This window comes from Gordonia sp. N1V, from assembly GCF_029269935.1.
Classification (GTDB): Bacteria; Actinomycetota; Actinomycetes; order Mycobacteriales; family Mycobacteriaceae; genus Gordonia; species Gordonia polyisoprenivorans.
Map to the genome: position 1 here is coordinate 1 of NZ_JARJDD010000018.1, position 57,671 is coordinate 57,671.

Sequence of the window (57,671 nt, forward strand, 5' to 3'; positions counted from 1 at the left end):
TGGTCTCGAGACGCGTCGTGCTCGCTGCGCTCGCTCGGCGCTCCTCGACCATCGGGAGGGGGGCGCGCTCGGCAGGCATCAAGAGACCGGTGCTCCTCGACCTGATCATCAGGGGGCCGGCCCTTTCCTCGGTCGTCGAGGTGTGACGAGCCGCTAGGCGAGGAGCCTCGAGACGCGGTGACCCGGTGCTGGGTGCCGGCCCGGTGTGAATATAACTTCCACGGAATCGGCTCGAAAACCCTGTTTTTCGGGGTCGGTGGTTCGCTGTGGTGGAAGTTGTATTCGTAGTCGGGTGGTTCCGGGTGTTGGCGTGCGGTGGTCTCGAGACGCGTCGTGCTCGCTGCGCTCGCTCGGCGCTCCTCGACCATCGGAGGGGGATCGCGCTCGGTGGCATCGAAGGGTGGCGCTCCTCGACCAGCGGGAAAAGGGGAGCGCGCTCGGCGGCGTCGAAGGGCGGCGCTTTTCGACCAGCGGGAGGAGGGCCACGCTCTGGCGGTCCATGGGGCAGAGGGAAGCGGCTCGATGATCGGACGAGCTCAGCAGGAATGCATTCTTGGCGACATTCTTTGATGTGTCCTGGCCATTCATGCGCGGGATTCCTCGGCATTCTTTGCGTCGCCTGGAATCGCGGAACGGCGGATTCACAAGAATCGAGAATTCAATCTCGCAAAGCCGGCATTCGGGATCTGGGTGAAATGACACCGAAACCTCGTCTCAGCTGCTGGTTTACATACTGGAAATACAAGAAACGGCATACATGAAAGCACTGTGAAGACCGTCACACTCGCTGGGATCAAGCAATCTGGACTCTGGTCCGCAACGCTGTGACCAGACAGAATGTCCAGCCTGGGAGCGCTGGTCATGGCCCTGCTGCCGATCGGCGAGCGGGCATTTGTTGAGCAAAGCGAAGAATCTCCGTTAATCGCGTTCCGTGTGGCTGTCAAACGGTGGAGAAGTCACAAAAGAATTCCAATACGGCGTTGTGGTCCGGGTAAACGGGGGTTAATGTTGACCCGTGCTAAAGATCAATGGGAGCTTGTCAACTGTCCCGCATTGATTGATTCACGTGAACATGGCCGAAGAGTGGTTCGGGGCGGTCATGGGCCCGCGCAAGCAACGTGCGGGCTGGCTCGGCGAAGAGGCCGGGCCGCGAGGAGGCCGGCGGTGGCGGTGACGCGACCGTTCGGCCGACATCGCCCCACCGAGATCTGATCGTGGGAGGTGTGGTGAGTCCGTCAGGGCAAGCATCGGCGCTGAACGTGTGGAGTTCAGACGCAACACAAGACAGCAATCCCGACATCGGCGCACGTCGTAGTCGCCCCCAATGGAGCAAGAAGTACCTGGCCCGGCTGGCCATCTCCGACGCGGTCATCGTGATCGCCGCGGTCGCCGTCGCGCACCTTCTCCGGTTCGGTACCGGCAACCCGTTCGGCCAGCGCGGACAGGTCGAGATCCCGGCCACCAGCGTGGCCCTCATCTTGATCATTTTGTGGCTCATAGCTTTACGTGCCAACCACGCGCTGGATCGTCGCGTCGTCGGGTCCGGCCCGCAGGAATACAGCCGCGTGGCCACGGCCTGCTTCGCCGTCTTCGGCGCACTGGCGATCGTCGACCAGATCTTCCGGCTGCAGATCGCCCGCGGCTTCCTGCTGCTGGCGCTGCCGCTGGGCACCGTCGCCTTGCTCGTGTCGCGATATCTGTGGCGCCGCAACCTGTCTCGTCAACGCCGCAACCGGCTGAACATGGAGAAGCTCCTGGTCGTCGGCAGCCGCGACACCGCGACATCGCTCGTGCACCGGCTCACCCACACACCCCAGCTCGGGTACGACGTCGTGGGGGTGTGCCTCCCGCGCACCGTCGCGCCGCTGCCCCCACACATCGAGGTGGGGGAGCATGCGATCCCGGTCCACGGTGACCTCGACGACGTGTTGGCGGCCGTCGACTCCGCCGACGCATCGGTGGTGGCGGTCAGCTCGGCCGAGGTCCTCGGCCCCGACGCCATGCAGGAACTGTCCTGGGGTCTGGAGCGCGTCGACGTCGACATGCTCGTCGCCCCCGGCGTCGCCGACGTCGCAGGCCCCCGACTCACGGTGCGCCCGGTTGCCGGACTTCCATTGCTGCATATCGACAAACCCCGCTACGAAGGCGCCAACCGATTCCGCAAGGCGCTCGTCGACAGGGTGGGTGCTGCGGTATTGATCCTGGCCCTGGCGCCGGCGATGTGCCTGGTTGCGCTGGCGATCGTCCTCGACACCGGCGCCCCGATCTTCTACCGGGCCACCCGCATCGGGGTGAACAATGCGCCGTTCCAGATGTGGAAGTTCCGGTCGATGGTGGTCGACGCCGACCGCGTCAAAGCCGATCTCCGCGCCCGCAGCGAAGGCAACGGCGTCCTGTTCAAGATGCGTGACGACCCGCGAATCACCAGGGTCGGCAAGATCATCCGTCGCTACAGCCTCGACGAACTGCCCCAGCTGTTCAACGTCGTCGGCGGCACGATGAGCCTGGTCGGCCCGCGCCCACCGCTGCCCGACGAGGTCGAGCAGTACGACGGGCGGATCGCACGACGCATGCTGGTCAAACCCGGGATGACCGGGCTCTGGCAGGTGTCGGGGCGCTCCGATCTGTCCTGGGAGGACTCGATCCGCCTCGACCTCTCCTACGTCGAGAACTGGTCGATCATGCAAGACGTGCTGATCCTGTGGCGCACCGTCCGGGCGGTCTTCGACAAGACCGGCGCCTACTGATCACCCCCCAACCTGGACGCCCCAAGACCCCGGACGGCGCCGTCGGGTGCTGAGTAACCCCACCCCCGCGAGTACCCGCCGACGCCGTCCGGTCCATTCCCACCCCCAGAAGACACACCACCGCCAGACACATCACCGACATCCAGACCGACGCTTCGAGAAACGAGAACCCGATGTCGTACCCCACCCACACGCCTCGAATCCTGCACACCACCAACGTCTATGACGGCGGCATCAGCCGGGCCGTGGAGAAGATCGTCTCGCTGACCCCGCAATACGAGCATCATCTGCTGGCCGCGGGCGGATCGGTCGGCTCCGGCGCCGCCGAGTTCGCGTCGGTCACCGAACTCTCCCGAGACCCGTTGCGCGCCATCGGCGACCTGCGCACCCGGGCCCATCAACTGCAACCCGATCTGGTGCATGCGCACTCCAGCTGGGCCGGATTCTTCTGTCGCGCCGCAGCCCTGCCGGTGCACACGATCTACCAGCCACACTGCTTCGTGCTGCAGGACCCGCAACGCGCCGGCTGGAAACAAGGCGTGTTCCGCGCCGCTGAGCAACTGCTGAGCCTGCGCAAACACACCATGGTGGTGCTGACTCCCGAGGAGGAGTCGGTGGCGCGCAGCATGATCGGCGTCCGCCTCGGCCGCGCCCAGGTGGTGCGTGTACCCAACGCGGCGCACCGCGAACCCGCCGACCCGCTGCGCACCGCGACACAGCCGTGGCATGAGCGGGCCCGGGTCGCGATGATCGGCCGGATCTGCCCGCAGAAGGACCCGCGGTTCTTCGCCCAGCTCGCCAAGGCACTACAGCGCAAACACGAGGACGCCGAGCTCATCTGGATCGGAGACGGCGACCCCGACGCCAGGCGACTGCTCGAACACAACGGGGTGACGGTGACCGGCTGGGTCGGCGACGACGAACTCGACGCGCTGCTCCGATCGATCGACGTCTACGTGCACAGCGCACTGTACGAAGGGTTTCCGCTGTCGGTCCTCGACGCCGCGAGCTACCGCATCCCCACCGTGGTCCGCGACATCCCCTGCTTCGACGGCACCCCACTGGTCTGCGAATCGACGGTCACCGAGGTGGCCGATCAGATCCACCACATCGTCGCCGACGACGACTACCACGACGAGGTCGTCGACCGCACCGTGCGCGTGCTCTCGACGATGAACAAGACCAAGCAGCGTCAGGCGTTCGTCGACTGCTACGACGCCTGCCTCGCCGAGGGAGCCTAGCGGTGCGGGTGGGTATGCCGAGGCGCATCCTCGACCGCCACGTCGGCGGCAACACGACCTACGCGCGGTCGCTGGCCGGGCAACTCCGCGACCGCGGCCACACCGTCGACGGATTCGGCGGACTCGGCCACCCCCTGGCCAACACCGTGCGCGAGACCGCAGCCGGAATCCATTCCGCCGAGCTCGATCTCGTCCACTACGTCGCCGACACCGGCCCGCTGGTGCGCACCCGCGTGCCGTCGGTGGTCACCGTCCACGGCGTGGCGAGCAGATGGATCGACACCGGCCGCACCCCGATGGCCGAACGGATCTGGCGTACCCGGGTCGCGCGTGCCATCGACTCCTGCGACCGCGTCATCACCGTCTCGCAGGCCAGTGCCATCGACGTCGCGGAAGTCTTCGACGTCGACCCGAACCGCATCGACGTCATCTACCACGGCATCGAACACACGGGTATCGAGCACACGGGTATCGAGCACACCGGAAGCGGGCCCAACAGCGCAGACAGCCCGGACACCGACCCACCGGTCCGCACAACCGTCCGCGACCTCGACGACTACATCCTGTATCTGGGAAACCTGGAGCCCCGCAAGAACATTGCCGCGCTCATCCGCGCCATGGATGACGTCCCCGCCGGGGTGACGTTGGTGATCGCGGGTAAACCGGCCTGGGCCGCCGACGCGATCATGGCCGAGATCGCCAACTCACCCCGGGTCGTCCACCTCGGATTCGTCAGCGACTCCGAACGCGAACACCTGATGCGTCACTGCCGGCTGTTCGTGTTCCCCAGCCGCTACGAGGGTTTCGGGCTACCGGTCCTCGAGGCGCTGGCGCACGGCTGCCCGGTGCTGTGTTCGCGACGCGGCGCGCTCGCCGAGGTGGCCGGTCCCGCCTTCGAACTCGCCGAGATCGACGAGTCGGCCATCGCCGCGGGCATCTCCGACGCATTGGCCGCAGTCGCCGACGGCGACACCCGCACGAGGCTCGCCGACGCCGGACGTGACTGGGCCCGACAGTTCAACTGGCAGCGCAGCGCCGAGGCGCACCTGGCTGTCTACGAGGAGTTACTGACATGAAAGTCGCTCTGCTGCACTGCTACAGCTCCGACAACCTCGGCGACGGCATGCTCGTCGACCGGGCCGTGGACCTGATCACCGAGGCACTCGGCCCCGACACCGACATCGCCCTCGTCGCTGCATACCCGGAATCCTTTCAGTACCTGGGCCTTCGGTGCGTGTCGAGCAAACCGGGATCACTGGGCGAGGCGCGCCGCTACCTGCAGGTACTGCGCAACCTCGACGCCTACGACCTCGTCGTCGGGGTCGGCGGCGGGTACCTGCGATTCGGGTCGGGCGTCGAATCCGCCAAGACCGCCATCGTGCACGGACCACAACTGCTGGCCGCCGGCCGCACCCACACCCCGACGGTGTACCTCCCCCAGAGCATCGGACCCAGCCGCGGCGCCGCACGACGCCTGGTACGCACCATGATCGGATCACTCGACGCCGTATGCCTGCGCGACGACCGCAGCATCGAGGAACTCGGCACCGCCCCCAACATCGCACGCATCCCCGACGTCGCGATCATCAGCGGCTCGGTCGCCGACCGCGGCACCGACGACGCCGCGGCCCCGGGCCGCACGACCATGCCGCGGGTGGTGCTCTCGGTCCGCTCGGTACGCGGCACGCTGCCGCGTCCGGTCACCGAACTCGCCGGGATGCTCGGCAAATTCGACGGCTACGTGCAGAGCGCGGTCGCCGGTAACAACGACACCACCGTCATGGAATCACTTGGCCCGGCCGAGATCCTCACCCCGCGTGAACTCCTCGACCCGCGCGCCGAACCACGCGTGGTGGTGGCGATGCGCCTGCACGCCGCGTTGATGGCCCTCGAAGCCGGCCACTACGTCATCCACCTCGCCTACGAACGCAAGGGTTTCGGAGCCTTCGCCGACCTCGGGCTCGACGCCTACGTCCACCACTTCCGCAGCTTCACCCCGGCCGTGGTGGAACAACAGGTCGCCCGACTCCTCGACGATCCCGCCGAACGCGCGACCTACGACCGACTGCTCGCCCAGCGCGCCGACGCCCACCGCGCCCGGTGGCGCGAACTGCGGGACCGGTTGCGCACCAGCGTCGGCCTGACTCCCGAACTCCACGCACTGGCGGGGCATCCGGGATGACGGCACCCGACCTCGCCGCACCGCAGGCCGGCCCACCCGGCCGGGCGGAGCAGTCGCGCAGCGCGCCGGCCGGGTTGGCGCCGGGCGAACACGGCTTCCGCCTGATGATCCCGTGGTGGTTCCACCCGCTGTGGATCGCCGCGATCTTCGTTGCGCTGCTGCCCATCTCGGCTGCGTTGATCCCGACGAGCGCATTCACCCTGTGGAAGACCCCGCGCTACATCGACGCCACCATCGGGATGACCGGCTTCCTGTCGGGCCTGAGCCTGCTGGTGGGTCTGGCGGTGTTCACGCTGCGGGTGCGGCCCGGGGTGACGATCGTGCGGGTCAGTGCCTCGGCCGTGGCGCGGCTGCGGGCGATCGCCGTCGGCGCATTCGTGTTGGCGCTCTTCGGATACGGCATCTGGATCGCCATGTCGTTCCTGCGCGGGACCACCGTCACCGACTTCGTCAACGTGATCACCCTGCAGGAGGGCGCGATCAGCGCGCTGAAGAAGATGAACCCGCCGGTCGCCGGGATCACCACCTTCACCCAACTCGGGCCAGTCGCCGCCGGGGTGATGATGATGCTGCGCCGCATGGGTGTGCGCGCCTACACCTGGCAGATGGTGGTCCTCGTCGCCCTGGCCGTCTACCGCTCGTTCTTCTACGGCGAACGCCTCGCGATCATCGAGGTCGGCCTGCCGCTGATCTTCCTGTATTTCGCGGTGCAACCGATGCGCGCGGGCACGGCGCCGGGCGCACAGATCGCGCGGGGCGGACCCATCGAACGCGTGATGCGAAAGACCGCACCGTTCTTCGCGATCCCGGCCATCTGGGGTCTGTTCGCGGTGTTCGAATACTCCCGCAGCTGGCTGTACTACCGCAACATCGTGACGACGAGCTTCACCGAATACATCTCCACCCGACTGGCCGGCTACTACGTCACCACCGCCAACAACAGCGCCATGTACCACGCGGCCGTCGCCGGCAAACCACACGACCCGTACTACTCGTTTGCCGCAGTGTGGGACGGGCCGGGGATGTCGATGATCGCCGGACGACCCGAGATCGCCGGACTCGACCCCCAACAGTGGTGGAAGATGATGCTGGAGAACAGCGCCAACCCCGAGTTCAACAACCAGGGCACCTTCCTGATCACCGACGCCGACCTCGGCACACCGCTCTCGATGCTGTACTGGTTTCTCCTCGGCCTCGCCGTCGGTTACCTGTTCTACCGCGCCACCCAGGGCAGCCTCGTGTCGCTGCTGGCCTACTCGCTGACCATCATGGGTCTGCTCGAGGTGTCCCGGATCATCTACTGGTCCCAGGGCCGGTTCATCCCGATCCTGTTGGCGCTGTTGGTGATCGCCGTCCTGCTGCCCGGGCCGAAACGCCGGGAGATCCATGCGTCCGGGTAAGTCGCTGCGGCAGAAGCTGTCCCGGCCCGGCCCACGGGCCCGGGCGATGGTTTTCGGTGCCGGTGACCAGGCCGTGGTCAGCATGGCCAGCTTCTTGTTCCTGGTGATCGCCGCCCGCTACCTCGACACCGCCGAACTCGGCTTGTTCGCCGGAGCCATGGTGTTCTACCAGGCGCTCACGGCGATGGCGCGTTCAGTCACCGGCGAACCGCTCGTCGTCCTCTGTGGTGACAAGAACGGTGGCGACAAGAGCGGCGGTGGCAACGGCAACGGGCACAACGGCGACGGCGACAACGACATCGATGCCGGCGACCTCCGCCGCGCAGTCGTGTGGGTCTCGTTGATCGTTCCGCTGATCCTGGCTGTGCTCGGCGGCATCGGATTTGCCGTCATCGACAACCGGTTGGTGCAGATCTGCTGCCTGTGCCTGGTGGTCTCGCCGATCATCCTCGGCTACGACACCCTGCGCTTCGTCTACATCTCCCGGCTCGACACCGCCTCACTGCTGCTGCTCGACGTCGTCGTCGCGATCGCCCAACTGTCGCTGCTCGCCGCAACCCTCGCCGGTGGCGGCAGCGCCGATCAAGCGATCCTGGTGATGTTCGCCGCACCCGTTGTGCCCCTGGTCATCCACCTGATCCGCGGCGGGATACCGGTGCACCCGTTGCGCCGATGGGTGACGACGGCGCGCCCGTACCTGGGTAGCTTCTTCTACGAGTCGGTGTGGGGTGCGCTGCTGCAATGGGCGCTGGTGTTCGTCATCGCCGCGGTGTCCGGAGTCGCCGACGTCGCCGCCTTCCGCAGCGTCATCGTCATCTACGGACTCACCAACGTCGTCACGAATTACCTGCGCAGCGTGGTGTTGTCGCACATCGTCACCCGCGGCCGGCTCACCCGCGCCGACATCGGCACCGACACCGTGGGCATGACCGCGACCATCGCCGTCACCATCGGCACCTCGATGCTGATCCTGCTGATGCTGCCCGACTCGCTGGGCCGTGCGCTGCTCGGCGACACCTGGGCGCACGCCGCACCGTTCATCCTCATCGGTGGCCTGGCCCGATTCTCTGCGGCGATGGAAGCCGTCCCCGGAGTGCTGGTGCGTGCCGCGCGCCAGACCTGGTCGGTGGTGCGGGTGCGCACCATGGTCGGGGCGCTCGCCCTGATCGTCTGCCCCCTCGGCGCCTGGCTGGGCTCGGTCACCGGTGCCTTCGTCGCGATGATCGCCATGTCGTGGGTACTGATCGCGTCACTGTTCGCGCTTCTGTTCTCCCGCGTGCCCGCCGGTGCGCCCGCATCGCCCCCATCCCCACAACCGTTGCGAGCCAACCGCGATGACGCGGTCGGTCGCTTCCAGAAGAGCGTCAACCAGAGAGGTAGCAACCATGCGAGTCGAGTCGGTGTCGGTGGACACGAATGACCCAGGACGGGTCGCTCCCGTGCTGGACGCGGTACGCCGTGGCTGGTGGATCGTCCTGGCCTGCGGGATCGTGGTCGCCCTGTGCGGCTTCGGGTACTCCATGCTGCAGAGCCCGGTTTATCGGGCCACCGCTGCGGTGTACGTGACATCCGGATCGGAGGCCTCGGCGCAAACCGCCTATCAGGGATCGCTCGCCTCCCAACAGCGCGTGGCCTCCTACGCCGAACTGGCCTCCTCCGACGAGGTCATCGACCGGGCCATCAGCCAGGGCAACCTCGGGATGACCCGCGACGAGGTGCGTGAGGCGTTGCAGACCTCCGCCAAACCCGACACCGTGATGCTCAACATCAGTGCCGACGCCGGCTCGTCGGAGAAGGCCGCGCAGATCGCCAACGCGGTCGCCGACAGCCTGTCGGGATACGTGGCGACCCTGGAGAGTCCGGCGGCAGGCGGTCAACCACTGGCCAAGGTCACCCCGGTCACCCACGCCGAGAGCAAAACCCAGGCCGTCTCACCCAAACCCGTCCGGGACACGTTGCTGGCGTTCCTGATCGGCATCGTGGCGGGCCTGGTGGTGCTGTTCGTCAAGAACCGCTTCGACCGCACCGTCACCTCCACCGCCGACCTCGAGGACATCGGGTCGAGCCTGATCTTCGGGTCGCTGCCGTTCTCGACGGACCTGCGCGACACCAGCCTGGTGCCCTTCAACAAGGGGGCGTCGGCACTGGCCGAGGCGTTCCGCATGGTGCGCACCAACCTCGCATTCGCCAACGTCGACGACCCGGTCCGGGCCATCCTGATCACCAGTGGTGGTGCGGCCGAGGGCAAGACGACCACCGCGGTCAACCTGGCACGCTGCCTCGCCGAGGCCGGCAAGACGGTGATCCTCGTCGACGCCGACCTGCGGCGTCCGGCGGTGGCCACCGCACTCGAGATCAACCCGCACGTCGGCCTCACCGACTACCTCGGCGGCGAGGGGTCGATCATGGAGTTCGTCCAGCCCAGCGGCACCGAGCGGCTCAGCATCCTCGCCGCCGGGTCCGTGCCGCCCAATCCGGCCGAACTCGTCGGCTCGCGCCGCGCCGCCGACGGTATCGCCGAACTACGCGAGCGCTTCGACTTCGTCATCATCGACTCACCGCCGGTGCTGCCGGTCACCGACGCCGTCGTGATGTCGCAGTGGGTCGATTGCGTTGCGCTGGTGGTACGTTCGGGTAAGACGCTGGCTCCCGATCTGCGTGCGGTGACCAGCCAGTTCGAGGTGGCCGGTGTCGCTCTGCTGGGCTTCGTGCTCAACGGTGTCCGACGCGGCACCAGCGCCTACTCGGGCGGCTACACCTACTACAGCAACGATCTGGGCAAGCCCAACTCCACCGCATCCGTCGAGGGCTCGACGCCCCGCGGCCGCCTGGGTGCACGGCGGTGAGATGAGGGCACCCGATCAACGCACCCATCGGTCCCGGCTGCGTCCGTCGCGGCGGGTATGGCTCGGCGGTGCGCTCCTGCTGGCGGCACTGGTCGCGGTGGGCTGCTATCTGGGTGTCCGCGCCGAACAGGCGCGGTCGGCTCTCCACGATGCGCAGGACCACGCGGTGACCGCGAAAGCGGCACTGCTGTCCGGTGATTCGCGGAAGTCGTCGGGGGAGGCGTCGGCCGTGCGTGCCTCGGCGGCCGACGCCTACGCCGCCACCAACGACCCCCTCTGGCGGGCCGCGGCAGCGGTGCCGTGGCTGGGTCGGCCGTTGGCGAGTGTGCGTGAGATGACCGATACCGTCACCCAATTCAGCGACGAAGTCCTCGTCCCGAGCGCCGCACTGGCCGGCACGATCGGACCGTCGACGCTGCGCACCGCCGACAACGGCGTCGACGTCGCGGCCATGCGCAGCGCGGCCCCGCGCATCACCGCGATGGCCGACAACGCCACCCGTCTCGCGCAGCGCGCCCGCGGTATCGACGGCAGCTGGCTCGGGCCGGTCGCGCAGGCGCGCACCGACCTCGCCACGCAACTGGACTCGGCCGCGCGGACCGCGCAGGGCACCTCGGTCGCGGCGCGACTGGCCCCGGCCATGCTCGGCGCGGACGGCCCCCGCAACTACTTCGTGGCCTTGCAAACACCGTCGGAGTCCCGCGGAACCGGCGGACTGGTCGGCGGATTCATCATCATCCGCGCCGAGAACGGACATTTGCGCGCCGCCGAAACCGGCCGCAACATCGACATGTTCCGCCCGAGCAACCCGCAGATCGACCTCGGTGACGGGTTCGACACCCTGTACTCGACGGTCGAGCCCTACACCGACTTCCGCAACAGCAACCTGAGCCCCGACTTCACCGACGCCGCGAAGATCTGGATGGCCAACTGGCAGGCACAGACCGGCACCGCCCTCGACGGGGCGGCGGCACTCGACCCGATCGCCCTGAGCTACGTACTCCGCGTGACGGGGCCGGTGCGGTTGCCGTCGGGCGAACAGATCACCGCCGACAACGTCGTACCCCTCACCCTGTCGCAGGTCTACACCCGCTTCGCCGACGACAACACCGCGCGCAAGGCCTACCTGCAGACCATCTCCCGCACCGTCGTCGCCGACGTCCTCGGCGCCCACGCCGATGCCGGCCGGCTCCTCGAAGCACTCGGCCGCGGCGTGGCAGAACGTCGGATCATGCTCTACAGCAGCAGATCCGACGAACAGGACATCATCGCGTCCACTCCACTGGCACATCAGTTACCCGACGATTCGGCCCCGCTGATGGACGCGACCATCACCAACGCGGCAGGTAACAAACTCGACTACTACCTGCGCCGCGAACTGAGCTACACCGCAGGCGACTGCACCGCCGACATGCGCGATGCGACCGCACGGGTGACGCTGACCAACACCGTCACCGATCTCTCGTTGCCGCAGTATGTGATCGGCTCGATGGGTGCCGTCGGCAGCGGCCTGCCACCGGGCACCAATGCGGCCGGCGTGCAGATCGCGCTGACCCGCGGCGCGCAGGTCCGCAAGGTCACCCTCGACGGACAATCGGTGCTCTACGGCACCAGCGAACTCCACGGTCATCCGGTGGTCCGCACCCGCGTACCACTGGCACCCGGCCAGCGTTCCGTCCTCGAGGTGACACTGGCCGAACCCACCTCGGCCCGCGGCGACGCACAGGTGCCCGTGCAGCCGCTCGTCGACACCCCGCCCGTGCACGTGTCGGTGCCGTCGTGCGGTGCGGCGACCGGGCAGAGGGCACAGGGATCGCCATGACCGAGAAGATCCAGGTCACCGAACTGACCGCGGCGCAACGCTTCTTCTGGTTGCGACAGCAGGCGATGCCGTCGGTGCCGTTGAACATGGCGCAGGTGACCGACATCGAGGGCCCGCTCGACCGCGACCACTTCCTCACCGAGCTCGCCGAGCAGGGACGCCGAGCGCGAGTCATGCAGCTGCGGTTCGAGGAGGGCCCCCGCGGCCCTGTGTGCATCTACGATCCGTCGTTGCATGATCACGTCGAATACGTCGATGTCGGTGACCGACCGGATCCGCATGGGGCTGTGCAAGACATCGTCGACGCCGATTTACACCGCGCGGTCGATGTGACCGCCGATCGATTGGCACGGGCCATCCTGTTCCGGTTGTCAGATCACCGACATCAGCTCTACAACCGTGCGCATCACCTGACCACCGATGGGGTGGCCACGCGCGACAACCTGGTGTGCGCGTTACGTCGTTGTCTTTCCCGCGACCCGAGCGCACCGCCGGTGCCCGTCGCCGACCTCTCCGCCGCATCAGCCGCCGACCACGCCTACCAGAGCTCGTCGCGCCGCGCCCGCGACGCCGACTACTGGCGTGAGGCCCTCGCCGGCCGCGACCCCGCGACCTCGCCCGCGCACCGTTCGGGCGGCCCGGCCTCCCGCAATCACACGGTGGCGGCACCGATCCCGATGGCGACGATGGACACGATCCGCGAGCTCATCACGGCCATGCCCACCAGTCTGCCGACACTGATCGCGACCGCCGCCGCAGGCTATCTGAGCCGCCGCACCGGCGACGCCGACGGGGCGCTGACCCTCGCCGTGGCCGCACGGACGACGGCCGCACTGCGCGCCACACCACTGCCGACCATCAACTTCGTGCCGCTACGCGCCGGCGTCGGCCGACGCACCGAGATCCATGCCGCCGTGCGCACCACCGAGCGGGCGATGCTCGGCGCACTACGTCATCAGCGGTACCGGTTCGAGGACATCGTCACCGAACACGGCGATCACTCAGGCGGACCGGTCCTCAACCTGATGCTCTTCGACCGTGAGATGCGATTCGGCGAGACGACCGTCCGATTCTCCTCGGTGACCACCGGACCGGCAGAAGACCTGGCCATCAACGTGTTCCCGTCCGGAACGCTCGCCGAATCCACCGACAGCGGCACCTTCATCGTGGAGATCGAGGCCAACCCGCGCCGCTACGACCCGGCCGAGGTGACGGCGTTCCACGACGGACTGCTCGCGATGCTCGGTGCACTCGCCGACGCGCTGACCGCCCCCGGGTCTGCGCGCGTCACCATCGACGACCTGCCACTGCCCGCGGGCACCCCCGAGGTGCCCGGCACCGAAAGTCCCACGGACACCCTGCCGGACCTCATCGCCGCCACGGTCGCCCGCGCCGGAAACGACGTGGCCGTCGACGGCAGCCTCCTGGGCGAGCCCGTGGTGAGCTTCGCCGATCTCGACGCGCGCACCGCCGACCTCGCGCGCCGGCTCTCGGCGCTCGGGGCCCGGCCCGGCACGCGGGTGGTGGTGCTGATGCGCCGCGGCGTCGATCAGGTCGTCGCCTGGTGGGCGGTGGCGCGCAGCGGTGCGACGATCGTGCTGATCGACCCGGCCCAGCCGACCGCGCGGATCGACCGGATGCTCGCGACGGCCACTCCGGTCCTCATCCTCTCCACGAGCCCCGAACATGGTGTACGGACTGGCATTCCGTCACGGTCCCTCGACGACCTCGCCGACGTCGCACCCCATGCCGGCCGGCTACCGGCACCGCATCCGACCGACGCCGCCTACATCGTGTTCACCTCGGGGAGCACCGGCGAACCCAAGGGCGTCGTCGTCCCGCACACCGGGCCGGCCGCCATCGCGCGCGACATGCGGGCCCGATTCGGGGCGGGTGACGGGATCGATGTCGGGGCGCGCTGGCTCGCGGTGGCATCACCGATGTTCGACATGGCCCACTTCGAGATGCTGGCGTGTGCCGCGCTGGGCCACACCCTGATCCCGGCCGCCGGACTCGACGCCGACCTCGGCCGCGCGCTGCTCGATCACCGCATCACCCACCTGATGGCCACCCCGACCGTCCTGAACCGGATTCCGGTGCACACACTGCCGCCGACCGTGTCGGCGATCGGCGAGGCACTGTCACCGGCGCTCGCGGCCCGCATCACGCGTCGACCACCGGGAGGGGGCGGTGCGCGGCGGGCGTTCAACACCTACGGTCCCGCCGAGGCGACGCTGTATGCGACGGCCGCGCCGATCACCACCGACGTCCACCTCGACCGGCCGGTACCCATCGGCCGACCGGTCCCGGGGATGGCCGCGCTGGTCCTCGATCACCGGCTGCGACCGGTGGCCGACGGGATCCTCGGCGAACTCTATCTGTGCGGACCACAACTCGCGCACGGATACCGGGATCAGCCCGGGCTCACCGCGACGAGATTTCTCGCCTGCCCGTGGCGCGACGGCTCCCGGATGTACCGGACCGGTGATCTCGCCCGTCGTGACCCGACCACCGGTGATCTCGTCTTCGTCGGCCGCTCCGACGGGCAACTCTCGGTCCGCGGGGTCCGCGTCGAACCGGCCGAGATCGAGAACGCCGCCACGGAGGTCGACGGTGTGGGCGCCGCGGTCGTCGTCGCCGACCATGCACCCGACGGCGACCTGGCCCTCGACGTCGCCTGCGTGGGGACCGGTGCCGCACCGGGCGGCGACGGACTCGAAGGGGAGGTGCGGACGCATCTGATTGCGACCCTGCCGTCGGTGATGTGGCCGCGGCGGGTGCTGATGCTCGATCGGCTACCGACCGGCCCGACCGGCAAGATCGATCGCGACGCCGTGGCGCACGCGGTGGCCGGGATCGCGCTGCACGAACCGGAATTCGTGGCCGCCACCTCCGACGTCGAATGCGAGCTCGGCAAGATCGTCGCCGACGTCCTTCGGGTGGAACGGGTCTCGATGGCCGCCTCGGTCATCGACCTGGGTGGCACGTCGCTGACGATGCTGGAGATCATGGCGCGCCTCGGCGCGCGGGTGGGCCGTCCGCTGCGCATCGGCGAGCTGACCCCGGCGACCACCCTGGCCGAGATCGCCGCACGCGTCGGCGCCGGCGACCTCACCGCGGCCACCGCACCGGCGGCCGCGCCGGTCGTGACGCCGGCACAACACCAGATCTGGGCGTTGAACCGCTCCAACCCGGCCGACCACGTGTACCACCTCGCCGTGCGGGTCGAGTTCGCACCGGGTACGGGAGCCGACCCGGTGACCGCGGATCTCGTCACTGCGGATCTCGTGACTGCGGATCTTGTGACATCGGCGCTGACCGACCTCGCCCTGCATCACGACGCGCTGCGCCGCGTCTTTCCTGCCCGGCCCGACGGCACCCCGACCATGCGTCTACTACCCACCCAGGTGATGGTCGACGCGATGCCGATCACCCGGGACACACTGAGCCCGAGCATGGTTCGTTCCGTGGTGGCCGCACCCTTCGATCTGACCGTCGACCCGCCGTGGCGTGCCGTTCTCGACGACAGCCGCGGCGCGGTGTCGATGGTGTTCGTGGTCCATCACATCGCGGTCGACGGCTGGTCGATCCCGATCCTGGTGCGGGACATGTTGATCGCAGTCGCCGCACGCACCCGCCACCGGCTGCCGGAGTTCCCCGGGCCCGGAGACTTCGGTGGCGCTCGACCCGCCGCCGATTCCGATGCGGGACACAGCTACTGGCGTGACGTGCTCGCCGGTGCCCCGACGCGACTCGCGCTGCCCGAGGCCCGCGCGGCCGGTGAGGTCTCTACCGAGGCGGTTCATCTGGAACGGGTCGTCGACGCGAGGCTCTCGGCGGCGGCCACCGCACAAGCCGCCGGCGCCGGCGCGACCCTGCAGGCGCTGGTCCGGGTGGCCGTGGCCGCCGTCCTTGCCGGTGTCGTCAGCGACGACGACGTCGTCATCTCGGTGCCGACCTCAGGGCGCTGGAGCTCCTCCGACCTCGAGCGGGTCGGCATGTTCGTCCGGACGGTCCCGGTACGGTCTCGCGCAGTCGCGTCGCAGACCATCGCCGAGGCACTCGCGGGATCGGTGGCCGCGCTGCAGGCCGGGATGCGCCACGCCGACACCGCACCCGCACAGCTCGCCGATGTGGTGCTGGCGCAGGCGAATACGATGGACGGCGGCGAACTAGGCCGTGACACCGGGCTGTCGCGGCGCGCGCTGATCCGCTCGGCCACCCCGATCCGCACCGGGAGAGCCCGCACCGCACTGGAATTCGTCGTCGACGACAGCGGAGAACAGCTGCGATTGGCTCTGACGGTGGCACCCGACCGCGTCGATCCCGACGGCGCCGCGATTCTCCTCGACTATGTGGTCGACACACTGACCCGGCTGGCACTCGCCGACCCGGCCACCCCCGTCGGGTCGTGCACCCCGACCGGACGTGGTGTCGCCCCACAATGCCCGGTGGCCGGCACCGACCCGATCCACGCGCTGCTCGCGCACGTCGGCGCCACCCCGCACGCCATCGCCGTCACCGACGCCCGAACATCGATGACCTACGAGCAACTGTCCACGCGCGCATTCGAGATGGCGATGGATCTGCGTCGGGTCGGGGTGCGGGCAGGTGACCGGGTGGCCCTGCTGCTCGGCCGTGGTGCCGAAACCGTGGTGGCGATGGTTGGCACCCTGATGGCCGACGCCGCCTACGTTCCGCTCGACCCGGAACATCCGCCCGCACGCACCGCGGAACTCATCGCCGCGACCTCCCCGGCGGCGATCGTGGGCGACGGCCTGCTGATCGAACCCGGCCCGGGCCTCGGGACCGCGCCCCGCCGACCGGGGATCGCCTACGTCATCCACACGTCCGGATCGACCGGACGGCCCAAAGGTGTTGCGGTGTCGCGTACCGCACTGGCCGCGATGCTCGGTGCCGCCCTCGACGTCGTCGACGCCACCCCCGCCGACGTGTGGAGCGCGACGCACTCGCACACCTTCGACTTCTCGGTGTGGGAGATCTTCGGCGCACTCTGTTCCGGTGGCCGCGTGGTGATCGTCGACCGCACGGTGAGCCGGGATCCGGTACTGCTGAGTGCAACCCTGAACGATTGTGGCGTCAGCATTCTCTCGCAGACCCCGACGGCGTTCGCGCGGCTCGCCGCACCGGATGGTCCCGGTTCGTCGAGTAGCAGCGGCTCGCGGTTGCCGGCCTTGCGGTGCGTCGTGTTCGGCGGCGAGGCGCTGCAGGCTCCTGCGCTGTACGACTGGGCGCAGGCCAATCCTCGTGTGCGCCTGATCAACATGTACGGCATCACCGAAACCACCGTCCACCTCACCGCCACCGATGTCGACACCACCGACGCCCGCAGCCTGATCGGCGCCCCGTTCGCCGGAGTCGGCTGGTCGGTGCGCGACCGGCATCTGCGTCCGGTGCCGGTGGGCGGACTCGGCGAACTGTACGTCAGCGGCGCGCAAGTCGCCGACGGCTACCTGCACGCGCCCGCCCTGACCGCGAGCCGCTTCGTCGCCGACCCCGACGGCTGCGGCACACGGATGTACCGAACAGGCGATGTGGTGCGGTTGATCGCGCCGGATCGGCTTGCCTACCTGGGCCGGTCGGACGATCAGATACAGGTGCGTGGTCATCGCGTCGAGCCCGCCGAGATCGCCGCGGCTCTCGTCGAGGCGCCCGGCGTCCGCGAGGCACGCGTGGTGATCGCCGGCGGGACACAGCCCGGGGATGAACAAATCCTCGCCTTCGTGATCGACGACGACACCACCGACGACGACCCCACCGGCAGCGAGGTGTCGGCCGCCGGGCGCGAAGCAGTTCTGCAGCGCGCGTGCGCCGCTCGGCTGCCCGGGTATCTGATGCCCACGCGCATCGGCGTCGTCGAGCGCTGGCCACTCACCGACAACGGCAAACTCGACCGGCAGGCCCTGATCGCCGGGCTGCCCGCGATGACCGGTACCCCGGCGCCGCTGACCGCGGCACAGCGTCGCGTCGCCGAGGTGGTGGCAGAGATCATCGGGGAACCCGGGCCGCAGGTAGGTGGGCAGGCTCCGCGCGAGTGGGGACCTCAGCAGTGGGGACCCGACGTCAACTTCTTCTCCGTCGGCGGAAACTCGTTGTCGGCGGCGCGACTTGCCGCACGGCTGTCGGGACCGGGCACCCAGGTCACCGTCGCCGACATCCTCGCCACACCGACCATCGCCGGACTGACCGAACTGGTTGCCGCCGACGCTCACACACCGCAGGTACGGTCACGTGACGTCCTGTGGCCGGCGCAGCGTGTCCTGTGGGATGCCCATCGCGGACAGCCCGATTCGGCCGCGTACCATCTGGCGTTGCGACTCACGGTACGTGCCGAGGTGCCCGTGGTGCGGGCAGCGCTGCTCGATCTCGCCGACCGGCATCCGATGCTGCGCGCGGTGTTTCCCGATCGCGGGGACACAACTCCGGAGGTCGTCATCCTTCACGCCGACGCTCTCACCGGGAATCCGCCGATCACCCAACGCGATACGGTCCCCGACACCGGTCAGGCCGCCGAGATCGTCAACGCCCCCTTCGATCTGACCACCCGCCCGGCATGGCGCGCGGTGCTCGCCGACTCACCCGCGGGCACCGGCATCGTGCTCGTCGCCCACCACATCGCCGTCGACGGCGCCTCGGTACCGATACTCCTCGACGACCTGCACACGGCGCTGACGGCACGCCTGCGCGGTCGCAGCCCACGCTGGCCCGAGCAACCCGACGAGCTGCAGGTCTCGGTACGCGACGACGACACCGACTATTGGAGAACGGTTCTCGACGGCGCACCCGCACACCTCGCCCTCCCCGAACCGCCCCGACGGCACCCGGAGGTTGAGAAACCCGCAGTGGTCCACGAGCGCCGTATCGACGCCGCTACCGCCGCCGCGGTCAACGACGTGGTGGCGGGAGCCGGCACCACGCTGTATTCGGCACTGTGGGTGGCCCTGGCCGCGACACTCGCCGCCGTCACCGACTCCGACGACGTGGTCGCGGCGATCCCGGTTGCCCTGCCCGGCGGACCCCGCGTCGGTATGCGCGCCACCACCGTTCCGGTGCGGTGGTCGGCGGCGACGGCGGACCACCGGCCCGTCGTCGCCTTGCCGATCGACGAGGCACTCGTGCACGCGCACCGCACGATCGCCGATGCCGCCACGCACGCCGCGTCGGCGCCGGCGACCCTGCCCGACGTGCTGCTCGACCATGCCGCCCCGCTGCCTGACCCGCCGGGACCGCTGATCACCGGCATCACACCGATCGATGTGGGAATCACCCGTACCGCAATCGAATTCACGGTGCGTACGGTCGACGACGGAGCGCTGTCGGTGCAGGTGACGGCGTCACCCGCCCGGGTCGACGCCGCGGCGGTGGAGCCGATGCTCGAGTATTTCGTCGCCGCCCTGACGGCCTTGACCGACTCGTCGACACGGTGTGTGGCCGAGTGCCTGCCTGCCGGTGTTCTCGCCCAGCCCACTTCTGTTCACCCCAGTGTTTCTGCGCAGTCGATCGATCCCGTCGACGCGGTCCGCGCCATGGCGACGCGTCAGCCCGACGATGTGGCGATCGTCGACTCCGACGATGTGCTCACCTACCGCGACCTGTGGTGTCGTGCCGAGCAGGTGGCCGAGAAGTTGCTTGCGGCCGGGACCCGTCCGGGAACCACGGTCGTGCTGGCATTGCGCCGGGGGACTGAGGCGGTCGTGGCCGCGCTGGGTGTGCTCGCCGCGGGCGCGGTGTTCGCGCCCGTCGACCCGGACCTGCCACCGGCGCGACAACGGTTGCTGAACCGCCGAATCGGGCCCGGTGCGACGATTCGCGAGGGCCTCGAGATCAGCCCCGCCCACAGCGGGACCGGCCCCGCGGTGCCCGGCGCCGCCTATGTCGTCCACACGTCGGGATCGACCGGCGCACCCAAGGGCGTGGTCGTCGACCGGACCGCGATGGCCGCGATGCTCGGCGCCTCACTCTCTCGTCTCGGGTGCACCGGTGAGATGGTCGGGAGCTGGTCGCACGCATTGGCCTTCGACGCCTCCGTGTGGGAGGTGTTCGGCCCGCTCGCCGCGGGCGGACGGGTCGTCGTCTTCTCCGACGACGACGTCCGCGACCCGGCACGCTTCGCCGCCGGCCTGACCCGTCATCGCGTGACCCACTGCGCACAAACCCCGAGTGCGTTTGCGCGACTGACCGATTCCTCGGCGCTCCAAGCGCTCGCCGGCACTGCTGACGTGTCACTGGCGTCGCTGCGAACAGTGATCCTCGCGGGTGAGGCCGTCGACCCGGCGCGGTTGCGCGGATGGGCGTCGGCGCACCCCGAGGTACGGCTGCTCACCATGTACGGGCCCACCGAGACCACCGTGCAGGTGCTCTGCGGGGAGATCGACCTCGACGATGACCGCCCGATCGTCGGCACACCACTTGACGGCGTCCACGCCGAGGTCTGCGATCGGCACGGGCGGGCCGTACCGCTCGGTGGACGCGGCGAACTCCAGCTCTCCGGGCCGCAACTCGCGCTCGGCTATCTCGGTGACCCCGCGACGACCGCGACGCGATTCGTGGCCGGCCCCGACGGCACCCGCCGCTACCGCACGGGTGATCGGGTGCGGCTGTTGCCCGATCGGCGGATCGCCTTCCTCGGGCGCGTCGACGACCAACTGAAGATCCGCGGATTCCGCATCGAACCGGCCGAGATCGTTGCCGCGCTCACCGCGGCGCCCGACGTCCTCGACTGCCGGGTGCTGCAGGACGGTGTCGCGAGTGCAGCGCGTCTCGTGGCGGCCGTCCGCGTGGGCGCCGCAGCGCAGGCGGTACCCTCTGAGTCAGCGCTGATCTCGTGGTGTGCGCAACGACTGCCCGCCTATGCGGTGCCCAGCCGCATCCTCGTCGTCGACGAGTGGCCGCTGACCGCCAACGGCAAGGTCGACCAGACCGAACTCCTCCGAAAGATGCACTCCTCCAGCGGTATCGGCCGGCCGTTGACACCGCGTGAGGAGATGGTGGCCGCCGCAATTCGTGGGTGCCTCGACAGCGGCGACGACCCAGCGGCATCGGCACCGCTCGACCCCGACACCGACCTCGTCACCCTCGGCATCAACTCGTTGACCGCCGCGCGCCTGGCGGCCCGACTGTCTTTGCACGGCAGCAGAATCGGTGTCACCGAGGTGTTCGCCCACCCCACCATCGCCGGGCTGGCGCAGTTGTTGTCGACCTCGCCGATCGTCGACGACGACGCGGTCCCGGACCTGTGGGAGGTCGAGGAGAGCGCCGACCCCGATCACCCGGCGCTGACACCGGAGCAACTCGATCTGTGGCTGCGCTGGCACGCCGACCCCGACCAACCCGGCTACGTGCTCGCCGGCATCGTCCCGGTACCGGGCACCGACGCCCGCGAGATCCGGCGTCGGGTGTCCGAACTGGTCCGCCGACACGACTGCCTGCGCACCGGCTTCCCGGAACTCGACGGGGTGCCCTATCAACGACTGTGGACCGACAACGAGGTGGACGCCTACCTCGGTGCCCTCGATCCCCTCACCGACGTCGACGCCGACGAAGTCCTCGCCGAGATCGCCCGCCGCCCCATCGATCTCACCGTGTCCCTGCCGTGGCGGGTGCGCCTCGTCGACACGCCGGGCGGGTATCGGCTGGTGTGCGTGATCCACCACATCAGCGCCGACGGTGAGACCGCACGCATGCTGCGCCGAGAACTCACAACCGGCCCACCGACCAACTCCACGCGTCGTCTCGACTACCGGCAGTACAGCAGATGGCGACAAGCGATGGTGCGCACCCACCGCGACCGTCTCACCGGCTACTGGTCGCGGGTGTTCGCCGAACCCATCGTGCCGCTCACCGTGACCGACATGGACCTCGCCGCGACGGGATCGGGAGCCACACATCACGGGCGAGTGGTGTTTCCGACGGAGCTGACCGCGCGGATCGATCGGTGCGCGGCCGCGGTCGCGAGTACCCCGTTCATCGTGGTGCACACCGCGATCGCCGTGGTCCTGACTCGCCAGGCCGCTGCTGCGGAACGCGTCATGACCACCGGCGGCGCGTCGGAATGCACCGTGGGCACGGCGGTGTCGGGACGGACCGATCCTCGATGGAGCACGGTCTGCGGGCTCTTCGCGCGGGCCGTCCCGCTGCGCACCCGCATCGAACCGGACGACACCTTCGCCACACTGTTGCGCCGCAACACCCTCGGCGTTCTCGGGGCGATCGACCATTCGGATCTGCCGTTGGCCGAGATCGCCGCGATCGCCGACCCGGAGCGTGAACGCGCGGGCCGATCCCTCGTCGACGTCGTGGTCGGTGAGATACCCCCGGACTTGAGCGTGACCGGGCTGGATACGACCGGGCTGGATACGACCGGCAGTACTCAGGCCGCACTGGACATCATGCTCGGCCGCGACGGCGATCGGACGTATCTCGTTGCCGCCTGCCGCGACTCGATCGCCGACGCCGACCGTCTCGACGCGCTCCTGGCCGCGGTGACCCAGATCCTGGAGAGCGCCACGGCTGACCCCGATCTGCCAGTGCGCGCACTGACGCGGTCACCGGTGCCGCAGGCGATCTCTGCCCAGACTTGTGCGCCCCAGACTCTTGCCGAGCTCCTCGATCGTCAGCCCGTGCCGGACGCCACGCGGCCGGCGATCATCGATGTGACACATCGCTTTCCCGGATACGGCGAGGTCCTGTGCCACGCGGACGTCGAGCGGCTGGTGCGGATTCTCGCGTGGGCGTTGCGGGATCGCGGCCTTGGGCCCGGAGACGTCGTCGCGAAGCATCTACCGCGATCGTGCTTCGATGTCGTCGCGACGATGGCGCTGGCCCGTGTCGGCGCCGCATTCGTCAACCTCGACCCCGCGGACCCACCCTGGCGCCGGGAGCGGCTGATCCAGCGCTCCGGGGCGCGCACGATCCTGACGCTGCGCGCCGATCGCCCGCCCCGACTGCCCGTCAGGATCGCGGTCGTGGCACTCGACGACTCCGACCTCTACCGCTCCCGCCGCGTCACCGAGTTCGAGCCCCGACACCGCACCCGCACACTGCAACTCGACGACGTCGCCTACCTCGCGTTCACCTCCGGGACGACCGGGACACCCAAGGGTGTGGAGATCACCCATCGCGGGCTGGCCGCGTGGGCGCTGACCACCGCCGAACGACTCGAACTCGACGACACCGACCGGGTGATGCACACGCACACCACGGCATTCGACGCCCACCTGATGGGTGTGGTGCCGGTGCGCGCGTCGGGCGCGTGCGTCGTCATCTGCCCACCCGAGGTGATGGCCGGAGCCGAACTCGCCACCGAGATCACACGGTCGGCGGTGACGGTGCTGATGACCACGCCATCGGTGCTGAGCACCCTGGACCCGTCCCAGATGGAACGGCTGCGGCATGTGGTGGTGGGCGGAGAAGCGTTGCCACGCACGCTCCTGAGCCGGTGGACGTCGTCGGTGTCGGTGACCAACGAGTACGGGCCCACCGAGACGACCGTCGCGATCAGCAGCGCCACCTACCGTCAGGACACCACCGGCGCCGTGAGCATCGGCACCCTCGTCCCGGATATCGAAGCGCTGGTGTTGGATTCGTCGCTGCAGGCGGTTCCCGACTACACCGTCGGCGAGTTGTACGTCGCCGGAGCCGCATTGGCGCGCGGCTACCTCGCCGACACCTCCACCACCGCCACGCGATTCGTCGCGCGCCCCTTCGGCGACGGTGACCGCATGTATCGCACCGGCGATCTGGTCCACCGGCGCGGCGACGGCTCGCTGGTGATCCACGGTCGCGCCGACGACCAACTCAAGATCCGTGGCGTGCGAATGGAGGCCGAGGAGATCAACGCCGCGCTCGCCGGATTGCCCGGGGTGGCGGCCGCCGCCAGTGCGGTGCGCACCAACCGGGCCGGAGAGCCACTGCTGGTCTCGTGGGTCATCCCGGCGCCCGGCGACCGGCCGCGTCCCGAGCGTTTGCGTGAACAAGCGCGGACGGTGTTGCCGCGCAGCATGGTTCCGGCCGCGATCGCGGTGGTCGACCGCTTCCCGACCCGACCGAGTGGCAAGATCGATCATCCCCGGTTGCCGAATCCGGTTGCCGCGCAGGAGCCGGTGTCGGGAGCGGAGCGAGCGGGCCGAATTGTGCCCGCGAACACGCCGGTCACCACTTCCACCGAACAGCTCGTCGCCGAGGTCCTCGCGGAGGTTCTCGACTGCGCGGGCGCCGAGATCGGCTCGGACACCGATTTCTTCGCGCTCGGCGGAACGTCGCTGTCGGCGGCACGGGTCCGGTCCCGACTCAGCGCGCGGACCTCTCGTGACCTCGACGCCGACGTCGTGTTCCGCGCGCGTACCGTCGGCGAGCTGGCCCGACGGATCGACTGCGCGGCAGACCTCACCGGCCCGATACCGCACCACGCGCCGCGCCCCGAGCATCTTCCGCTGGCATATCCGCAGCGACGCATGTGGATTCACCACCGCTTCGATCCCGAGGACACCACTTACCACATCCCGCTCGTGCTGCGGATTCGCGGACCCTACGATCCCGCGCGGATCGTCCGTGCGTATCGCGCGGTCGTAGGTGCGCACGAGTCGCTGCGCACCGTCTTTCCCGATACCGGTCGCGGACCGGAACAACGTCTCACCACCGACGTTCCCGACCTCGTCGTGCAGTCGGTCAGCACTGCGGCGGTCCGCGACGCCATCGCGGCGGAAGTCGCACGTCCCTTCGACCTCGAACGCGAGACCGCCATCAGGGCACGGCTGTTCGTCAGCGGCGACGACAGCGACGAGGGGGAGACCGACCTCGGCGGCGCCTACCTGGTGCTGACCCTGCACCACATCGCCGTCGACGGATGGTCGATGCGCATCCTTCTCGACGACCTGATGACGGCCTACCGGACGGAACTACCCGCCGAGCCGGCACCCGGCTATGCCGACTACACCCGGTGGCAGCGCGACATCCTCGGGGACCCGGATGATCCCACCAGTCGCTTCACCCGCGACATCGACTTCTGGACCACCGAACTCGGTGATGCCGGCGCACCCGTCGTGCTGCCCGGCCCGCCCGGCGACAGCGGGGGCCGGGTGGTGCGGGATGTCGACGCGCACGTGATCACCGCGCTCCGGGAACAGACGTCGGCGTTGGCCGCGAGCGTCTTTCACGCCGTGCACGGCGCCTTGACCACAACGCTGGGTCGATTGACCGGGGAGTGGGATGTCGTGGTCGGGGTCCCCGTGCACGGGCGCTCGGCGCCGCAGTGGGAGCGGGTCCTCGGTATGTTCGTCAACACCGTTGCGGTGCGCACCCGGCTGCAGCCGGGTGCGACTGTTGCCGACGCGGTGGCGTGTGCGCGGGAGGCGCATCTGCGGGTCGCCGACCATCAGGAAGTGCCGTACGAGTCGGTGGTGCGTGCGGTGTGCCCGAATGCCCGGACCTCCCACGATCCGTTGACGTCGATTCTGTTGGTGGGGCAGGACGTGGCGCCGGAGCCCGACGCGGTTGTGGCCGGCGCCGGGAGCGAAGCGGTGCGTGCGGAGCCGGTGCAGGTGGTGCCCGAGCGTGAGGCTGCCGGCCATGATCTCGAGGTGATCGTCGGCGACCGTGACGGGGCGCTGGTACTGACGGTGGTGTATTCGGCCCGGGTGAGTGACCGGACGGCGAGCGGTGTGGCCGACGCACTCGTCGACGCGCTGGTCGGCTTCGCGGGCGCGGGTCGTGGGCTCGTCGGTGAGGAGACCGTGGCCGGGACGGACACCTCGGAGTCGGTGGCGGCGGCGTTCGCGGACATCATGGCGGTCGATCGCGCGTCGGTGCGTGCGGATACCGACTTCTTCGACCTCGGTGGTACTTCGCTGTCGGCGGCGCGGGTGGCCTCGCTGCTCACCCGGGAGCTCGGGTGGACGGTGTCGGCGAAGTGGCTCTTCGACCATCCGACCGTCGGTGAGCTCGCCGCGCGGCTCGACCGCCGGATCGCCGAGAAGGCGAACGACGGCGAGGTGCGTGTTGCGCCCGACGCCGAAGAGATTGCGACCGAGGGCGGCGACGTCCCGCTGACCGGGCCGCAACGACGGATGTGGATGGCGGCCGAACTCGGCAAACCCGGCTATCACGTACCGGTACTCCTGCCGGTCCCCGGTGGGGCCGGCGCCGGGAGCGAAGCGAGCGGGCCGAATTACCCCGGCGCCGGGAGCGGAGCGAGCGGGCCGAATTACCCCGGCGTGGTGGACGTGCGAACTGCGGTGCGTACGTTGATTGGTCGGCATGCCGCGTTGCGCACCGTGTATCCGATGTTCGACGACGGGCCGCGCCAGCGGGTCCTCGAGACTTGGGAACCGACGATCGATCTGCTCGACGAGGGTGCGATCGGCGAGATGCTTGCGACCCCGTTCGACTCGCTCGCCACCTCTCCACCGGTCCGAATCGGCCTGATCGCCTCCGAAGAGCAGACGGTGTCTGCGGTGCTGGTGGTGGCGCATCACATCGCGCTCGACGGTGAGTCCGCGGTCGTCTTGCAGCGGGAACTGGCCGCGCTGCTCAGCGGGCCGAATTGCATCGGCAGAACGCTTGCGGCGGCTCCGTCGTCCGCGCGGGTGAGCCGCCGGTTGCTGGCCGCCGAGTCCGCTGCGCGTGACCGCGAACTGGCGTATTGGCAACGTGTGCTGGCCGATCCGCCTGCGCCCCTGGTCCTCGATCACCTGCCTCACACCGAGGGCGGGATCGTCCGCACTCGTCGCACGCTTGCAGCGGAGCTGTGGCCGCAGCTCGACGGGGCCGCACGGAGGCTGCGCGTCAGCCGATTCCACCTTGTCCACGCAGCCTTGGCGTGGGCGCTGGCCGTGCAGTCGGGCACCGATGACGTCGTCGTGGCGACCACCACGTCCCTGCGGCGAGACCCCGATCTGTCCGACGTGGTGGGGATGCTGGTCGCGACCGTCGTGCTGCGGACACGTCTCGACCCACGAATGACATGCGCAGAGTGGGTGAATCGGGTTCGAGACGACGATATCGCGGCGCTGGAGCACTCGTGGGTTCCGTTCGATGAGGTGATGCGGGAGATCGGGGTCACCGGCGGGTCGGTCGCTCCCTCGTTGGCGGAGGTGGCGTTGACGGTCGGTGCCGACGCGTCCGATCACACGCTCCTCGATCCGGCCACGATGGGTGACGTCGACGAGTCCCTCACGCCGATGGGGGATTTCGCGCTGCGCGTGATCGTCGAAGACGGAAAGTTACTTTGCGCGCATCGGGCGCAGTGGGCGGCTCCTGCGACCGTCGAGACCCTGATGGCACGCATGGAGACGGCGCTGCAGTTCCTCGTCGACGAGGCCGGAACACGCATGGCCTCGGTCGATCTGCTGTTGCCCGACGAGCAGACCCTGATCGAGGCGAGCGCGCACGGCGCGCCGTACACCGATCCCGCGACACTCGGTGACATGTTCGCCGAACCCGCTGCGCATCAGCCGGATCGCATCGCCATCGAGGACGGCACGACGCTGCTGAGCTATCGGCACCTCGACGACTGGGTGGCGGTGACCGCACACGCGTTGCGCGCGCGAGGTATCCGCAGTGGTGAGAGGGTGGCGATTCTCATCGAACGGTCCGTACGCCAGCAGGTCGCCTTCCGCGCCGTCACCCGGATCGGCGCGGTGCCCGTCCCCGTCGACGTGGCACATCCGCCGGCGCGGATCGACTCAGTTCTCGAGCGAACCGGTGCATGCCCGTTGTACGACAACGATGTTCCGCTGCGCCCCTCCATCTCGGGAGCGTCGGCGACCGGGGTGCCGGTCGCGCGGGTGTCGCCGGCATCCGCGGCGTATGTGATCACCACGTCGGGTACCACCGGCACACCGAATGCGGTGGTCGTCGGGCACCGCGGGTTGCGGCGGCTCGCGGCGATCGCCCCGATCCGATCCGACGACCGGGTGGCGGCGATGGTCAGCGTCGGCTTCGACCCGTCGATCATGGAGATGGTGCTGCCGTTGGCGGTCGCCGGGCGGCTGGTGGTCACACCCGCCGGGCTCACCGCCGGGGCGGAGTTGACCGAGTGGCTTGTCACGCAACGGATCACGGTGTTCATCGCGACGCCGTCCGTGCTCGCGACGCTCGACGCGCAGCGACTCACATCGGTACGACTGGTCTTCGTCGGGGGTGAGGCGCTGTCCCCGTCGATCGCGCGTGCGTGGGCTGCGCGCTGCGAACTCGTCAACGTGTACGGCCCGACCGAGGCCACGGTCGCGGCCACCTTCGCACCCGTGCGCCCGGACGTCGCGGTACGGATCGGCAGGCCCGTCGACGGCACCACCGTCGTCGTCCTCGACCGTTGGCTGCGACCGGTACCACCCGGTGTCGACGGCGAGCTGTATCTCGCGGGAGATGCACTGGCACAGGGGTATCTGGGTGACACCGCGTTGACGTCGGCGCGCTTCGTGGCCTACCCCGGCGGCGGCCGAATGTATCGCACCGGCGACCGGGTGCGTCTCGAGGGCGACGGTGCGCTGACGTATGTGGGCCGGACGGACCGACAGATCAAGCTTCGGGGGCAGCGGGTGGAGCCGGCGGAGATCGAGGCCGTCCTGATGGGCGCGGGCGCCACCCAGGCCGCGGCCGTCGTGCGGCCGGGACCCGCGGGGCCGATGCTCGTCGCCTACGTGGTCGGCGTCGGCGGTGCCGAGGCAGAGCGAGCGTGCCGGCAGCGACTACCGCGACACATGGTGCCCGCACAGGTGATCGTGGTCGACGAGATCGCACGCACCGTGACCGGGAAGATCGACACCTCCCGGCTGCCCGCGCCTGCCGGGTCGTCGTCGCACGAGCGTGATTCCAGAAGCTGCAGTGCCGCAACTGATCTGGAGCGTAAGGTGATTTCGGCGTTCGAAGCGGTGTTGGGCTGCGAACCCGGCGTCGACGACGACTTCTTCGCCCTCGGCGGGCATTCGCTTCTGCTGCTGCGGCTGCATGCCGAGATCGTCGATCACACCGGGCTGCGTCCGGATCTGGCCGATCTCGTGGCCCATCCGACCCCGCGCGGGGTGGCCGCCGCACTCGCGCGCGTCGGCACCGACCGGGAGCGCGTCGTCGACTTCGACTGTGCCGACAACGATTCCGGACTGCCGCTCCTGTGGGCGGTGCACGGCGTGAGTGGCATGCCGACACCGTTCCGCCCGCTGGCTGCGACGTCGGGACATCGGGTCGTGGGACTGCAACTCCCCGAACTGCTTTCCGGTGAGATGCCCGGCAGCATGGCCGAGATCGCGCGGCGTCACGTCGACGCGATCCGCCGTCGGCAGCCGTCGGGACCCTATCGGCTGATCGGGTGGTCGATCGGCGGGAACCTGGCCCATGAGATCGCCCGCCAACTCACCGACCTCGGTGAGCGGGTCGAGCTGCTGGTGTTGATGGACGCACGGACTCCCGACGAGTTGGCACTGGCTCCGGCGCAGGAGGGCACGACGGCCGATGTGGTTATCGCCGAACGATTGCGGGCTCTCATCGCTGCGGTGCGTGCGCATCGGACCGGTCGCGTCGACGTCGACGAGGTGCTCTACGTCGCGTCGGCACAGACCGGTGACATCTCCGGGTGGGAGTCGTTGGTGAGTACGACGCCGCGGGTGGCACGGCTCGACGTCTCTCACGCCGAATTGGGGGAGCCGGATGTGATGGCACGGGTCGCGGAGTTGGTTGCCGACCGTGCCGCCGACCGAGGGAGCTGAGGCCCGACCCACCGCTGGCGTCTTTGCCGACGCGACCAGGAGCATCGGTACAGCAAAGTCGGTGTTTGTGCTGCGTAGAGGGCGTGCTGTCCGTATTGTTCCCTGCGATGACGAGCAGATCGTTGTCGTCGATCCGGGTCGGGGGAGATCTCGGAAGGCTCAGTCATGCGTGGTGGGGGATTCGGTGTGCGGCGTCGTGTGGTCACCGCGCTGGTGGTGGTGACCTCGACGGCCGGAGCGCTGATCGGGGTGGCGGGACAGGCGCGTGCGGTCGATCCGGACACCCTTCGTCCGGGATGCGAGTGGCGGACCCCGGACGAGGAGGCCCAACACATCCAGACCTGCACCCTCTACTCGGAGGCGTTGGGTCGCAACGTCGTCGTACAGGTGCGGGCGTCGGATCAGGCACCGGGCCAGACTGAGCAGGCCGTGTATTTCCTCGACGGCCTGGGGTCGAACGACGAGTACAACAACTGGGCGACGCCGACCTCGGGTGCGGTGGCCGCCTACAGCACCAGCTACAACCTGGTGATGCCCGCCGGTGGCAAGGGCGAGTGGGACACCAACTGGCAGTCGGCGCCGACCGGCAGTACCACTGCACCGCAATGGGATACCTTCCTCGGTGAGGAACTGCCCGCCTACCTCAACGAGAACTTCGACATCGGGACGTCGGACAACGCGATCGTCGGTGTGTCGATGTCCGGGGCGCCCGCGATCATCGTCGCGCTGAACCACCCCGAGGTGTTCGCCGTGGCGCGCTCGTACTCGGGTTTCTACGAGACCAACAACCCGCTGGGGTGGGTACTCATCCCGATCATCCAGACCGCGCGCGCCGACATCGACAACGGTCTGTCGGCGATGTGGGGACTCCCGTTGAGCGAGGGCAACACCTGGGCCGACAGCGACGTCCTGAGCCGCATCGCCGAGGCGAAGGCCAACGGGCAGACCATCATCATCTCCACCGGCAACGGCATCCCGTCGGTCGGTGAACTCCAACTCGCCTGGCAAACGCTGCAACAACAACCACTTGTGTTGTGGCCGATCCTCATTCCCGGCGCCCTCGTCACCGAGCTACTCGGCGTCGGACTGGAGGTCGGTGCGCTCACCTCGACGGTGATCCTCAACGCCGCCGCCCAGCGGATGGACCTGCCGGTCGAGTTCACCTACTCCAACGGCGGGCACAACTGGTTCTCCTGGGCGTCGACCCAGCCATCGGACGCCGCCCAGATCGAAGCGGATCTGGCGGCGGCGGCCCAGAAATCGGCGGCGGAGAAGTCGGCGGCGCAGCGGGTGATCGCGCCGCAGGTGCAACAGCAGGCGGCGGCCGCCGAGGTGACCACGTCCCAGCCCACCCCGACTCCCGCTGCGGCCCCGGCTGTCGAGGTGACCCCGTCGGAGCCCACCACGACGGCTGCCGAGACCCCGGCTGCCCAGCCCACCACCATAGAGCCCACCACCACAGAGCCCACGACCCCCACAGGGACCCCGGCTGCGCACCCCACCACAGCTGCAGATGTAGCAGAAGGTGCTGCCGAGGCGACACCTTCTGCTACATCTGCGCCGGCGGCGACGCCGGTTGTGGCGGCTACTACCGGCTGAGGCCGAGTTCGTTGAGCACGTCGGCGGGCCACTGCGAGATCGTGGTGCCGTGATTGGCCAACAGTGCCAAGGCGATACGTTCCATCCCGAAGCCCACGCAGGCGCTGTGGGCGACCTCGCCGTCGGCGGTGTGGATCGCGAAGTTCTCGCCGAAATGCTCGCGGTGGCAGTTGCACGAGACGACGGCGGTGCCGTCGTCGAGGTCGCCGTAGAGGCGCACCACGAGTTCGGTCTTCAGGTTCTCCTCGATCTGGTTGGTGGCCAGCAGGCGTCCCGCACGACCGAAGAACGGGTCGTTGGCCGGTACCGCCTCGGGCTTGAGACCGAGGCTGGTGAGCACGTCGAGGCCTCGCGGAATCCACGAATCACGATGTGCTGCAGCAGAATCGGGGTCGCCGACGTAGACGTACTCGTGCATGCGGAAGGCCTGCATGCGAGCCGGGTCGATGGCGGGCTCGTGCCGGAAGCAGTAGCCGTACACATCGAAGCGTGAACCGCCATCGGGGAGCTCGCCGGAGATGGTGTTGTAGAGCGGATGACAGGCCGCCGACACCAGCATGGTCCCGGCGGACGCCAGGTGCCCGTCCCACGGCCGGCCCTCGTCACGGTCGGCCAACAGCGCCCGGTGCTCCTTGTTGTCGCCGAGGAAGGTCGAGATGGCACCGGTCAGCTGCGGGAACGACGCGATGTAATCGGTCTTCTCGAAGGATGTCCGGGGGAACACCGGGGGAAAGCGCAGGCGTTTCGCACCGTCGGTGCCGTACACCGACCGGCCGGTGCGCCGGACGACGCCGTCGATTCCGTCGATGATGTCTTCGAACGTTCCGCTGCGGCCGTACAGTCCGTCGACGCCGGTCGGGATGAGTAACCCCTCCGCGATCAGTCGATCGCGGAACTCGGCACGCGCGTTGTCGAGTTCATTCACCTGTGGTGCTCCATTTTCATTACGGGGACGTAGGCATTCTGCCCGTGTGCATCAATGCCCATCATGGTCGCTGAAGTCATGGCTGTGCGTGCGCTATTTGCGCAATGCCAGGACCAGCTGCGAGTTATTGGCGCGAATACGCTCGTTGGACACCATCAGTGCCGGCCCGTAGGCGTCGCGCAGCAGTCGGCCCATCGACGCCGGGTGGTCTTCCCGGTATCCGTTGATCCCGCAGATCGCCAGTGCGCCGGCCACCACCTCGACGACGCGCGTCGACGCCATGATCTTGAGATTGTTCATCGCCAGGGCGAAGCCGATCGTCGTCTCGTTCTCGTCGCTGTCCAAAAACGTCTGGTACCGCCGGATCTCGTTGGTCACCGAACTCTCGAACGACTGATGCTCGACGAGCAGATCCGCGAATTTCAGTGCCTGCGGCGGCGGGGTGCCGGCGCTCTTGCGGGCCGCGGCGCGCACCTGGTCGCGAGTCTTGGCGATAGCGGCGTCGGCAATACCCAGCCACACCGACGACCACAAGGTGTGCGAACCGGGCAACATGGTGTGCGCGGAAATGGTTGCATAATCAACCGGCACGATATTCGTGACAGATGTCTCGGTTTTCAAGATGAATCCCGGGCTGCACGTGCCGCGGAATCCCAAAGTGTCCCAAGAAGATGTGGGCTCGAGGATGGTCTGGTCCTTCGGACAGACCACAAGAACCTGGTCGCTCGGCGGGCTGTCGGGGGAGCGACGGGCGGTGGTGCAGATGTAATCGGCGAATTCTCCGTAGGAGATCACCGGGGCGTTTTTCTCCAGGCGAGCACGGTCACCGTCGACCTCGACAGCGCACGTCGACGTCCGGACGTCACCACCGGTGGTGATCTCGGTGGTGGCCGATGCGAGGAGCGATTCGTCGGTGGCGACCTGCCTCGTCAGCTCGGCGATATCACCCTGGGCACCGTGAAACCGCAGCGTAAGGGCCTGAGTGTGGTGCATCGCGAAGATCATTGCCGCAGAACTGCAGGCGGCGCCGATCTGGCGTGCGACGGCGGCGAGCTCGGTGATCGAGGCCGACCGACCACCGAGTTCGGTCGGCAGCGAGCACGACAGAAGTCCCGCATCGCGCATGGCCTCGACGGCCTCGTGAGGGAATCGGGCGTTCCGGTCGACATCATCGGCGGCCGGGGCAGCGGCTTTGACCACGGCTGACGCGTCGAGCTGGGCAGATTGCGCGGGCATGGGTGTACTCCAGAGAAAAATGGTTATGGATGAGAAAACGGTCCCGCAATCCCCACGTCGCGGTCGTTGTCACAGCGCGAGTAGGACTGCGCAGCGATGGTTAGTGTATCTTCTACCTGCGACATCGGCAACGATTGCCAAGGTGACGAAGGCTTTTGGGGACTTTCGGCACTGGTCTTGCCGGAATACATTTCGGCTGTGGCGTGGAAAGTAACGTAATCGTCCGCCGAATCGACAGTTGAAGCGCAGCCACGCTCCCTAACCCAGAGGACCACAACAATGGAAGAAAAGATCCGTGAAATCCTCGCGGCACACGGCAAATTGGCCGTCGCCGCGGATTCTTTCGGAACCGCCGACGACCTGTTCACCCTGGGCTTCACCTCGCACGCCAGTGTGAACGTGATGCTCGCTCTCGAGGACGAGTTCGACGTCGAGTTTCCCGACGAGACGCTGAAGAAGGCCACGTTCACCTCGATCGACTCGATGGCAGCGGTCGTCCGCAAGTTGGTGGCCGAGGCGGCATGACCGCCGAGGCACCCACTCTGCTCGACGTCGTCGAGGATCGCGGTTCGCATCCCAGCCACTCCGGGGACCGGATCTGGCCGGAGACGAACTGCTACCTCGATCTGTGGATCGAGCTCCTGCACACGCTCGGGCACGACCCGGTACCGATGTACGCGTGTGCGCTCTCGGCCGATCACGACGGCGAGCAGTGGACCTTCGTCAAGCCCGACCCCGCCGACATCCGCGACCTCTACGGCCTGCAGGTCGCCGAGGAGACCCTGTGGCGGCCGGTCCTCGACACCGTCGAGAGCGGCCGTGCGCGGGGGCTTCTGCACACCGTCGAGGTCGACAGCTGGTGGTTGCCGGACACTGCGGGCACCGACTACCGCTCGGGCCACGTCAAGACGACGATCGTTCCGCTGCGGGTCGATCGCGCCGCAGGGCAGATGACCTACGTACACAACAGTGGCGTGCATCAGCTCGAGGGTGACGACTTCGTCGGCGTGTTCAATCTGGGCCCCACCTCGGAATGGGTGCTGTTGCCCTACGTCGAGCAGGTGCGCAGGATCGGCCCCGCCGACGCTGCAGTCGATGCGTTGACGATCGTTCGTGCCCACCTCGACCGTCGACCCGCCGCCAATCCGGTCAAGGCGCTCACCGAGACGGTCGCCGCCGCGGTGGACTGGCTGCCCGACGCCGGTGTCGAGGTGTTCCATGTCTGGGCGTTCGCGACGCTGCGGCAGTGCGGCGCCACCGCCGAGATCGCCGCAGACCTCGCCGACCGGTTGCCCGACTTCGGCGCCGAGAGTGGCGAGCGTGCGGCGCCGTTGCTGCGGGAGGTCGCCTCGAGCGCGAAGGCGGTGCAGTTCAAGATGGCTCGTGCCGCGCGCGGACGCAAGGTCGACGTCTCCGAGACGATGGCCACGATGGCCGACAACTGGCAGCAGGCACTGGACATCATCGACGCGAGCGTGCGCCGCTGATGGTCGAGGCACGGTGGCGGCTGGTTCGTGGTGTGCCGTCCGCCGAGCCCGATCCGGCGGTCCTCGACGACGCAACCCTGCCGTCGATGGAGATCGCCGCACCCGGTCCGGTGGGTCACCTGGTGGCCGGTTCCGAGCTCGAAGCGGCCGACCCCGACACCGTCGACGACTCCGACTGGTGGCTGGTGGCAATGGTCACCGTCGAGCGCTCCGGCGTCGTCGACTTCCAAGGATTGACGCCGCCGGGCGCGGTGTTCGTCGACCGCGTCCGCGTCGCCGACGTCGAGTCGATGTTCCTGCCCGTGCGGTGTCCGATGACGGCGGGCACCCACGAGATCGCGATCTGGTCCGGTTCGTTGCGCACGTGGCTGTCGCGCAGACGCCCTCGCGGACGTTGGCGTTCAACGCTGGTTTCGGCGCAGGGAATGCGTTGGGCGCGAACATCTTTGATTGGACGGGCTCCGGTCTACGGCGGGGTGCCGCCGGTCGTCGGCGCGTGGCGTCCGGTGGTCGTGCGACCTGGGCCGCAAGTGGATCTGTGCTCGGTCGGCGTCGACTCCGATACCGGCCGCGTCGACATGTGTGCCCGGTGGACGGGTGCGGAAGCCCCCGACGTGGCGACGGCCGAGGTACTCGACGAGGAGGGAGCCACCGTCGCGGTCGGTGATCTGTCCGCCCGTGCCGGGTCTCCGGCCGAGCTGGTCGGTCAGGTGGCGCTGGCCGAGCCCCGACGCTGGTATCCGCACGGCTACGGTGCCCCCTCGACCTACCTGTTACGGATCACCGCGGGCGGGGTGTCCGCCGAACGTCGCATCGGATTCCGTACCGTGCGGGCCGCATGTGCCGGAGGTGCTTTCCGGTTGTCGGTCAACGGGATCGACGTCTTCTGCCGTGGTGCGGTGTGGGTGCCGCCGGACCCGCGGGCGATGACCGTCGACCGCGAAGTGATCCGCGAGCAGCTGCTCGTGCTGCGCGACGCCGGCGCGAACATGGTGCGGGTGATGGGTGGCTTCACCCCCGAACAAGCCGAGTTCTACGAGTTGTGTGCCGAACTCGGCATGCTCGTGTGGCAGGACGCGATGCTGACCACCTTCGATCCGCCGGAGGATCTCGACGACGTGGTGTGCGCGGAGGTCGATGATCTGCTGACCCGGCACGCGGGCAACCCCGCGCTCGCGGTGGTCAGTGGTGGTAGCGAAACCCTGCAGCAGCCCGAGATGATGGGCGTCGCCACCGAATCCCTATCTCTGCCGCTTATCGAGACGAAGCTGCGCGGCGTCGTCGAGCGCGTCAGCGGAGTTCCGTATGTCGTTGCGAGCCCGTCGTCGTGGTCCGACGACACCGAGGCTCCGACGCCGCTGGCGATTCGCTCCGACAACGGGATCGCCCATTGGTTCGGGGTCGGTGGCTACATGAACGGGCTCGACGACGTCCGTACCGCGGGTGTGCGTTTCGCCGCCGAATCCCTGGCGTTCGCCATCCCGGCGTCCGACGAGGCCGTGGAGTCGGACTTCGGTTCGCTCGGCGCCGCCGGCCAGCACCCGGACTGGAAACGTGGGGTTCCCCGGGACCGGACCGCCTCCTGGGACTTCGAGGATGTTCGCGACTTCTACGTCCGTGAAATGTTCGGTGTGGATCCGCTGCAGGTCCGTCGCGTTGATCCCGGACGCTACCTGCAACTCGGCCGGCTCGCCGTCGCCGAGGCGATGGTGAACTGCTACCGGTTCTGGCGGCGCCCGGACTCGGGATGCGCCGGGGCACTGGTGTTGAACGCCAAGGACTTACGCCCCGGGGCGGGGTGGGGGCTGCTCGATCACCGGGGAACCGCGAAACTGCCGCTCGCCGCGCTGGCCAGGGTCTGGGCGCCGGTGGCGCTCACGATCGACAACTGCGGTCAGCGCGGACTGCGCATCGACCTGCACAACGACACCGCAGACGAACTCGCCGGCATCGTGCGGTTGCGTGCCGTCGACGACGCGGGGCGGGTGGTGGTCGAGGGCGAGTCCGCGATCGTCGTCGAACCATGGTCGTCGGTGACGAGAGCCGACGCCGACCTCACCGGTGCCTTCACCGATTTGTCACACGCCTACCGGTTCGGGCCGCCGGTTGCCGCGGCGGTACTCGTCGAGTTCGTCGTCGGGGAGCAGGTGATGCGTCGCGATGCGCTGATCGTGGCGCCGCTCGCCGCGCCCATCCGGTCGGGGTTGAGAGCGCAGGCCCGCACCGACGACGCCGGCGGATGGCTGATCGACGTCCGAGCCGAGACCAGCCTGCGCTACGTCTGTCTGAACGTGCCCGGATGGGTGTTGTCGGACAACTGTTTTCACCTCGTCGCCGAGCACACCCACACGATCCGCGCCACGCCGGCGGACGGGACGGCACCGCAGGCGTCGGGGCCCCGGGGCGCAGTCTCGTCGATCGATGCGCGGGAGACCGTGGCCGTCGTGGCCCCTGCAGTCGTGGCGTCCACTGCTGTCGGCCCTTCTGCGGCGTCATGAGGATCTCCGTCGGGTGCGATCTGGTCGACGTCGCCGACGTCGCCGAGTCGGTGGCGCAGTTCGGCGACCGTTACCTGCGGCGCATCTACACCGAACGGGAGATCGCGGCGTGTGCCGGGCCGGCGTTCGCCGAACGTCTGGCGGCGCGGTTCGCGGCCAAGGAAGCGGTGATCAAGGCATTGACGATCGTCGACGCCCCCACGCCGTTGACCGAGATCGAGATCGTCGGCGTCGGTGGGGTGCCGAGGATCGAACTCACCGGCAGCGTGGGAAGGCTCGCCGAACAGCGTGGCTGGAACGGCGCATCGTTGTCGTTGTCGCACACCGCGACCCAGGCCATGGCGATGGTCGCGGGCTTCGTGAGTGATCCACCCTCCGACGCCGTCCCGACGTAGCAGAACGTCACGCCCTGGGCGAACCTTCTGCTACGTCTGCGGCGTCAACCGGGTGCGGAGTGTGCGTCGATCAACCTTACCCGGGCCGCGGGTGGGCAACTCTGCCACGACGATCACCTCGCGCGGTGCGGCGTAGCGATCGAGCCGCTCGGTGACCGCGTCCCGAAGGCGTTGTGCGTCCACCGAACCCGAATCGGACTCCACCACGACGGCCACCACCTTCTCGCCGAGACGCGCGTCGGGCAGCCCGATCACGGCGCATTCGGCGACCGCGGGGTCCTCGACGATGACGGCCTCGACGACCTGCGGGAGGATCGTGAGCCCGCCGGAGGAGATGGCCTCGTCGGCGCGGCCGATGATCCGTAGGACGCCGTCGTCGACACGTCCGAGATCGTCGGTGCGGAAGGTCCCCGGCGTGGCGAAGGCCGGATGGTCGGGGAGCAGGCGATAGCCGTGCGCGACCATCGGTCCGGTGAGTTCGACGCGCCCGATGCCGTCGGCGCTCGCCCCATCCAGGGTGATCTGCATGCCGTGCAACGGAATACCGTCGTAGACGCAACCGCCCGCGGTCTCACTCATCCCATAGGTGCGCACGATCGGGATACCCGCCTCGATCGCCCTGTGCAGCAACGGTTGTGGAGTGGCTGCGCCGCCGACGAGCAGGGCGTCGACGTCGGCGAGCGCGGCCGTCGCGCGCGCCGAGTCGAGGACCTTGACGAGTTGGGTGGGGACCAGCGAGGTGTAGCGGCGCGGCCCCTCGAAACGATCGAGGGCGTCGGCGAAGGCGTCGGGATCGAAACCCGCCGAAAGATCGAGGACGGCGGGGATGTGCCCGGCTGCCAACGCGCGCAACAACACCTGCAGTCCGGCGATGTGGTGCGGTGGCAGCGCGAGCAGCCAATTGCCCTCGCCGCCGAGGTGGTCGGCGGTCGCGCGGGCCGAGGCGGCGAGGGTGGCGGGCGTGTGCTGCGAGCCCTTGGGGGTGCCGGTGCTCCCGGAGGTGGCGATGATCAGCGAGACATCGTCGGCGACGTCGGACCCGATTCCGAAGGCGTCGTGCAGGATTCGCGACTCACGATCGGACTCCGGGACCGGGGCGAAAGCCGCCGAACCGTCAAGGATGGCGCGTAGGTCGTCGAGATGGTCGAGGACCTGCGGTCCGGACGGCAGGGGGAGAGGACGCAGTACCAGAGGACGGAGGGGTTTCAGGGCTGGTCCTCGTCGGGGGTGGGCGGGTCTCGAGGCTCGTCGCTGGCGCTCCTCGCACCTCGACCATCGGGGAACGGCTCGTCGCTGGCGCTCCTCGCACCTCGACCATCGGGAGAAGGTTCGTCGCTGGCGCTCCTCGCGCCTCGACCATCGGGGGGAGGGGAGGGCGGGTTCAGCGGGGAGTCGTCGAAGGGGAAGCCGTGCTCTTCGAGGTACTGCTGCACGCGCGCGAGGTCGGCCTCGTGTGGGAGTTCCTGGGTGACCGCGGAGATCTTGACCCCGGCGTCGATCTTCGAGATGGGTTCCGGTGGTGGGGCCGCCTCGTTGATGAGTTCACCCGACACATGCTCGACCTCGTCCTCGGACAGTTGTCGTCGGAGGATGGCCAGGAGCGGTACGTAGTCGTGGTCGGGCACGCCCTGTGGATATCCGGCGCGCAACCACGCGATGATCCTGGCGACCAGCGGTCGATCGGACATCACGCACCCCCTTCTCGTCTGCGGGCCCAACCCTCCGCCGATTGTAGGACGCAAGCTGGGTGGGCCGATTGATGGATATGCAGCGAACAACCCGGCTCCTGGCAAGCAGGTCGTCCGGGTTGTTCGGCGCCCCATGGGCGCTGGATCGAACTCAGGCTGTTGCCGGTGAGGCGGCCAGGGGCCAGCCGACGGCGGCCAGCCGAGCCGCCACCTGGTTGATCTCCGCATCGGTCGGCTGAGCCTCGGTGACCTCGAGGATCGCCTGCTTGATGCGCTCCGGGGTCACCGGGGAATCCGAGGAGCCTTCCTTGGCCAGGACGAGTGCCACGTTGGTGACCTCTTCCTCGGACAGGGTGCGCATCAGCAGGGCGAGCAGGGGCGGGAAATCGGTGGGCGGAATGCCTTCCGGATACCCCTTGCGAATCCAGTTGATGGCTGAGTCGAACAGTGAAGAGGACATGATCGCCTTTCTCGGTGTGGACGAGATGTCTGGAGGATCAGCTGTAGGCCCAGTCGGGGAAGATCTGCCAGTCGAAGTAGTAGGAGAGTGTCTGGCGGGTGACCCACAGCAGACCGACCACGATCGCGGCGACGACGATGGCGAAGAACAGATAGCCCAGGGCCTTCAGGGCCGGATTGGGCGCGCTGACCGTGCCGTCGGCGTTGGCGTCACCGGCGCCGGCCGAGTGCAGCCGCATGCCGATGGCGAAGAGCGCGGGCAGTCCGGCACCGAAGATCATGCCGATGACGAGAACCTTGAGGATGGCTTCGAGGATGTCCATGAGTGTGAGGTCCTTCCCAGCCGTCAGGCGAGGGTGGCGGGCTTGTCGGCGGAAGCGTCGTCGGCCGGGATGATCGAGTTGGTGGACTCGTCCCATTCGGCGTTGACGTTGTTGGAGTCGACCTTGTTCTGCTGTGCGCGCCAGTACATGTAGCTCGAGGCGGCCACCAGCAGAATGAAGATGACGATCGCGCCGGTGACGTCACCGAGCAGATGTCCCAGGCCGTAGCAGACGGCGCCGACGATGCCGGCGGCCGGCAGCGTGGTGACCCAGGCGACGACCATGCGGGCCGCGACCGACCAGCGGACCTGCGCGCCCTTCTTGCCGACACCGGAACCGAGGATCGAGCCGGTGGCGACCTGGGTGGTCGACAGTGCCATTCCGGCGGCGCTCGAGGTCAGGATGATCGCGGCCGACGAGGCCTCGGCGGCCATGCCCTGCGGGGAGGTGATCTCGACGAGTCCCTTGCCCAGCGTGCGGATGATGCGCCAGCCGCCCAGGTAGGTACCGAGGGCGATCGCCGCGGCGCAGCTGAACACGACCCAGATGGGCAGGCCGTGCTTGACCGAGGAGGCGTCGAGGTGGTTGGTGGAGATCAGAGCGAGGGCGATGACACCCATCGTCTTCTGTGCGTCACCGGTGCCGTGGGCCAGCGAGACCAGCGAGGCGGTGACGATCTGGCCGGAGCGGAACCCGCTTTCCTGGCGTGAGACAAGCACTTTCGCGGTGATCTTGAAGACCAGCCAGGTGCCGACCGCGGCCACCGCGCACGCGATGAACGGAGATGCCAGCGCCGGGATGATGATCTTGGAGAGCACGCCGTGCCAGTCGATGCCGCTGGTGCCCATGGCTGCGATACCGGAGCCGATGAGTCCGCCGAACAGGGCGTGGCTGGAGCTCGAGGGCAGGCCGAACAGCCAGGTGAAGAGGTTCCACAGGATGCCGCCGATGAGGCCGGCGAAGATGATCAACAGGGCTTCGTTGGCGCTGATGCCGCCGACGAGTCCGCCCGACTTGCTCTGCAGGTGTAAGACGTTCTTGGTGATGGTGGCAGCGACCTCGACAGAGAGGAACGCACCCACCAGGTTCAGTATCGCCGACAACCCGACGGCGACCTTGGGCTTGAGTGCGCCGGTGGCGATGGAGGTCGCCATGGCGTTGCCGGTGTCGTGGAATCCGTTGGTGAAGTCGAAGCCCAGTGCTGTGATGATCAACAGCACGAGAATCAGCATCTCTCCGCTCATGGGCAATATCATGCGTCCGCGGGTGCCGATCTGCATAAATTTCGCTCAGGCAACCATTGTGCAGATCGGCATCATGACCTGCGTGTTTGCCCTCTTCGTCGGGTTGTTCATCTACTGTTCATCCAACTGCACCCACGGGTACACCGAAGCCGGCGCGAGCGAACGATCGCACGGGCCTCTGTGGACGGGTCGCGGTGTGGAAGAATTCGGCGTCATGACGTCGATGAAGCTGGGCATGCCGATCAACTACGCCGGTGATTTCCGCGAGACGATGGACAATCTCGCCGACTTCGAGAAGGCCGGCGTCGCCCGGGTCACCGTCCCCGAGGCGTACAGCTTCGACGCGGTCAGTCAGCTCGGTTACATCGCCGCCAAGACCGAGAAGATGGAACTGCAGACCGGCATCCTGCCGATGTTCTCGCGTACCCCGTCGAATCTCGCGATGACCGCCGCGGGAATGGATTACATCAGTGGCGGGCGGTTCATCCTGGGCATCGGGGCGTCGGGGCCGCAGGTGATCGAGGGCTTCCACGGCGTCAAATATGACTACCCCGTCGGCCGGGCCCGCGAGAACGCCGAGATCTGCCGGATGATCTGGCGCCGGGAAAAGACCGACTACCAGGGCCGTCACTACACCCTGCCGCTGACGAAAGAAGACGGCGGCACCGGATTGGGCAAGGCCCTCAAGATCATCAATCACCCTGTGCGTGATCGCATTCCGATGCTCCTTGCCGCGATCGGACCGAAGAACACCGAGCTGGCCGCCGAGCTCTTCGAGGAGTTCCAGCCGTTCCTGTTCCACCCCGAGTACGTCGAGGCGGCCTTCGGTGAGCCGCTCGCGGCCGGCAAGGCCAAGCGCGATCCGTCGCTGGGCGAGTTGGGGATCGTGGTGCAGGCGAGCGCACTGATCTCCGAGGACGCCGAGCAGATCGAGGTCGCGATGCAACATGTGCGCAACCACGCCGCTCTCTACATCGGCGGGATGGGTGCACGTGGCAAGAACTTCTACAACACCCTCGCGGTGCGCTACGGCTACGCCGACGAGGCCAAGCTGATCCAGGATCTCTACCTCGACGGCAAGAAGGCCGAGGCCGCGGCCGCGGTGCCCGACGACCTGGTGCGGGCGATGAGCCTGATCGGTCCGCGCTCGCTGGTGGCCGAACGCGTCGAGGCGTTCGCCAAGTCGGGTGTCACCGTGGTCCTGGCGGGGCCGCTGGCGCCCACGCACGCGCAGCGGGTGGCGACCATGGAAGGATTGTCGGAAATTCTCGGGTAGCAACCCGGGCGGTGGTCGAAAGGGATCTCGTGACGGCGACAGTGCGCGCTGATGTGGACATCGTCAGCTCGGCAACATATTTCGGAGATCCGCAGGCGCCGATTTTCGGTGTGGTGTCCCGTCCGGCCGACGACCTCGTGCGCGGCGGCATCGTGGTGTGCGGCTCGCTGGGCAAGGAGCATGCTCAGACACCGCGTGGGATGAAGTATCTCGCCGAGCATCTCGCCGCCCGCGGCTTCCTGGTGCTTCGCTTCGACTATGCGAACACCGGAGAATCGGCCGGACCGCAACAGGATCCGCATGCGGTCGACCGATGGATGGCGAGCATCCGGACCGCGGTGGACACGGTCCGGGAATTCGGTGTCCCCGACGTCGGGGTGATCGGGCTCCGAGCCGGCGCACTGCTCATCACGCAGGACGCCGAGCTGGTCGCGGATCTCGACACGTTGGTGCTGTGGGATCCGGTGGCCAAGGGTAGGCAGTTCGTCCGCGCCCAGAAGGCGCTGTACACGGTCATCAGTTCGGCCGACGCCGACGCATCGGTCGCCGACGTCGCCGAGGATCCCGACCGCGATCTGGTGAACCTGGCAGGCCAAACCCTGCATGCCGAAGCGGCGGCGCAACTGTCGGCGATGCGACTGCGGACCGAGCCGGTGACCGCACGTCCGGCCGGGACGACCGTCGCCTTCCTCCGCGAGACCGATCGGACCGGCGCGGTGGCCACCGCGCTCACCGACGCCGGCACGCCTGTCGAATCCTGCGGCGACCCGACATATTTCCTCGAGCCGATGAATCCGTCCTACGTCTCGATCCCCGAGGAACTCGACCAGATCGTCGAGTGGTTCGACCAGCGATATGCCGACGCCGCGCCCCGTGCGGTCACCGTGGATACGCAACCGCAGGCGATCGTCGCGCACACCGTGGACGGCCGGCCGATCGAGACGCGGGTCTACACCGCCCCGAGCGGTGCGGTGGTGTGGGACACCGCGATCGCCGGCCATCACGACGCCGCCGACAAGGTGGTGATCAGCCACTCGATCGGGCATGACAGTCGTATCGGACCCGCCCGCCTGTGGGCCGAACTGTCCCTGGATGTCGCAAGCCGTGGCGGGCGGATGCTGCGCTTCGACCGTGTCGGGGTGGGTGAGTCGGGTCGCGCTCGCAAGGAGGACGTCTACATCGACCTCTACACCGACGGCTATGTGGCCCGCGGAGTGCAGATCATGGAGTCGCTGCGGCTTCCCGCCGGGGCACAGGTCGTACACACCGGTATCTGCGTGGGGTCGTGGATGTCGGCGCATGCGGCGCTGCACACGCGAGAAGTGTTGGGCCAGAACGTGTCACCGACTGCAGTCCTGGTCAACCCGCTGATGTGGCGGCTTCGTCCGGGCATCACCTACAGTCCGCGCGCACTGGAGTTCAACACGTTTGGTAGTCGGGCCCGTCGGCGGCTGATCCAACTCGTCGGCGAGTACGCCACTCCCACGATTCGCCGACTGACGCCCCGACGATGGCACGACACGATCGGCCGGGCGCCGATTCTCCAGATGCCCGAGGCGTTGTGCGCCTCGCTCTGGGCGCACGGCGCGCAGCTCGCACTGGTACTCGGCCCCGAGGACTATGCGTACTTCGATTCGCTCGGTGGTCCGCGGGCACTGGCCACCGGTCGAGCGCAGGTTCGGATCACCCGGTCGTCGGAGGGTGACCACTCCGCCTACAACGCGAGGCTGCGGGCGGCTGCCAAACAGGCGTGTCTGGACGCGCTCGATCTGACGTCCTGACGCTGTGCGTGTCAGCCGTCCAGGTGGGCGGCGACAACGGTGAAATTGTCGACCCCGGTGGTCTCGTCACCCGCGTGGAGGAGGCGTCCGTCGGTCGCGAAGATGGCCTCGGCGCGCAGACCGGCGGCCGTGAGTGACGCGGTGATGTCGTCGAGAGTGGTGAAGTGCACGATCAGCCCGTAGTCGTGGGCGGCGAGCGGGCCGATCGCCCATTGTCCGTTGTCGGTTCTCGCGGCGTCGGCCGCACGCCAGTTGCGGATGGCCCGAACGAGTGAACTCGGCCGCAGGACCCGACGAGCCACCGCGGTGGCGATGGCACGTGGTGATCGATCGATGGGGCGGGTGGGGCGATGCAGTTGCCCGGGATGCTCTCCGAACGACGGGCCGTACCGGTTCAGGGTGGAGAAGACGATCCGCCCGTCGTGCTCGAGATGGTCGGCGAATTGCGCGAGTGCCACTATCCGGTCGTCGTGCGCAAGGCTGTCGATGCCGTTGTTGCTGAACATGATCAAGCCGAAATCGCGGCCCGACAGCGCGGTCAGGTCCCGGGCGTCGAGGCATTCCGCCTCGAATCCCGGATGGTGCGTGCGGAACTCATCGAGCATCGCCGACGAATAGTCGACGGCGAGGTAGCGATCGCTCAACAGGCGCAGCATCCCGGTCGTGCGACCGGCGCCGACGCCGACGTCGAGAATGGGACGTACGCGGCAGACCTCGGCGACCCACAGCAATGCCGCGCGTTCACCGGCGTCGAGAAACCCGGTCGCGCTGACGAATTGGGCGCCGTAGTCGCCGACGATGCGCGCCGCGGAGAACGCCCCCCGATTGTGTTGCGCAATGTCCATGTGTCCTCGCAGAGCCGTGTTGTCGGCTCGCCGACCGACTGAATCCCCTGCGCCAGGATACGCCTCGGAATCGGGCTGTCGCCGTACAGAAGTCCTGCGAAGGTCGTTCGGTCTCACTGTTGATTTGCTGTGTGTCAACGTATTTGCGTGAGAAGGGTGGTTGCTGGAGGAGCGGTCACCCGTCGTTGCAGCCGAGCACCCACGCCTTGGCCAGCGCGATGTACTGGTACGGATACACCGTGAACCAGTCCACCGGACCCGAGGGATAGACGCGCGGCACACTGTGCATCACGACGTCTCCGGAGAAACACTGACCGAAGATGTAGCGCGCACGGACGAGGTGAAAACGCCAGCTCACCACGATCACGGTGTGCCACCCGTATTTCTTGGCCATGTCCTGGACGTACATGGCCTCGCCGCGGGTGGTCGAGGGGTTCGGGACGAAGCAGATGACCTTGATCTTCGCCGTGCTCGAGTCGCAGTAGTGCTGCATCATCGTTTTGTCGCGGTCGTAATTGGGCCAGCTGCTGTCGTACGGGTTGGACAGCAAGACGGTGTCGGCGTAGCCCTGCCGCGCGAGATCGATCCCGTACTGTTCGCGACCGTCGTGCTCTCCGCCGAGGACGACGATCGCGTCGGCGTGACGCAGCTGATCGCCGTGGTCTCGGTCGAAGAGTTGGTGGCCGACGATCAGATAACTCGCGAGCAGCACGAGGACGACGAGCACCGTGGGCACGACGACTCGTCGGCGTCTCAGGCGCGCCAGTCGCCTCCGCTTGGCGGGGGGTTGATCGGGAGTCGGTGCGTCCGGGCTCACGTACGCAGCGAGGTGATGTTGTCGCGATACCACTGCACCGTATCCGCGATCCCGTCTGCCAACTCGATCTGCGGGGACCATCCACTCGCGCGCAGGGTGCTCACGTCGAGGAGTTTGCGCGGTGTCCCGTCGGGTTTCGACGTGTCCCACTCGGTCTCGCCCGTGTACCCGACGGCGTCGGCGACGAACCCGGCGATCTCGCGCAGGGTGTGATCGACGCCGGTTCCGACGTTGACCTGCTGGGGCCCGTCGAAGTGATCGAGCAGATGCAGACAGGCCGAGGCCATATCGTCCACATGGAGGAATTCTCGGCGCGGAGTGCCGCTGCCCCAGTTCGTCACGCTCGGCGTCCCGGCCAGTCGCGCGTCCTCGTAACGACGGATCAACGCGGGCAGCACGTGGGAACCGGTCGGGGAGAAGTTGTCACCGGGACCATAGAGATTGGTGGGCATCGCCGAGATCCACGGCAGTCCGTACTCGCGGCGGGCCGCCTGGATGTGCAGGATGCCGGCGATCTTGGCGATCGCATACGCATCATTGGTCGGCTCGAGCGCCCCGGTCAGCAGGGCGTCCTCACGAATGGGTTGCTCGGCGAACTTGGGGTAGATGCACGAGGAACCGAGGAACAGCAGCCGGGGCGTGCGTTGGGCCACCGCGGCGTCCAGCACACTGGTCTGGACCTGCAGGTTCTCCGAGAGGAACTCGACCGGGTAGGTGCTGTTGGCCAGGATGCCGCCGACTCGTGCCGCGGCGAGGATGACCGTCTGCGGCTGGTGCCGGTCGAAGAAATCGAACACCGCGGCGCGATCGGTGAGTTCCAGTTCGTCGTGCGTCGCGCCGATCAGGTCGGAGAATCCCGCCTTCTCGAACAGCCGCCAGATCGCCGACCCCACGAGACCCCGGTGTCCTGCGATGTAGGTCTTCGCGTTGCGGTCGAGGGGTCCGATACTCTGCTCGCCCATCGATTCAGCTTCCCCAGCTCGCGAGGACCGGCTTGTCGATCCATGGTTTGCCCTCGCATTCGAGTGCCGCGATGTCGGCGTCGACCATGATCCGGGCGAGGTCGGGGGTGTGGACGGTCGGGCGCCATCCGAGGACACGGTCGGCTTTGGACGCGTCACCGACCAGTGCGTCGACCTCGGTGGGACGCAGATAGCGTTCGTCGAATCGCACGTGCTGCTCCCAGTCGAGGCCGGCGTGCTCGAAGGCCGTCTGCAGGAAGTCCCGCACCGTGTAGTTGCCGCCGGTGGCCAACACGTAGTCCTGCGGTTCATCGACCTGCAGCATCCGCCACATGCCCTCGACGTACTCCGGGGCGTATCCCCAGTCGCGGATCGCGTCGAGATTTCCCATGTAGAGGTATTGCTCAAGGCCGGCCTTGATACGTGCCGCCGCGCGGGTGATCTTGCGAGTGACGAAGGTCTCACCGCGGCGAGGGGACTCGTGATTGAACAGGATTCCGTTCACCGCGTACATGTCGTAGGCCTCGCGGTAGTTGCGGGTGACCCAGTAGGAATACACCTTGGCCGCGCCGTACGGGGAGCGCGGATAAAAAGGCGTCTCCTCATTCTGCGGTGGCGGGGTCGCACCGAACATCTCCGAACTCGATGCCTGGTAGAAGCGACATTTCACACCAGCCAGGCGCACTGCTTCGAGAAGGCGGATCGACCCGATTCCCGTGGTGTCACCGGTGTGCTCGGGTTCGTCGAAACTCACCCTGACATGCGACTGGGCGGCGAGGTTGTACACCTCGTCGGGGTCGATGGAGGCGACGAGGGTGACCAGTCGTGCGCCGTCGCTCAGGTCCCCGTAATGCAGGAACAAACGGGCGCCGGGTTCGTGCGGATCGACGTACAGATGATCCACGCGAGAGGTGTTGAACGTCGAAGCTCGGCGGATCAGGCCGTGAACCTCATAGCCTTTGTTGAGCAGCAATTCGGCCAAATATGACCCGTCCTGCCCGGTGATCCCGGTGATGAGCGCTTTTTTCAATGGGTCAGTCCTTCAATAAGTAGACGATGATGTCTAGAGTGACGTTCGACAACAACTCCCCGCGCGAACATCTTAAGCCGTTGGACCTGAGAGTTCTCGTCCGGATTGGTGTGAATCACTAACGTGCTTCATGATCGCACGGAAGGAATTGCTGAATCGCCGCGCCCGGCCACCTTGTCGGCGCAAGTCTCGAGGGGCCCAACATATGCTGCACACGTTTGGTGTGATCGTGGCGTCGGCTGGTCGTCCCACCGTTCTCGCAGAGACGCTCGAGGCCCTCGGTGATGTCGTCGACGAGACCTGTCAGCTGGTGGTGTCGGTGCCCGACGAGGCCAGCGTTCCGACCGGGTCGGGTGTTCTCGACACCGTCGACCTCGTGGTCGGGCGGCGCGGGTTGCCGGCGCAGCGCAACAGCGGAATCGACGCCCTTGACGAATCGGTGCGCTATGTAGCGTTTTTCGACGACGACGCGATACCTCATCGGGACTACCTCAGTGCGGCGATGACGACTTTCCATCAGCGCCCCGACGTCGTCGGCGTCACGGGTCAGGTCCTCTATGACGGCGTAGTGACAGGTCGTCCGTGTGATGCAAGAGAGGCGAGGACGATTCTGGACGGCTTCCGCACCCCTGATTCCGCGGCGACCCCGTGTTCGGAACTCTACGGATGTAATTTCGTCGTGCGCCGAGAAGTGCTCGACGAGCACAGGTTCGACGAGCGACTGCCCTTGTACGGCTGGTTGGAAGACCTGGACTTCTCGCGTCGCATCGGACGACTCGGTGACCTGATGTCGGTGACCGACGCCGCTGTGGTGCACCGCGGTGTGACCAGCGGTGGTCGGATGCACGGGCTGCGCCTCGGCTACAGCCAGGTGGTCAATCCCGTGTATCTGGCAGGCAAACGGTCGATTTCGTACCTCGAGGCTCTCGCGTTGGTGACCCGGCCGATGGCCAAGAACCTGATGCTGTCGATGGCCGCCATCCGGTGCGACTCGCGCCGTGCGCGTATGCGCGGGAACCTGATCGGGCTCGCCGACATCGCGCGGCGTCAGGTGACTCCCGAACGAGCGGCGGAGTTTCGGAAGTGACCAGAATGCACGCGGGTGTCACCAAATCGTTTATATCCATTTCCGGTGCAGTTGTCTCGATATTCGTGATGATTGTGGTGATGTCCGGTTGTGGTGGATCATCCGACGGCGACTCGGGGGATTCGGCGTCGTCGTCGCCCGTTCTCACCGTCGGCACCGAGAGTGTGCCGCTTCCGTTCGACCTGCCCGCGTCGGCGGTATTGCGGGCGAGCGAGAAGAAAGTGTTTGCCCACTATTTCTCCCCCTATCCGATCAGCTTCGACAACGCACCGAGCTCGCAGGACAACTACGCCACCCAATTCCTGTCGCCGTCGGGTGAGTCGGGCATTCATCAGGCATACGGCGGGATGCTGCGGGACCGGCCGGTTCCCCGGTCGCCGATTTCGGACCCGAACTGGATGAATCTGGACTACCGCACCGAGGTCCGTCAGGCGAAGTCGGCCGGCCTCGACGGGTTCACCGTCGATCTGCTCGATCTCGACGGACCTCAGTGGGGCAGATTCCTCAATCTGCTGTCGGCGACCGAGGCCGTCGATCCCGCCTTCGACCTGGTTCTGACCCCCGATGGGGCCTCCGACGACATCGGCCGATCCCCGCAGCGGCTGGCCGATGCCCTTGCCGGGGTCGCCCGGCGAGCACCGATCTATCACCTGGCCGACGGCAGGCTCGTGGTGGCACCGGTGGCACCCGAACGAGAGGGCGCGCAGTGGTGGAAGACCTTCGTCGACGTGATGAAGGCCGATCACGGCATCGATGTCGCCCTGGTGCCCACCTTCGTCGAGAATTTCGGACAGAACGTCGACGACTTCGCGCCCTTCAGCTACGGGCTGTCGCGGTGGGGATGGTGGTCGCCGAGTACCAACAGTCTCGAGGGCATGCGTGAGATCGCCGATGACGCGCGGTCCCGCGGCAAGGCCTACACCGAAGCGGTGACCGTGCAGAGCTATCGTCCGTATGCGCAATCCTTCTGGGAGGCAGGCGGTTTGGCCAATCTGATGGCGACCTGGCAAGGAGCGATCGCCGAGCAGGCCGACGCGGTGCAGATGGTGACCTGGAACGACTATTCGGAGAACACCCAGTTCGCACCGTCGCTGGGCAACGATCACGTCCCCCTGGACATCTCGTCCTACTACCTGACCTGGTACAAGACCGGACATCAGCCGATGATCGTGCGCAACGTCCTCTATCTCGCCAACCGAAGCCAGTTCGTGAACGCCAAGCCGAGCCGGCAGACCGCGCTCGCCGTCGCGCAACCCGGGGATGCCCCGGTCGACCAGGTCGAGGTGGTCGGATTCCTCGCCGGTCCGGGCGTGGTGCGAATTCACGTGGGCGCACGGACATACGAGTACAAAGCCGATGCCGGTATCCGGTCCTTCCAGGTGCCGCTGGGGACCGGGCCGATCTCGGCGGAACTCCTCGTCGACGGAAAGTCCATCGCCGAGGTGGCGAGTGCGCACGAGGTGAACGCGGCGCCGACGACGCAAGACCTCACCTACTATTTCTCGTCGAGCAGCAGGCAGTAAGGGAACGGAACATGGATATTCCCAGTGAGAGTCGCTTCTACCTCCGTGACTTCCGCAAGGACGGCTACGACAAGGGCGGATCGATCCCCAAGCAGATCGCATGGCTCGCCGTGTCCGGTGCGGTGCTGCGTAAATGGTGGTGCCCCAACCGATTCCGTATTGCGGTGTTGAGGGCTTTCGGCGCGCGGATCGGGGACCGCACCCTGGTGCGCCACGAGGTCAAGATCCACTGGCCGTGGAAGTTGACGATCGGCAGCGACTGCTGGATCGGCGAGGGCGTCTGGATTCTGAATCTGGAGCCGGTGACCATCGGCGACAACACGTGCATCTCCCAGGATGTGTTGCTGTGCACGGGAAGTCACGACCGGCGCTCCCCGCGCTTCTCCTACGACAACGCGCCGATACACATCGGGGACGGCGTGTGGGTGGCGGCCCGCGCGACAATCCTGCGCGGGGTACGGCTGGCCGATCGGTCGGTCGTGGGTGCCGCGACACTGGTCACCTCCGACGTCGGCGAGGGGACCCTGCGGGCCACGGGCGCAGGCGCCGCCCCCGGAGGGAATGGACTTCTCGGACAACACCGTCCGGAACACAGCGAGGACACACACCAGTGAGACGACGCAGAGCACGCCCATCGGACCGGCCGACGGTCAAGGTGTTCGGACTGAACTATGCACCCGAACCCAGCGGAAGTGCGCCCTACACAGCCGGGTTGGCCGAGTGGTTGGCCGCCAACGGGTATGAGGTCGAGGTGATCGCCGGGTTGCCCCACTACCCGCAGTGGAAGCGGTACCCGACGACGGAATCGGTGGAGGCCGACCACCTGCGGGTGCGCCGGCGATGGCATGTCATCCCCCGGTCCCCGCGCACGATGGGGCGGATGATCATGGAGGCCACCTACGCGGTGCAGGTGCCGTTCGTGTCGGGCGCCGACGTGTACGTCGCGGCCAGCCCGTCGCTGTTGGGATCGCTGGCGGTGGTCCTGCGGGCCCTGCCCGGCCGGATTCCGGTGGTGTTGTGGGTACAGGACATCTACAGCCGCGGCTCGGAGGAGGCGCTGGGCAACTCGCGTCGGATCACCGCGGTGATCAGCAGGCTCGAACGGTTCCTCTATCGACACGTGAACCACATCATCGTGCCGCACACCGGGTTTGCGTCCTCGATCGGCGAGGTGGTCGGCGACCGCACCCCGGTTGACGTGGTGGCCAATTGGTCGCACTTCGACGCGTCGGCCGCGCTCGAGGCGAATCCGTTGGGTGAGGAGCTGATTCGCGAACTCGTCGGTGCACCGCCTGAGTGGGCGGTGGCCGTCCATGCGGGCAACATCGGTGTGAAGCAGGGGCTCGAGAACGTCGTAGAGGCCGCGCGCGTGGCCCACGAGAACGGCAGCCGCATCCGCTTCGTCCTGCTCGGTGACGGAAATGCACGTCCGGATCTGGAGAAGATCGCCGAGGGACTTCCGAATCTGCATTTCATCGATCCGCTTCCACGTGAACAGGTGATCCCGTTTCTCGATGCGGCCGACATCCTGATCGTCAATGAGCGTCTCGGGGTCCGGGAAATGTCGATTCCCAGCAAGCTCACCACCTACTGGTCGACGTCCACCCCGGTGGTGTGCTGCGTGGATTCGACCGGCCTGACGGCGCAGGAAGTCAACCGCGCCAACGGGGGTGTGGTGGTTGCACCAGGTGAACCGAAGGCTCTCGTCGATGCGATCGAGGAACTCGTCGCCGATGAAGAACGTGGGCGTGAACTCGTGCGACACGGCGCGCAACACCGAATTCGGCATCTCGGTTCCGAGCCGGCATTGACCGCCATCGCTGATATCTTGAATCGGTCGATGCGCGATCGTTGACCCTATTTCTCATATGCACGGAAGGTATGCACGAATGAAGCGATTGGCAGCCCTCGTCGCCGCGGTGTCGGCGACAGCTGTCGTTGCGTCGTGCGGTCAATCCGGCTCGACCGCGCCCGGAAGTTCGGGCCCGGTGTCGGTGTCGGTGGATTTCTCCCGGACCGATGGCGGCGGACCGGGCGTCCGGTTCTCCGACGGGCAACCTGTGACCCTGTCGACCGCCAACGACTTCGCCTCGGCGCCTTTCGTCTCCGACGGCAGCCTGATCTTCACCCCCTTGCGCAGGAGCGGGGTCTCAGCCTACGCGAGCACGCCCCGGTTGAGCGACACGGTCAAGACCATCACGGCACGTTGGCGTTTCGGCTCGGCACCCGGCGGATCGATGGCGCTGAGCGTGACCGACGGCGTGAACGAGGCCGGAGCGCCGAGCCGTCCGTTCGCGGTGCGGTTCGTCGTCAGTCAACAGAGTTGGTATCTGGGTGTGTGGGGTCTGGACGACCAACAGGTCAGCATCGTCGGCACAGGCCAGTTCGCTCCCGAACTCGCCGGTGGCGTCGACCTGTCCGCGCGGCTGTGGATCGTCGACAACTGGGTGACGGTGCAACTGCCCGGTGGCGGCTTCGCAACCGCGAACGATACTCGCACGAGTGCGTGGGCCGGGCATCGGGTGACCGCCGAACTGTTCACGCAGACCGGCGATCCCGACTCGGTGCCGCGTCTGCGCGAATTCGGTGCGGGCAGTGTTCGCGAGCTTCCGCCGGCCGGGGGAGCGTGAGCGATGACGACGATGACACGTCGGCGCACGGTCGAGCGCAAGTGGGTCGTGTTGCCCGGATCCCGCGGTAGGCGATCGGTCCCAGCCCTCATCGGCCTCTGGCTGCTGGTGATCTTCGGCGGGGTGGTGCCGGTGGCGGTGATCCAGCTGACCCCGGTGTCGCGGCCGGGATGGGTCGTCGCGGCCCTGATCAGCGCGGCGAGTGCCGCCCGATTCTCCTGGCTCGTCGGCAACGGTGACCGGCGACTGTTCGAGACGACGTTCTGGGTCTTCGTCTACTCGTTCCTGGGACTTGCTCCGCTGGTGCAGATGCGGTTGGGCGACTGGCCGTCGACCACCCCGAACGGTGACTGGGCGCTGGTCCCCACGGCGTTCATTGTCGTGGTGGTGGGATGTCTGGCCTTCTGCGTCGGTGTCTACGGCGGCACCCTGGCCACCGCGGGCGGGCGGCTCCGGGAACGATTGACCCCGACCAAGCCGCGCAAACCGGCCGATCGACGAGTATTGGTGGGATTCGCCGTCTTTGCGCTGCTCGCCAACCTCTACTACCTCAGTACCTCGACGTGGCTGCAATTCACCCAGAGCCGATACAGCGAGACCGAATCCTTGGCCCAGGCCCAGACGTCGGCGTCGTCGTCGACGATCTTCCAGGCGGTCGCCGGCGCCTCGTTGCTCGTGTCGTTCGTGTCGCTGGCGCAGGATCGCCGTGTCCGGCGGCGCCTGGGCATCCCCGAGACCTCTCGGGCGCGCTTCGTGTCGATCACGCTGATGGTCGTGGTGGGACTGTCGCTGCTGAACACGCTCAATCCGGTCTCCAACGCCCGATATGTCTCGGCCACCGCGATTCTCGGCGCCGCCACCGCTCTGGGTCTGGTGCAGACCCGCGGACGTTATCGCGGCATGGCGATCGCCATGATCACCGGTATTCTGTTCGTGTTCCCGTTCATGGATGCCTTCCGGTACAGTCTCACACCGCAATTCAAGAGCAACGGGCTCATCGACTCGCTGAGCTCGCCGGACTTCGACGCCTTCGCGCAGATCTCGAACGCGATCCTCTACGTGCACCGTGAGGGCGTGGCGCCGCTGCAGTTCGTCGGTGTCCTCGGATTCTGGATGCCACGACGGATATGGCCGGACAAACCGGTCGACACCGGAATCCTGCTCGCCCAGGAACGCGGATACATGTTCAAGAACCTCTCGGCCCCGCTGTGGAGCGAGTTCTTCGTCAACGGCGGCTGGATCTATTTGATCGCCGGGATGCTGGTGGTGGGCTTCGTCGTCCGATGCCTGGACCGCAGAATCGAATTCGATCTGCAGGTGCGCGATTCCATCGGCGTCCTCAGTTGCATCCTGCCGTTCTACTTCCTGATCCTGCTCCGCGGATCGCTGCTGCAGGCGACGTCGTTCTTCGCGCTGCTGCTCGTCTTCACCTTTGTCGTGTCGCGACGGTTCGGTGGCGCATCGCCGCCGGGGAGGTCGGCGACATGACAGTGATGATGCGATGGCCGGTGCGGATCCTCCTCGTGCTCGGCATGATCGTCGCGCTCGGCGGGTGTCGTGAGTCCGTCGACACCGCGGCGCTCACACCGACACCGGCGGTGACAACCACGCGGTCGGCCGGAGAATGTGCGGCGCAATCCATCTCGACTGCACTATTCATCGGGGATTCCTACGTCGAGGGTGTCGACGGTGGTGGGCAGCCCTACCCGCGCCGAGTCGGTGCGGAGTTCGGGTGGCAGGTCGACGTCGATGCCAAGGGTGGTTCGGGATTCGTCGCGCGTGGACCGGTGGCGAGTGCATTGCCGTTCGGGCAACGATTGGCCGCCGACAGCGGTGACGCGCCCGATCTGGTGGTCATCGACGGCGGGCGCAACGATGCCATCGTCCCGGTGACGACGATGGAGAACGCGATCGGTGAGTACGTGGGGGCGGTGCGCGCCAAGTGGCCGCTGGCCTGCGTGGTGTTCGTGATCCCAAGTTTCATGACCGCCGAACCGCCGTCCTTCTACGACGACATCGTGAATTACGCGCGCACGGTACTGGTCCCGCGATACGACGTGCACATCATCGACCCGGTGGCCCTCGGATGGTATCGGGACCGCGACCTGTCGGGAATGCTCATGCCCGACGGTGTGCATCCGAATGCCGCAGGCAATGACTACATCACGGCGCGGATGACCGACGCGCTTCGCACAGTGACAGGGGCGTGAGACGATGCAGCTGAAACCTTTGGTGCAGTCGATCTTTCGGCGATGGTATCTCGTGGCGATCGCCACGCTCCTCGGACTCGGAGCCGGCGCGATCGTCGTGCTGATGACGCCGAGCTACTACCAGACCCGAACCGATGTGGTCCTGTCGACGCCGGGATGGAACGACGTGATCGCGCCACAGGGCGACGATGCCGCGAACGTGACCGGTTCGCTGGGAACCGCTTTCACCCTCGAACGTGCCGAGAGCTACGTTCGTCTGGCCGGCTCCGACGACGTACTGCGCACGGTGGCCGCGGACACCGGCTACCACGGGGACGCGCGGTCTCTGGCGGCACAGGTGTCTGTCCGGGTTGTGCCGGACACGACCATCATCGAGGTGTCCGCACGATCGGACACCGCGGCCGCCTCGGAAAAACTGTCGCAGGTGATGGCCGCCGAACTGGGCCGGGCGATCGAAGAGGTCGAGTCGGGTTCGGTGCGTAGCGCGCGATCGCCCGTGCAGGCGACGGTGATCACCCCGGTCGGCGTCGAATCGCCGACGGTCAAGGTCACTGCATACGAATGGCTCTTCTACGGAACGGCGATCGGCCTGATGGTGGGGGTCACCCTCGCGGTGATCCTCGAAGCCGGTCGCCGGCGCGTGATCACCTCGGTCGACGACGCCCACGAGGCACTCGGCGTGCCCGTGCTCGGGAAGATCGTCGCCGTGCGGGTGGTCGGCGACGGTGGTGAGATCGAGGCCACCATCGTCGCCGACACCAGTGCGCTGCGGCTCGGTGGCAACGTCCCCGGTGTGCTGGCGCTCGCCCCGGTGTCGGAGCAGACGCAGACGACCGTCGAGCCCGAGGTCGTCGACACCATCGCGGACTCGCTCGCGGGGCCGTCGACACCACCCCCACAGGTCGAGATGATGACCGGTTCCGACCGTGCGCATGTGCGTTCACCAGAAGTTCGCGAGCGTCTGCGCAGCGCCGCCGCCACCCAACGGGTGTTGCTGTGGGCGAACGCGATTCCCGCCGAACCCGACATTCTGGAACTGGCCCTCGACCTCGATGCCCCCGTGGTGTTGCTCGTCACCCTGGAGACCACCAGGGCCGATGAGACCCGGTCGGCGCTGCGCCAGTTGGATGACGCCGGCATACAGATCTCCGGTTGCATATTGCTCGAGTATCACGTGGCCCAGCGTGATGCCCTGTTGAGAGGTTCTCGATGAGTCGATTCCGCACGTCCCGACGCCCGATCGCGCTGTTGCTGATCATCGGGTTCACGGTGCTCGGCCTGCTGGCCGGCGCCGCGGCCGCAGTGGCGTCGCCCAAGCAGTACGCGTCGACGGCAACCCTCTTCCTGCGCGCCCCCGACTTCACCGACTCGACGAGCGCCTACCAGGGTGACCTCTTCTCGCAGCAACGCGCACTGTCGTATGCGGGCATGATCAACAGCGAGGACCTGGCACAGCTCGCGGTGAATCGACTGGGAATCCAGATGAGCCCGTCGGAAATGGCGGCCAAGGTGTCGGCGGCCGCGGAGGAACGCACCGTCCTCATGACCATCACCGCCACCGACAGCAATCCCGACCGCGCCGCGCAGATCGCCAACAGCTATGCGGCGGTGTTCCCGCAATACATGGCCCAGATGGAGAACGTCGGACGCGATCCCCGGGTCGCGCAGAACCCGCTGGCCACGGTGGTCCAGACCGCG

General features: G+C 67.7%; 36 protein-coding genes (1 of these 36 running past the window's edge). 25 read left to right on the forward strand and 11 right to left on the reverse strand.

What is annotated here, in order from left to right; translation table 11 throughout:
• Positions 1–1,226 precede the first annotated feature (1,226 nt).
• The 10 genes from P3L18_RS20430 to P3L18_RS20475 all read left to right on the forward strand — a co-directional run bounded on the left by P3L18_RS20430 (position 1,227) and on the right by P3L18_RS20475 (position 31,557).
• Positions 1,227–2,747, forward strand: a complete 1,521-nt coding sequence (locus P3L18_RS20430; RefSeq protein ID WP_079932133.1) for a sugar transferase — start codon at positions 1,227–1,229, stop codon at positions 2,745–2,747.
• Between the two features lie 173 nt (positions 2,748–2,920).
• Complete coding sequence (locus P3L18_RS20435) at positions 2,921–3,988, forward strand: glycosyltransferase (RefSeq protein WP_079932127.1); 1,068 nt, start codon at positions 2,921–2,923, stop codon at positions 3,986–3,988.
• 14 nt (positions 3,989–4,002) lie between these two features.
• Positions 4,003–5,064: a glycosyltransferase family 1 protein gene (locus P3L18_RS20440; protein WP_276115069.1), complete on the forward strand. Its 1,062-nt coding sequence runs from the start codon at positions 4,003–4,005 to the stop codon at positions 5,062–5,064.
• Positions 5,061–6,170: a polysaccharide pyruvyl transferase family protein gene (locus tag P3L18_RS20445; RefSeq protein WP_276115070.1), complete on the forward strand. Its 1,110-nt coding sequence runs from the start codon at positions 5,061–5,063 to the stop codon at positions 6,168–6,170. Before P3L18_RS20440 ends, P3L18_RS20445 begins: the two co-directional genes overlap by 4 nt.
• On the forward strand, positions 6,167–7,570 hold the full coding sequence (locus tag P3L18_RS20450; RefSeq protein WP_276115071.1) for an oligosaccharide repeat unit polymerase: 1,404 nt from the start codon (positions 6,167–6,169) through the stop codon (positions 7,568–7,570). The genes P3L18_RS20445 and P3L18_RS20450 overlap by 4 nt, the downstream gene beginning before the upstream one ends.
• Positions 7,557–8,990, forward strand: a complete 1,434-nt coding sequence (locus tag P3L18_RS20455) for a hypothetical protein (RefSeq protein ID WP_276115072.1) — start codon at positions 7,557–7,559, stop codon at positions 8,988–8,990. The genes P3L18_RS20450 and P3L18_RS20455 overlap by 14 nt, the downstream gene beginning before the upstream one ends.
• Positions 8,977–10,416, forward strand: a complete 1,440-nt coding sequence (locus P3L18_RS20460; RefSeq protein WP_276115073.1) for a polysaccharide biosynthesis tyrosine autokinase — start codon at positions 8,977–8,979, stop codon at positions 10,414–10,416. Before P3L18_RS20455 ends, P3L18_RS20460 begins: the two co-directional genes overlap by 14 nt.
• Position 10,417: 1 nt before the next feature.
• Positions 10,418–12,238, forward strand: a complete 1,821-nt coding sequence (locus P3L18_RS20465) for a DUF4012 domain-containing protein (RefSeq protein ID WP_276115074.1) — start codon at positions 10,418–10,420, stop codon at positions 12,236–12,238.
• Positions 12,235–29,958 (forward strand): non-ribosomal peptide synthetase, encoded by a 17,724-nt coding sequence (locus tag P3L18_RS20470; protein WP_276115075.1) that lies wholly within the window; start codon positions 12,235–12,237, stop codon positions 29,956–29,958. Before P3L18_RS20465 ends, P3L18_RS20470 begins: the two co-directional genes overlap by 4 nt.
• Positions 29,959–30,123: 165 nt before the next feature.
• The gene (locus tag P3L18_RS20475) at positions 30,124–31,557 is read left to right on the forward strand and encodes an alpha/beta hydrolase family protein (protein WP_276115076.1); all 1,434 of its coding nucleotides are present in this window, start codon (positions 30,124–30,126) and stop codon (positions 31,555–31,557) included.
• Here P3L18_RS20475 and P3L18_RS20480 read toward each other — a convergent pair.
• Entirely contained in the window at positions 31,547–32,482 is a 936-nt protein-coding gene (locus P3L18_RS20480) for an amino acid--[acyl-carrier-protein] ligase (protein ID WP_271355050.1), read from the reverse strand. The genes P3L18_RS20475 and P3L18_RS20480 overlap by 11 nt on opposite strands.
• A gap of 93 nt (positions 32,483–32,575) precedes the next feature.
• On the reverse strand, positions 32,576–33,718 hold the full coding sequence (locus P3L18_RS20485; RefSeq protein ID WP_271355051.1) for an acyl-CoA dehydrogenase family protein: 1,143 nt from the start codon (positions 33,716–33,718) through the stop codon (positions 32,576–32,578).
• A gap of 279 nt (positions 33,719–33,997) precedes the next feature.
• Between P3L18_RS20485 and P3L18_RS20490 the strand changes: the two genes are divergently transcribed.
• Genes P3L18_RS20490 through P3L18_RS20505 form a run of 4 tightly spaced genes read left to right on the forward strand, consistent with a single transcriptional unit; the run spans position 33,998 to position 38,098 of the window.
• Complete coding sequence (locus P3L18_RS20490; protein WP_006371054.1) at positions 33,998–34,243, forward strand: acyl carrier protein; 246 nt, start codon at positions 33,998–34,000, stop codon at positions 34,241–34,243.
• Positions 34,240–35,205, forward strand: coding sequence for a DUF1839 family protein (locus P3L18_RS20495; protein ID WP_276115077.1), 966 nt, complete (start codon positions 34,240–34,242; stop codon positions 35,203–35,205). Before P3L18_RS20490 ends, P3L18_RS20495 begins: the two co-directional genes overlap by 4 nt.
• Positions 35,205–37,703 (forward strand): glycoside hydrolase family 2 protein, encoded by a 2,499-nt coding sequence (locus P3L18_RS20500; RefSeq protein WP_276115078.1) that lies wholly within the window; start codon positions 35,205–35,207, stop codon positions 37,701–37,703. The genes P3L18_RS20495 and P3L18_RS20500 overlap by 1 nt, the downstream gene beginning before the upstream one ends.
• The gene (locus P3L18_RS20505; protein WP_276115079.1) at positions 37,700–38,098 is read left to right on the forward strand and encodes a holo-ACP synthase; all 399 of its coding nucleotides are present in this window, start codon (positions 37,700–37,702) and stop codon (positions 38,096–38,098) included. Before P3L18_RS20500 ends, P3L18_RS20505 begins: the two co-directional genes overlap by 4 nt.
• Positions 38,099–38,128: 30 nt before the next feature.
• On the opposite strand, the gene menE is transcribed toward P3L18_RS20505, so the two are convergent.
• The 5 genes from menE to P3L18_RS20530 all read right to left on the reverse strand — a co-directional run bounded on the left by menE (position 38,129) and on the right by P3L18_RS20530 (position 41,812).
• Positions 38,129–39,268: an o-succinylbenzoate--CoA ligase gene (menE, locus tag P3L18_RS20510; RefSeq protein WP_276115124.1), complete on the reverse strand. Its 1,140-nt coding sequence runs from the start codon at positions 39,266–39,268 to the stop codon at positions 38,129–38,131.
• Between the two features lie 35 nt (positions 39,269–39,303).
• Complete coding sequence (locus P3L18_RS20515) at positions 39,304–39,786, reverse strand: DUF3349 domain-containing protein (RefSeq protein ID WP_276115080.1); 483 nt, start codon at positions 39,784–39,786, stop codon at positions 39,304–39,306.
• Positions 39,787–39,937: 151 nt separating this feature from the next.
• Positions 39,938–40,246: a DUF3349 domain-containing protein gene (locus P3L18_RS20520; protein ID WP_014359093.1), complete on the reverse strand. Its 309-nt coding sequence runs from the start codon at positions 40,244–40,246 to the stop codon at positions 39,938–39,940.
• A 37-nt stretch (positions 40,247–40,283) separates the two neighbouring features.
• Positions 40,284–40,568, reverse strand: a complete 285-nt coding sequence (locus tag P3L18_RS20525; protein WP_006371047.1) for a hypothetical protein — start codon at positions 40,566–40,568, stop codon at positions 40,284–40,286.
• Between the two features lie 23 nt (positions 40,569–40,591).
• The gene (locus P3L18_RS20530) at positions 40,592–41,812 is read right to left on the reverse strand and encodes an inorganic phosphate transporter (protein WP_006371046.1); all 1,221 of its coding nucleotides are present in this window, start codon (positions 41,810–41,812) and stop codon (positions 40,592–40,594) included.
• Between the two features lie 214 nt (positions 41,813–42,026).
• On the opposite strand from P3L18_RS20530, the gene P3L18_RS20535 reads away from it, so the two are divergent.
• On the forward strand, positions 42,027–43,088 hold the full coding sequence (locus tag P3L18_RS20535) for an LLM class F420-dependent oxidoreductase (RefSeq protein ID WP_035728334.1): 1,062 nt from the start codon (positions 42,027–42,029) through the stop codon (positions 43,086–43,088).
• 29 nt (positions 43,089–43,117) lie between these two features.
• Positions 43,118–44,869, forward strand: coding sequence for a hypothetical protein (locus tag P3L18_RS20540; protein ID WP_276115081.1), 1,752 nt, complete (start codon positions 43,118–43,120; stop codon positions 44,867–44,869).
• 11 nt (positions 44,870–44,880) lie between these two features.
• On the opposite strand, the gene P3L18_RS20545 is transcribed toward P3L18_RS20540, so the two are convergent.
• The 4 genes from P3L18_RS20545 to gmd all read right to left on the reverse strand — a co-directional run bounded on the left by P3L18_RS20545 (position 44,881) and on the right by gmd (position 48,523).
• Positions 44,881–45,714 (reverse strand): class I SAM-dependent methyltransferase, encoded by an 834-nt coding sequence (locus tag P3L18_RS20545; RefSeq protein ID WP_276115082.1) that lies wholly within the window; start codon positions 45,712–45,714, stop codon positions 44,881–44,883.
• A gap of 175 nt (positions 45,715–45,889) precedes the next feature.
• The gene (locus P3L18_RS20550; RefSeq protein WP_006371040.1) at positions 45,890–46,450 is read right to left on the reverse strand and encodes a YdcF family protein; all 561 of its coding nucleotides are present in this window, start codon (positions 46,448–46,450) and stop codon (positions 45,890–45,892) included.
• Positions 46,451–46,527: 77 nt separating this feature from the next.
• Positions 46,528–47,493, reverse strand: coding sequence for a GDP-L-fucose synthase (locus tag P3L18_RS20555; RefSeq protein WP_276115083.1), 966 nt, complete (start codon positions 47,491–47,493; stop codon positions 46,528–46,530).
• A gap of 4 nt (positions 47,494–47,497) precedes the next feature.
• Positions 47,498–48,523, reverse strand: a complete 1,026-nt coding sequence (gmd, locus tag P3L18_RS20560) for a GDP-mannose 4,6-dehydratase (protein WP_276115084.1) — start codon at positions 48,521–48,523, stop codon at positions 47,498–47,500.
• Between the two features lie 205 nt (positions 48,524–48,728).
• Between gmd and P3L18_RS20565 the strand changes: the two genes are divergently transcribed.
• From P3L18_RS20565 to P3L18_RS20605, 9 genes are all read left to right on the forward strand, one after another.
• A complete protein-coding gene (locus P3L18_RS20565) occupies positions 48,729–49,610 on the forward strand; it encodes a glycosyltransferase (protein ID WP_276115085.1) in 882 nt (293 codons plus the stop codon).
• Positions 49,611–49,690: 80 nt separating this feature from the next.
• Complete coding sequence (locus tag P3L18_RS20570; protein WP_276115086.1) at positions 49,691–51,133, forward strand: endo-1,3-alpha-glucanase family glycosylhydrolase; 1,443 nt, start codon at positions 49,691–49,693, stop codon at positions 51,131–51,133.
• Between the two features lie 11 nt (positions 51,134–51,144).
• Positions 51,145–51,747: a DapH/DapD/GlmU-related protein gene (locus tag P3L18_RS20575; RefSeq protein WP_006370753.1), complete on the forward strand. Its 603-nt coding sequence runs from the start codon at positions 51,145–51,147 to the stop codon at positions 51,745–51,747.
• Positions 51,744–52,988: a glycosyltransferase family 4 protein gene (locus tag P3L18_RS20580; RefSeq protein WP_276115087.1), complete on the forward strand. Its 1,245-nt coding sequence runs from the start codon at positions 51,744–51,746 to the stop codon at positions 52,986–52,988. The genes P3L18_RS20575 and P3L18_RS20580 overlap by 4 nt, the downstream gene beginning before the upstream one ends.
• A 34-nt stretch (positions 52,989–53,022) precedes the next feature.
• A complete protein-coding gene (locus P3L18_RS20585; RefSeq protein ID WP_276115088.1) occupies positions 53,023–53,763 on the forward strand; it encodes a hypothetical protein in 741 nt (246 codons plus the stop codon).
• A gap of 3 nt (positions 53,764–53,766) precedes the next feature.
• Entirely contained in the window at positions 53,767–55,251 is a 1,485-nt protein-coding gene (locus P3L18_RS20590) for an oligosaccharide repeat unit polymerase (protein WP_276115089.1), read from the forward strand.
• Positions 55,248–55,973 carry an SGNH/GDSL hydrolase family protein gene (locus P3L18_RS20595; RefSeq protein WP_276115090.1) on the forward strand — a complete coding sequence of 242 codons (726 nt, stop codon included), beginning with the start codon at positions 55,248–55,250 and terminating at the stop codon, positions 55,971–55,973. The genes P3L18_RS20590 and P3L18_RS20595 overlap by 4 nt, the downstream gene beginning before the upstream one ends.
• Positions 55,974–55,977: 4 nt before the next feature.
• Positions 55,978–57,186, forward strand: a complete 1,209-nt coding sequence (locus tag P3L18_RS20600; protein ID WP_276115091.1) for a Wzz/FepE/Etk N-terminal domain-containing protein — start codon at positions 55,978–55,980, stop codon at positions 57,184–57,186.
• Positions 57,183–57,671, forward strand: the beginning of a protein-coding gene (locus P3L18_RS20605; RefSeq protein ID WP_276115092.1) for a hypothetical protein. The gene runs 924 nt beyond the window's last position; the window shows 489 of its 1,413 coding nt (coding positions 1–489); it begins with the start codon at positions 57,183–57,185; the stop codon falls past the right edge of the window. The genes P3L18_RS20600 and P3L18_RS20605 overlap by 4 nt, the downstream gene beginning before the upstream one ends.

What these genes read in the sequence shown, in the direction of transcription:
- P3L18_RS20530 (WP_006371046.1), bottom strand. Translation starts at nt 41,812, where the DNA reads ATGAGCGGAGAGATGCTGATTCTCGTGCTGTTGATCATCACAGCACTG.
- P3L18_RS20465 (WP_276115074.1), top strand. Translation starts at nt 10,418, where the DNA reads ATGAGGGCACCCGATCAACGCACCCATCGGTCCCGGCTGCGTCCGTCG.
- P3L18_RS20565 (WP_276115085.1), top strand. Translation starts at nt 48,729, where the DNA reads ATGCTGCACACGTTTGGTGTGATCGTGGCGTCGGCTGGTCGTCCCACC.
- P3L18_RS20535 (WP_035728334.1), top strand. Translation starts at nt 42,027, where the DNA reads ATGACGTCGATGAAGCTGGGCATGCCGATCAACTACGCCGGTGATTTC.
- P3L18_RS20475 (WP_276115076.1), top strand. Translation starts at nt 30,124, where the DNA reads ATGCGTGGTGGGGGATTCGGTGTGCGGCGTCGTGTGGTCACCGCGCTG.
- P3L18_RS20505 (WP_276115079.1), top strand. Translation starts at nt 37,700, where the DNA reads ATGAGGATCTCCGTCGGGTGCGATCTGGTCGACGTCGCCGACGTCGCC.
- P3L18_RS20470 (WP_276115075.1), top strand. Translation starts at nt 12,235, where the DNA reads ATGACCGAGAAGATCCAGGTCACCGAACTGACCGCGGCGCAACGCTTC.
- P3L18_RS20600 (WP_276115091.1), top strand. Translation starts at nt 55,978, where the DNA reads ATGCAGCTGAAACCTTTGGTGCAGTCGATCTTTCGGCGATGGTATCTC.
- P3L18_RS20445 (WP_276115070.1), top strand. Translation starts at nt 5,061, where the DNA reads ATGAAAGTCGCTCTGCTGCACTGCTACAGCTCCGACAACCTCGGCGAC.
- P3L18_RS20525 (WP_006371047.1), bottom strand. Translation starts at nt 40,568, where the DNA reads ATGGACATCCTCGAAGCCATCCTCAAGGTTCTCGTCATCGGCATGATC.
- P3L18_RS20595 (WP_276115090.1), top strand. Translation starts at nt 55,248, where the DNA reads ATGACAGTGATGATGCGATGGCCGGTGCGGATCCTCCTCGTGCTCGGC.
- P3L18_RS20545 (WP_276115082.1), bottom strand. Translation starts at nt 45,714, where the DNA reads ATGGACATTGCGCAACACAATCGGGGGGCGTTCTCCGCGGCGCGCATC.
- P3L18_RS20440 (WP_276115069.1), top strand. Translation starts at nt 4,003, where the DNA reads ATGCCGAGGCGCATCCTCGACCGCCACGTCGGCGGCAACACGACCTAC.
- P3L18_RS20490 (WP_006371054.1), top strand. Translation starts at nt 33,998, where the DNA reads ATGGAAGAAAAGATCCGTGAAATCCTCGCGGCACACGGCAAATTGGCC.
- P3L18_RS20450 (WP_276115071.1), top strand. Translation starts at nt 6,167, where the DNA reads ATGACGGCACCCGACCTCGCCGCACCGCAGGCCGGCCCACCCGGCCGG.
- P3L18_RS20555 (WP_276115083.1), bottom strand. Translation starts at nt 47,493, where the DNA reads ATGGGCGAGCAGAGTATCGGACCCCTCGACCGCAACGCGAAGACCTAC.
- P3L18_RS20520 (WP_014359093.1), bottom strand. Translation starts at nt 40,246, where the DNA reads ATGTCCTCTTCACTGTTCGACTCAGCCATCAACTGGATTCGCAAGGGG.
- P3L18_RS20495 (WP_276115077.1), top strand. Translation starts at nt 34,240, where the DNA reads ATGACCGCCGAGGCACCCACTCTGCTCGACGTCGTCGAGGATCGCGGT.
- P3L18_RS20500 (WP_276115078.1), top strand. Translation starts at nt 35,205, where the DNA reads ATGGTCGAGGCACGGTGGCGGCTGGTTCGTGGTGTGCCGTCCGCCGAG.
- P3L18_RS20455 (WP_276115072.1), top strand. Translation starts at nt 7,557, where the DNA reads ATGCGTCCGGGTAAGTCGCTGCGGCAGAAGCTGTCCCGGCCCGGCCCA.
- P3L18_RS20570 (WP_276115086.1), top strand. Translation starts at nt 49,691, where the DNA reads ATGTCCGGTTGTGGTGGATCATCCGACGGCGACTCGGGGGATTCGGCG.
- P3L18_RS20435 (WP_079932127.1), top strand. Translation starts at nt 2,921, where the DNA reads ATGTCGTACCCCACCCACACGCCTCGAATCCTGCACACCACCAACGTC.
- P3L18_RS20515 (WP_276115080.1), bottom strand. Translation starts at nt 39,786, where the DNA reads ATGTCCGATCGACCGCTGGTCGCCAGGATCATCGCGTGGTTGCGCGCC.
- P3L18_RS20575 (WP_006370753.1), top strand. Translation starts at nt 51,145, where the DNA reads ATGGATATTCCCAGTGAGAGTCGCTTCTACCTCCGTGACTTCCGCAAG.
- P3L18_RS20485 (WP_271355051.1), bottom strand. Translation starts at nt 33,718, where the DNA reads ATGCCCGCGCAATCTGCCCAGCTCGACGCGTCAGCCGTGGTCAAAGCC.
- P3L18_RS20585 (WP_276115088.1), top strand. Translation starts at nt 53,023, where the DNA reads ATGAAGCGATTGGCAGCCCTCGTCGCCGCGGTGTCGGCGACAGCTGTC.
- P3L18_RS20590 (WP_276115089.1), top strand. Translation starts at nt 53,767, where the DNA reads ATGACGACGATGACACGTCGGCGCACGGTCGAGCGCAAGTGGGTCGTG.